This window comes from Streptomyces sp. NPDC043876 (genome assembly GCF_056435825.1).
The window spans coordinates 893,733-949,500 of record NZ_JBWKDV010000002.1 but is presented as its reverse complement, the minus strand read 5'-3'; the positions used below and the strand labels follow the sequence as shown (position 1 = coordinate 949,500).

Genomic DNA, 55,768 nt, shown 5'->3' with positions numbered 1-55,768 from the left:
GATCGCCTGCGCCGAAGCCTGGCGGGACAACGGCGAGGTCCTCGCGAGCCCCATGGGCCTGATCCCCTCCCTCGGCGCCCGGCTCGCCCGCCGCACCTTCTCCCCCGACCTCCTGCTGACCAACGGCGAGGCGTTCCTCATCGGCCCGGACGGCGCCACCGAGGGCTGGCTGCCCTACCGCCAGCACCTGGCGATGGTCACCGGCGGCAAGCGGCACGTCATGATGGGCGCGAGCCAGATCGACCGGTTCGGCAACCAGAACATCTCCTGCATCGGCGACTGGGAGCAGCCCGCCCGCCAGCTGCTGGGCGTGCGCGGCGCCCCCGTCAATACCCTCAACAACCCAGTGAGTTACTGGATCCCCAAGCACTCCTCGCGGGTCTTCGTGGAGCGCGTGGACATGGTCTCGGGCGTGGGCTACGACCGCGCCGCCGCGGCGGGCCCCTCCGCGAGCCGCTACCACCGCCTCCCCCGCGTGGTGACCAACCTCGGGGTGTTCGACTTCGAGACCCCGGACCGGTCGATGCGCATCGCCTCCCTGCACCCCGGGGTCACGCTGGAGGAGGTCCGCGCCGCCACCGGTTTCGACCTCGCGGGCACGGACTCCTTCCCGTACACCCGCGAGCCGACCGCCGCCGAACTGCGCCTGATCCGCGAGGAACTGGACCCGCGCGCCACCCGCCTGCGCGAGGTGCCGGCGTGATGGAGACCGCGCTCACCCGGCTCGTCGGCATCGAACACCCCGTCGTCCAGACCGGCATGGGCTGGGTCGCGGGCCCGCGCCTGGTCTCCGCCGCGGCCAACGCGGGGGCGCTGGGCATCCTGGCCTCCGCGACCATGACCCTCGACCAGCTGCGCGCCGCGGTGCGCGAGGTCGCGTCCCGCACGGCGGCGCCCTTCGGGGTCAACCTGCGCGCCGACGCGGGCGACGCGGCCGAGCGGGCCCGGCTGATCATCGACGAGGGGGTCCGGGTCGCGTCCTTCGCGCTGGCGCCCTCCCGGGAACTGATCGCCCTCCTCAAGGACGCGGGTGTCGTGGTGATCCCGTCCGTGGGCGCGCGCCGCCACGCCGAGAAGGTCGCGGCGTGGGGCGCGGACGCGGTGATCGTGCAGGGCGGGGAGGGCGGCGGGCACACCGGGGAGGTGGCCACGACCGTCCTGCTGCCGCAGGTGGTGGACGCGGTGGACATCCCGGTGATCGCCGCGGGCGGCTTCCACGACGGGCGCGGTCTGGTGGCGGCGCTCGCCTTCGGGGCGGCGGGCATCGCGATGGGCACCCGCTTCCTGCTGACCTCCGATTCGACCGTCCCCGACGCGGTCAAGGCGCGCTACCTCGCGGCGGGCGTCAAGGACGTCACGGTGACGACGGCCGTGGACGGGCTGCCGCACCGGATGCTGCGCAGCGAGCTGGTGGTGGCCCTGGAGCGGGCGGGCCGGGCGCGGGCACTGGCCGAGGCGGTCCGGCACGCGGCGGCCTTCCGCCGGATCTCGGGTCTGAGCTGGCCGCAGATGGTCCGTGACGGCCTCGCGATGAAACACGGCAAGGACCTGTCCTGGAGCCAGGTCCTGCTCGCCGCCAACACCCCCATGCTCCTGAAGGCGTCCATGGTCGAGGGCCGTACGGACCTCGGCGTCATGGCATCGGGCCAGGTCGCGGGCGTGATCGAGGACCTTCCGTCCTGCGCGGAACTCGTCAGCCGCGTCATGGCCGAGGCACACGCAGTGCTCCGCGCCCTGCCTCCGGCAGGGTGATCCCCCTTCTCCCCTCAGGAGTCGCACCGATGAGCCGTGCCCGCGTCCGCCTGGCGGCGACCGGAGTGCTTCTCTCCGCGCTCGCCGCCACCCTCCCCGCCTCCGCGCACGCCGCGCCGACGGGCGTCCCCGCCCCCGCGGCCGCCCGGCACCACCGGCAGCAGACGGCGGAAACGATTCGCCGGATCCCGCTCCAGGGCGCCGTCAACGTCCGTGACGTGGGCGGCCACCGCACCCTCCTCGGCGGCCAGGTCCGCCAGGGCCTCGTCTACCGTTCCGACGCGCTGAGCAAGCTGACCGACGCCGACCTCACCACGGTCTCCGGTCTCGGCCTCACGAAGGCCGTCGATTTCCGCATCCCGATGGAGCTGCAGTACGACGGGGCCGACCGGCTGCCCGCGGGACTGACCGCCACCTCGCGCCCGGTCAGCGACCTCGGCCTGTACGGGACCCTGGTGGGCGCGATCGCCACCGGCGACCCGGTCAAGCAGGAGCAGATGCTGGGCGGTGGCCGCGCCGAGGCCTACATGCGCGACATCTACCGGACCTTCGTCACCAGCCAGGAGAGCCGGGCGCAGTTCGCCGCCACCCTGCGGGAGATCGCGGACGGCGCGCAGGGCCCGCTCCTCTACCACTGCACCTCCGGCAAGGACCGGACGGGCTGGATGAGCTACGTACTGCTGCGGGCGCTGGCCGTGCCGCAGTCCGCGGCCGAGCAGGACTACCTGGCCTCGAACACCTTCCGGGCGGCGTACGACGCGCAGGTCCGGGCGGCGCTCAAACAGTCGGGCCGGATGCAGAACCCGGACCTGCTGATACCGCTCCAGGAGGTCCGCCAGGACTACCTGGACGCGGCGACGGCGCAGCTGGCGGCGGACTACGGCGGCTTCTACGGCTACCTGACGGACGGCCTCGGGCTGGACCTGCGGACCCTGGCGAAGCTCCAGGGCAAGCTGGTCCGCTCGTAGCCCCCGACCGGCCCTCACACCTCCCGGACCGCCCCGGCCCGCCACCGGAAACGACGAGAACGCCGGGCGGCGCGTGTGCGCCGCCCGGCGTTCTCGTCGTACGGGTACCGGTGGGGTGCCGGAGGATCAGGCGCTCGGGCGGCCCGACCCGGCGCCGCCGCCGGTCGCGCGGCGCCGGCCGCCGAAGCCCTGGCTGGCGCCCTGGGCGCCACCGCTGCGGGTACGGCCGCCAGCCGCCCCTGCCGCGCCGGAGCCGCCGCGGCGGCCCTGGCCGCCGGCGGAACCACCGGAGCCCGCGGCGACCGGAGCCGCGCTGCGGGCGCGGCGCGAACGCTCGCCCGCACCGGATCCCGCGCCCGAACCGGAGGCGGAACCGGAGCCGCCGCCCTGCGGGGCGCCGGAGCGACGGCGCGCACCCTGGCCGCCGCCCTTGGCGGCGGGACGCGCCTTGGCCGGGGTGGGCTGCGGCACCTCCATCACGACGGGGATGCCGGAGGGCACGCGGGCGCCGGTCAGGCGGACCAGTTCCTCGTCCGAGGAGCGGATCTGCGCGGTGCGGGGGTTGATGCCCGCGTCCGACATGAGCCGGGTCATCTCGCGCTTCTGCTCGGGCAGGACCAGGGTGATCACGCTGCCGGACTCACCGGCGCGCGCGGTGCGGCCACCGCGGTGCAGGTAGTCCTTGTGGTCGGTGGGCGGGTCCACGTTGACGACCAGGTCGAGGTCGTCGATGTGGATGCCGCGGGCCGCGACGTTGGTGGCGACCAGCGCGGTGACCTCGCCCGTCTTGAACCAGTCGAGGGTGCGGTTGCGCTGCGGCTGCGAGCGGCCGCCGTGCAGGCCGGAGGCGCGGACGCCGTCCGCGAGGAGCTTCTTGACCATGCGGTCGACCCCGCGCTTGGTGTCGACGAACATGATCACCCGGCCTTCGCGAGCGGCTATGCGCGTGGCCACGGCCTTCTTGTCGGTCTCGTCCATGACGTACAGGACGTGGTGCTCCATCGTGGTGACGGCGCCGGCCGACGGGTCGACGGAGTGCGAGACCGGGTCGTCCAGGAACATCTTGACGAGCTTGTCGACGTTCTTGTCCAGGGTCGCGGAGAAGAGCATCCGCTGGCCGCCGGGCTCGACCTGCTTGAGCAGCGCGGTGACCTGCGGCATGAAGCCCATGTCGGTCATCTGGTCGGCTTCGTCGAGGACCGTGATCGAGACCTGTCCGAGGGTCGCGTCGCCGCGCTCGATGAGGTCCTTCAGGCGGCCGGGGGTGGCGACGAGGACCTCGGCGCCGCGGCGCAGGGCGCCGGACTGCCGGTTGATCGACATGCCGCCGACGACGGTGGTGATGCGCAGGTTCACGGCGGTGGCGTACGGCGTCAGCGCGTCCGTCACCTGCTGGGCCAGCTCGCGGGTCGGTACGAGGACCAGCGCGAGCGGCGCCTTCGGCTCCGCGCGGCGGCCGGCCGTACGGGCCAGCAGCGCCAGGCCGAAGGCGAGCGTCTTGCCGGAGCCGGTGCGGCCGCGGCCGAGGAGGTCACGGCCGGCGAGCGAGTTCGGGAGGGTGGAGGCCTGGATCGGGAACGGCTCGGTGACGCCCTGCGCGGCGAGGGTCTTCAGCAGCGCGGCGGGCATGTCGAGGTCCGCGAAGGCGGCCACCGGGGGGAGGGCCGGGGTGATCGGGTCCGGCATGGTGAATTCCTGCGGCCGGGCAGGCTGGGCGGAACCGCCCTTGGGCCGGCCGCCGCCAGCCTTCGGACGTCCCTGGGCAGCACCCCGACCCCTGACGGGACGGCGGCTGGGACGTGCGGAGCTGGAGCTGGTCATGCGGGGAGGCCCTCCTGGAACCGGCGGAAATGCATCGACGGAACAACACACAGGCCGGGGCCCGCACCTCGCGGTGCGGACCCCGGCCGTGCGAAGAGCGTCAGTTAGCAGGCAGGATGTTCTCGGCCTGCGGGCCCTTCTGACCCTGGGTGACCTCGAAGGACACGCGCTGGCCCTCCTGGAGCTCACGGAAGCCCTGGGTGGCGATGTTCGAGTAGTGCGCGAAGACGTCCGGGCCGCCGCCGTCCTGCTCGATGAAGCCGAAGCCCTTTTCCGAGTTGAACCACTTCACGGTGCCAAGTGCCATTTTTAAATCTCCTGAATAGGTGGCAAGGGCCCCATCCGGAGAATGCCGGAAACAATAAAAGCGCCTGAGGAGCAATCCCGTCAGGCGCACATAAAGTTCATGGGTACCACAACTGCAACGTCTCCAACGTACCACAGGAAGACAGCGGATCTTGTCCACGGGTGTGTGACGCACGTCGCCCCGGCGCGTCCCGGCGAGCCGCCGGGACGCCGCCCGGGCGCCCCGCCGGTCAGAGCCGCTCGATGATGGTCACGTTGGCCTGACCTCCGCCTTCGCACATCGTCTGGAGTCCGTAGCGGCCCCCGGTGCGCTCCAGCTCGTGCAGGAGCGTCGTCATCAGCTTGACGCCCGTGGCACCCAGCGGGTGGCCCAGCGCGATGGCCCCGCCGTTGACGTTCACCCGATCGGGGTCGGCGCCGGTCTCCTTCAGCCAGGCGAGGACCACCGGGGCGAAGGCCTCGTTGATCTCGACCAGGTCGATGTCGTCCAGGGACAGCCCGGTCTTCTTCAGCGCGTACGCCGTCGCGGGGATCGGCGCGGACAGCATCCGGATGGGGTCCTCGCCGCGGACGGAGAGGTGGTGGATGCGGGCGCGCGGCGTCAGGCCGTGTTCCGCCACGGCCCGCTCCGAGGCGATCAGCAGTGCGGCGGCGCCGTCGGAGACCTGGGAGGAGACGGCCGCGGTGATGGTGCCGCCGTCCACGACGGGTTTCAGGGCCGCCATCTTCTCCAGGGTGGTGTCCCGGCGCGGCCCCTCGTCCGTGCGGACGTCGCCGTGGGCGACGGTCTCGCGCGCGAAGCGGCCCTCGTCGATCGCGCGCAGCGCCCGCTGGTGGGAGCGCAGGGCGAACTCCTCCATGGCGCGGCGGGAGATCCCCCACTTCTCGGCGATCAGCTGGGCGCCGTGGAACTGGTTGACGGGGGCGTCGCCGTAGCGGGCGCGCCAGCCCGCCGAGCCGGCGTAGGGGCCTTCGGTGAGGCCGAGGGGTTCGGCGGCCTGCCGCGAGGCGAAGGCGATCGGGATCATGGACATGTTCTGGGTACCGCCCGCGACCACCAGGTCCTGGGTGCCGGACAGGACGCCCTGCGCGGCGAAGTGGACGGCCTGCTGCGAGGAGCCGCACTGGCGGTCGACGGTGACGCCGGGGACCTCCTCGGGGAGTCCGGCGGCGAGCCAGGCGGTCCGGGCGATGTCCCCGGCCTGCGGGCCCACCGTGTCGAGGCAGCCGAAGACGACGTCCTCGACGGCGGCCGGATCCACCCCGGACCGCTCCACGAGCGCTTTCAGGACGTGGGCGCCGAGGTCGGCCGGGTGGACCGCGCAGAGCCCTCCCCCGCGCCGGCCCACGGGGGTGCGTACCGCGTCGATGATGTAGGCCTCGGGCATCGGGACTCCTCGGTGGGGGTTCAGGGACGGAGCGCGATCCCGTCCAGGACCATCGAGAGGTACTGGCGGGCGATCTCCTCGGGACTGTGCTGTCCCCCCGGCCGGTACCAGGACGCCGCCACCCACACCGTGTCGCGCACGAAGCGGTAGGTGAGGCGGACGTCCAGGTCGGCCCGGAAGACGCGCGCGGCGACCCCCCGCTCCAGCGTCCCCAGCCATGCCTTCTCGAACTTGACCTGCGAGTCCGAGAGGTAGTGGAAGCGGGGCTGCGCGGACAGGTGCCGGGCTTCCTTCTGGTAGATCGCGACGGCGGCGCGGTGCCGGTCGATCTCCCGGAACGATTCGGTGACGAGGGCCTCGATGGTCTCCCTGGGGCCGAGTCCGGCGGCGAGGACGCTGTCGTAGCCCTGCCACAGCTCGTTCAGGAAGGTCGAGAGGATCTCGTCGAGCATCGATTCCTTGGAATCGAAGTGGTAGTAGAGGCTGCCCGCGAGCATCCCCGCGGCGTCGGCGATCTTGCGGACGGTGGTGGCGTTGTAGCCCTGGGCTGCGAAGACCTCGGCCGCGGTGGCGAGGAGTTCCCCCCGGCGCTCCGGCGAGGCCGTCACCTGCTGCTTCTTCTGGTTCGTTGGCACGCGCCCATTGTGGTCCCAGACGCCCCTCAGGCGTGCTGGCTGCTGACCGGGACGCTCTCGCCGGTCATGTAGGACGCGTAGCCGCTGGCCAGGAACACGATGACGTTGGCGACCTCCCAGGGCTCGGCGTAGCGCCCGTAGGCCTCCCGCGCCGTGAGCTGCTCCAGGAGTTCCGCGCTGGTGACCTTCACCAGGTGGGGGTGCATGGCGAGGCTGGGGGCGACCGCGTTGACCCGGACGCCGAACTCCGCGGCCTCCAGGGCCGCGCACCGGGTCAGCGCCATCACGCCCGCCTTGGCGGCGGCGTAGTGGGCCTGGCCGCTCTGGGCGCGCCAGCCGACGACGGAGGCGTTGTTGACGATCACCCCGCCCGTGCCGGCCGCCTTCAGGGAGCGCAGGGCGGCGCGGGTGCAGCGGAAGGTGCCGTTCAGGGTGACGTCGAGGACCTTGGTCCACTGGTCGTCCGTCATGTCGACGAGGGAGGCCGTGCCGCCGAGGCCCGCGTTGTTGACGACGACGTCCAGGCCGCCGTGGATGCGTTCGGCGAGCGCGAAGAGGGCCCCGACCTGCTCCTCGTCGGTGACGTCGCAGGGCAGGGAGGCGACCCGGTCCGCGCCGAACTCGGCGGCGAGTGCGTGCTCGGTCTCCTTGAGGCGGCGGGTGTGCGCGTCGCCGATGACGATGCGGGCCCCCTCTTCCAGGAAGCGGCGGGCGGTGGCGCCGCCGATCCCGGCGCCGGCCGCCGCGGTGATCACGGCCGTCCGGTCCTTCAGCAGGCCGTGCCCGGCTACGTACCGGGGAAGGGTGGCGTCCATGCCGGACCTCCTGGTGGGGAGCGAGGATCCGCGCGGACTCCTCGACGCTGCTGACGGGCGTACGTTAACCTACCAAACACTTGTTAGGGAAGCGTGCCCGGATGCCCGCCCGACGGCACGGGGGGCACGGGCGGCGCGGCGACGACGGAGGCGACCGGCTGATGGACCTGACCCATACGCCCGAGGTGACCGGCTTCCGGGCCGAGGCCCGGGCCTGGCTGCGCGCGCACGTGCCCGCGCGGCCGCTCCCCTCCCTCGAAACCGCGGCGGGCTTCGCCGCGCACCGGGAGTGGGAGGCATTGCTGGCGGCGGACCGCTGGTCGGTGGTGTCCTGGCCCGAGGAGTACGGCGGCCGCAGCGCGGACCTCGTGCAGTGGCTCGTCTTCGAGGAGGAGTACTACGCCGCGGGCGCCCCCGGCCGGGTCTCGCAGAACGGCATCAACCTGCTCGCCCCCACCCTCTTCGACCACGCGAGCCCCGCGCAGCGGGCCCGCGTGCTGCCGCCGATGGCGCGTGGCGAGGTGATCTGGGCGCAGGCCTGGTCGGAACCGGAGTCCGGCTCCGACCTGGCCTCGCTGACGTCCCGGGCGGAGCGCACCGAGGGCGGCTGGCTGCTGACGGGGCAGAAGACCTGGTCCTCGCGGGCGGCGTTCGCGGACCGGGCGTTCGGCATCTTCCGCACCGGGGCGGGCACGGCCAAGCCCCACCAGGGCCTGACGTACCTGATGTTCGACCTGCGGGCGCCGGGGGTGACCGTACGGCCCATCGGGCGCCTGGACGGGAAGCCGGCCTTCGCGGAGCTGTTCCTGGACGGGGTGTTCGTGCCCGACGAGGACGTCATCGGCGAGCCGGGCCAGGGGTGGCGCATCGCGATGTCGACCACGGGCAACGAGCGCGGGCTGACCCTGCGCTCCCCCGGCCGCTTCCTGGCGGCGGCCGACCGGCTGACGGCGCTGTGGCGGGAGCGGGCGGACCCGGCCGACACCGCGCTGCGCGACCGGGTCGCGGACGCGGTGATCGGGGCGCGCGCCTACGAGCTGTTCACCTGGACGAACGCCTCGCGGTTCGCGGCGGGCGAGGCGATCGGCGCGGAGTCGAGCCTGAACAAGGTGTTCTGGAGCGAGTACGACATCGCCCTGCACGAGAGCGCGCTCGACCTGCTCGGCGCGGACGCGGAGCTGGCGGACGGGCCGTGGGCGGAGCCCTGGCTCTTCTCGCTGGCCGGGCCGATCTACGCGGGCACCAACGAGATCCAGCGCGACATCATCGCCGAGCGGCTGCTCGGCCTCCCGAAGGGCCGCCGCTGATGCGCTTCCTTCCGACCGACGAGCAGTCGGACTTCGCCCGCACCCTGCGCGCGCTGCTGGCCGCCTCGGACGTGCCGGCCGTCGTACGGTCCTGGTCGGGCGGGGCGTACGGGCCGGGCCGGGCCCTGTGGACCCGGCTCGCCGACACCGGCCTGTTCGCGCTGGCCGCGCCGCAGGACGCGGGGGCGCGGAAGTACGAGGGGCTCGGCGTCCACCCGGTCGAACTGGCCCTCGGCTTCGTGGAGCTGGGGCGGGCGGCGGTACCGGGGCCGCTGGCGGAGACGGTGGCGGCGGTGGCGCTGCTGTCGGGTCCGGGGCTGGGGGACGGAACCCTGGCCGAGCGCTTCCTGCCGGGGCTGCTGTCGGGCGAGGCGGTGGCCACGCTGACCGTGGCCGGGGGCGGCCCGTACGCGCTGGACGCGGCGGCGGCCGACCACGTTTTCACGGTGTCGGCGGCGGGTGCGCTGCGGCTGGCGGGGGCGGGCGCCGGGCCCCCGATGACCTCGCTGGACCCCGCGCGGCGGCTCTCGCGGCCCGGCCCGGACGGTGAACTCCTGGCCGCGGGGCCGGGGGTGGAGGCCGCGGCGGGAGTGGCGCTGCGGTGGGCGCGGCTGCTGACCGCGGCGCAGAGCCTGGGGGTGGGCGAGGCGCTGCTGGGGCGGACGGTGGAGTACGTGAAGCAGCGCACCCAGTTCGGGGTGGCGATCGGGTCCTTCCAGGCGGTCAAGCACCGGCTGGCGGACACCCTGATCGCGCTGGAGTTCGCGCGGCCGCTGGTGTGGGCGGCGGCCCTGACCCTGGCCCCCCGGGACATCGCGGCGGCCAAGGTCGCCGCGGGCGAGGCGGCCTACCGGGCGGCCCTGACCGCGCTCCAGCTCCACGGTGCGGTGGGCTACACGGAGGAACTGGACCTCTCCCTCTGGCTCCGCAAAGCCCGCCCCCTCCGCGATGCCTGGGGCACCCCCTCCACCTGCCGAGCCGAACTCCTGCCCGCGCCCTGACCCCGGGTCCGTGTCCTTCCCGATCCAGCCCAGGACGACCGACCGCACACGGACAACAGGCCGGACCATCGCCTGCGGCCGAGCCTCCCGGGCTCCGCCCGGACCCGGTCCCCAAACGCCGGACGGGCTGAAGGGGGGACCAGCCCAGCCCGGCGGGGTGAAGGGGGTCAGGCCGCCCGGCGGGGCGAAAGCTGCGGCCGACCCGAGCCCAAACCAGCCCCGCCGGCGTTTGAGGCGCGGGTCTGGGCAGAGCCCAGGACGACCGGCCGCAGACGCACAAAAGGCCGAACCATCGCCTGCAGCCGAGCCTCCCGGGCTCCGCCCGGACCCGGTCCTCAAACGCCGGACGGGCTGAGGGGGGCCACCCCAAGGGCTTACGGGACGGCCACGCAGAGGGTGGTGACGTAGTCCTCGCGCAGGACGCCGTCGGGGAAGAGCGCCAGCAACCGCACCCGCTCGGCCGCGAAGAAGTCCCCCGAGGCCCCGTCCCCCAGGACGAGGAAGGCCGAATGACTGGCCAGGTTCGCCAGGTGCGTATCCACCGGCACCCGCCGCGCCCAGCGGACCTGCCGCGTGGCGAAGGCGAGGCCGGCGGGAAGGCCGCGCGGCGCGATCCCCGGCTCGGCGGACAGCAGCTCCGCCACCCGCCGGTCCTGCGCGTCGATCCACGGCACGGACGCGTCCAGGTCGTTCCACCACAGGGCCAGCGCCCCACCACCCCGCAGCACCCGCCGCACCTCGGGAACCGAGCGGACCGGGTCGGTCCAGTGCCAGGCCTGGGCGTAGGTCACCAGGTCGAAGGCCCCGGAGGCCAGCGGCAGCCGGTCCCCGTCCCCCCGGACCAGCGGTATCCCGGGGTGCGCGCGCCGCAGTTCGGCCGCCATGCCGTCACCGGGCTCGACCGCGACCACCCGCGCCCCCCGCCCCGCCAGCAGCGCGCTCGCGATCCCGGTGCCCGCCCCGACGTCCGCCACCCGCGCCCCCTCCAGCGGCCGCCCGGCCAGTTCCTCCAGGGCGTCGAACAACTCCGGTGGATACCCGGGCCGGTTGGCTCCGTACAGCGCCGCGGCCGCGTCGAAGGAACGGGCACGGGCCCGTATGCGGTTCGGTGAGGATGAGGTGCTCATTCCCCCATTATTCGCGGCGCACGGCCGCTCACCGCGCGGTCATTCCGCCGTCGACGGTGAACTCCGCACCGGTGATGTAGGCGGCGGCGTCCGAGCAGAGGAACCGGACCAGTTCGCCGACCTCCTCCGGGCGCCCCATCCGGCCCAGCGGCACGTGCGACCAGTCCCGGCCGGCCACCGCCCCGGCCACCATCGGCGTGTCGATCGCCCCAGGGTGCACGGAGTTGACCCGGATCCCGTCCCCGGCCAGGTCAAGGGCCGCCGACCTGGTCAGCCCGCGCAGGGCGAACTTCGTGGAGCCGTAGGCCGCGTGCCCCGGTATCCCGACCAGCCCGGCGGTGGAGGAGATGTTCACGACGGACCCGCCCCCGGCGGCGCGCAGCAGCGGGGCCACCGCCTGGATCCCGAGGAAGGGGCCCAGCAGGTTGACCCGGAGCAGCGCTTCGAAGCCCTCGGCGCTCTGCTCCTCCACATGGGCCGTGCGCCACAGGGCCGCGTTGTTGACCAGGGCCGAGACGCCTCCGTACGCCGCCACCGCGGCCCGCACGGCCCCGGCCCAGCTCCCGGCGTCGACCACGTCGTGCCGTACGTACAGGCCCTGGTCGCCCAGGGCCGCGGCGACCTTCCGCCCCTCCTCCTCGCGCAGGTCGGTGACGACGACCCGCGCGCCCGCCTCCGCGCACAGCCGGGCCTCCACCGCGCCCTGACCGCGCGCGGCGCCGGTGATCACCACGACCTTCCCGTCCAGCGAGACGTGAGCCCCCACGACGGTCCTCCCCCTGTACTGCACAGGTATTTCGAATAGGAATACTTCTAGCAGCCGCCCCCGGCGGAGGGAAGGGCGCCCGCGGAGCCGGTCGTAGACTGCCGACCGTGGCAGACGAGACGAACGGACGCGCGCTCCCCGCGACCAGTTGGGCGGTGCTCGGGCTGCTCTCCTTCGGACAGGAGCTGTCCGGCTACGACCTGAAGAAGTGGTCGGACCGGTCGCTCACGTTCTTCTACTGGAGCCCCTCCTTCAGCCAGATCTACAGCGAGCTGAAGCGTCTGGAGAGGGCGGGGTACGCCACCTCGCGCCTGGTCTCCCCGGAGAGCGGCACCCGCGACAAGCGGGTGTACCGGATCACCGGCGAGGGCATGGAGGCCGTGCGGACCTGGGCCCGCGGCGCCGCGGTCGACCCGCCCGTCCTCAAGCACGGGCCGATGCTGCGGCTGTGGCTGGGACACCTGCTGGAACCGGAGCAGATGCGCGAAGTCCTGGCCCGCCACCAGGAGTTCGCGCAGGACATGCGGCGCCGCGCGATCGCCGACGCGGAGGCGGCCGAGGGGCAGGCGGCATGGGCGTACCCCACGCTCACCCTCCGGTGGGCCGAGCGGTACTACGCCTCCGAGCGCGACCTCGCGGCCGCCATGCTGGCGGACATCGAGGCCCTGGAGGCGGCGCGGGCGGACGCGGGCTCCCGGGAAGCCGGGGAGCCCGCGGGCTCCGCGGACCTTTCGACGTAGCCCCGCCGGGCCGCGCGCACTGCCGTACCCTCGGGCCCATGACCGGCAGTGCGATCGACCTGCGCAAGGTGGAAGAGAGCGCTCCGGCGCTCGTCAGCCTGTACAAGAGCGCCGGGGTCTCCCTGCGCAAACACGGCCTGAGCGGCCAACGGGCGGCGGTCTACCTGGTGCTGGACCGCTCCGGATCGATGCGCCCGTACTACGCCGACGGCACCGTACAGGCCTTCGCGGACCGGGTGCTCGGACTCTCGGCACACCTGGACGACGACGGCCGGGTCCCGGTGGTCTTCTTCTCCACCGACGTCGACGCCGTCGAGGAGATCTCGCTGGAGCGGCACGCGGGCGAGGTGGACCGGATCGCGGCCGGGCTCGGGCACATGGGCAAGACGTCCTACGACGCCGCGATGGACGCGGTCATCGACCACTACCTCGACAGCGGGTGCCCGGCGCCCGCCCTGGTCGTCTTCCAGACGGACGGCGGCCCGGTGAACAAGGCGGCGGCGGAGCGCTACCTGTGCAAGGCGGCGCGGCTGCCGCTGTTCTGGCAGTTCGTCGGCTTCGGCAACACCCGCAGCACCCAGTTCGACTTCCTGCGGAAGCTGGACGAGCTGCCGGTGCCGCAGGCGCGCCCCGTGGACAACGCGGGCTACTTCCACGCCGGGCAGGATCCGCGGGCGGTGCCGGACGGGCAGCTGTACGACCGGCTGGTGTCCGAGTTCCCGTCCTGGCTGGCGGCGGCCCGTGCGGCGGGCATCGTGCGCGCCTGACCAGTCTCCGCCGGTGGCAGGCGGTTTCATGGCGCCATGACGACGAAGAACAACTGGGCGCACTTCGCGCAGGAGGAACCGGAGCTCGCCGAGGCGGTCCGGGCCCGCTTCGGGCAGTACGCGCACCACGTCCTGGCGACCCTGCGCAAGGACGGTTCGCCGCGGGTCTGCGGGCTGAACGTCACCTTCCGGGGCGGTGAGCTGTGGCTCGGCATGATGCCGGGCTCCCGCAAGGCCCTCGACCTGCGGCGCGACCCGCGGTTCGCGCTGCACACCAACCCGGGTGCGGACGAGGCGATGCCCGACGGGGACGTACGGATCTCCGGGCGGGCCGTGGAGATCCTGGACCCGCCCGAGCTGCACCGCTTCGCCGAGGAGTCGGGGGAGGCGCCGCAGCCTTTCCACCTGTTCCGCGCGGAGCTGGCCGAGGTGGTCCGTACCGGGGTCGAGGGGGACGACCTGGTGGTCCGCACCTGGACCCCGGCCGGAGGGCTGCGCACGATCCGCCGGGGCAACGACGACGAGCCCGCCCGGGAGGAGTGACGCGGGGCCCGGCCCCGGGAGCCGGTCCGGCCCGAAGTACGGGCCGGTCTACGCGTCGGGGACCGGGACCGGGTCCTGCTCGGGGGCGGGCCCGGTCCCGGAGAGGGCGACCGCGGCCGGGTCGACGTCCACCCGGTTGCGGTCGATGTTGATGGTCACGCCGTCGTAGGTCTCGTCGTGGTCGCCCTGGTACTGGTGGGCGCGGCGGCGCCCGCTCCACTGCCCGGTGCCCGCCGGCAGGCCGAGGTCGGAGTCGGTGACCGAGGAGCGGCCGTTCCAGGCCGCGGCCCACACGATGTCGGGGACGGCCTGCCCGGTGCGCGCGTAGGCGGCGCTGAGCGCCTTCATCCCCGAACCGGCCGCGAGGTAGGCGGCGGCGCGGTAGCCGAGGGCGTGCAGCCGCTGGGTCCAGCCGCCGACGTAGGCGACCACGGGGGCGTCCCAGGTGGCGCGGTCGGTGTAGTTCTCCACGTCGTTGTAGAGGACGGTGCCCGGGCCGAGCCCCAGCGAGCGGGCGGCCGAGGCGGCGCCGTCGGCGGCCGCCCGGCCCTGCGCGGCCGCGGTGCCGGGGTCGGTGGACAGCCCGGTGGCGCCGCTGTACCAGGGCTGGCGGCCCACCCAGATCGGCATCAGGTGCCACCCGGCGGCGCTCTGCCGCCTGACCCAGTCGGCGGTCAGCTGCGGCTGGGCGCAGGCGCGGGACCCGCCGCCGATGTAGATGCCGACGGCGCCGAAGGGGGAATCGTCCCACCAGCCGTCCATGGTCCCCTGGCCGGGGGCGGTGCAGGCGTCGAAGCCCTCGCCGCGGTACGCGCCCGGGGTGACCAGGGACCCCGGTGCGGCGCCGGGTGCCGGGGCGGGCAGGGGCCGCGGCGCGGGCCGGGGCACCGGCCTCGGCACGGGGCGGACGGACGGCGGACCGGGGTGGCCGGGATGGCCGGGCAGCTCCGCATCACCGTCCCCGCTCCCGACCGGCCGGGCGCCCTCGATCACCGCGCGGACCGCGGCGGGCGCGTCGCCGTAGGAGGCGGTGGCCATGATGCCGGACTGGGCGAGGACGTACCGGAGTTCGTTGCTGGGCACCGCCCGGGGCGCGGCGGCGGGCAGCGCGGTGCCGACCGGTACGTCGACGGTCGGGATGTCGGCCCGCCGCGGGGCGTCCTGTACGGGCTCCAGGTGCAGCGTGTCGGCGCGCTCGACGGCGGCCCGGCCCGCGCAGTCGCCCTGGGGGCCGGCGTGGCCGACGTACAGGGTGGGCAGGTCGAGGCGCACGCAGGCCTCGGGGTGGCGGTCGAGGTCGACGACCCGCCAGGTCGCGGGGAAGGTGAAGCGCAGCCCCCGGTAGTCGTAGGTGCGGCCGGCGTCGGCGGCAGCGGCGGCCGGACCGAGGGCGGCCAGCGGCCCGCTGAGCGCCAGCGCGACCCCGCAGCCGGAGGCCAGCAGCCGGTACAGCCCCCGCCCGCCCCGCGGCAACCCCGCCCCGGCCCGGGACACGGCACTGCCCCCGGCACGGGACGACCCGACACCCGACATGGCATTCGACACGACTCGCGGCATGACGCTGTATATACAGCCCCCACACCCTCACAAACCCCCACCAAGGCCGCGCCCCGGCGACCGACTACCCACCTGGCCCTGCAACCGGGCACCCGCCACGGCACCGGCGGCGCTCCGCCGGGACACCGCCTCCCGGAACCGCAGCGCCCCGGCCACACTCCCCCAGCAGCCGCGCCCGGAACTCCTCGTTCACGATGCCGGCGGTGCCACCGGGAAGGTTTGTCCGCGGGAAACGTCCGGCCCGGCCGGAATGTCGAAGGCCACGCGAACCGTCTTGCCGACCGATTCGTCTTCCACGGCGAACTCGTCGGCGAGTGCGGACGCGAGCCACAAACCCCGGCCTGACAAATCGTCTGGGGCGGCGCGCCGGAGTGCCGGGATCCCCGGGCCGCTGTCGCGCACCTCGATGCACACCCGGCCATGCCCCCATGCGACGCGTACGGCAAACCGGCGACCCTCGGGCACTCCGTGCACCACGGCATTGGCCGCGAGTTCCGATACGCAGAGACGCGTGTCGTCGCGGCGATCGGTCACCCCCCACCCCCCGAGGGCGTCGCCCACGAAATGGCGGGCCGCGCGCACCGATTCGCGGGTGCCGGGGAACGTCTGCTGCCGAGAGAAGGACATGCCCACCCCATCGTCTTGACGTTGAGTTTTCACGATGACACAGACCGTAGCGCTATTCGCGAATTGCAGCAAGGTTTGCCTCTGGGTCCACGCCCGGTCGTCGCATACCGTGAGAGCCGCAGAGCCGGACCGGACCCGGAAGCGGAGGGCAGCATGAGCGAAGGCCAGTGGACCAGTGCGTCGGCCCCGTACCTGACACCCCGGGCGGACGGGGAGCCGGACGCGTGGACCGCCGAGGCCGCGGCGCGTGGGCGCTCGGGCGGGCAACGCATCCTGCACGCCGGGGAAGAGCCCGCGTCGGACGCGGTCGCGCGGATGCTGGGCGTCCCCGCCGGGGAGAGCGTCGTACGGCGTCGGAGGGTCATCGAACTGGACGGTGAGCCCTGCGAGTTGACCGACAGCCACTACCCGGCCGCGATCGCCGCGGGGACCCCGCTCGCATCCACGGCGAAGATCCGCGGCGGAGCCGTCACCCTGCTCGCCGCGCTGGGGCACGTCGGCGCGCGCGTGGTGGAGGAGGTCACGGCGCGCATGCCGACGGACGAGGAATGCGGTCACCTGCGGATCGCAGCGGGCGACCCGGTGCTCCTCGTCTCCCGGGTCACCCTGGACACGACCGACCGCCCCGTTCAGGCCGACGTGATGGTCATGCCCGCGGACCGTGCACAGTTGCGCTACGAGACCAGGATCGGATGACGTTGCCCAGCCCCGACGAACCACCGCTCGACCAGCGCCCGCTCCACGTCCGCATCGCCGCGGACCTCCGGGACGAGATCCTGAACGGCGACCTCGCTCCCGGCGCGAAGCTGCCCTCCACCGTCCACCTGAAGGCCCGGTTCGGCGCGTCGAGCGCGACCGTGCAGAAGGCGTTGGGACTCCTCAAGGACGAGCGGCTCGTCCTCGGCCGCGCGGGATCGGCGGTGACCGTACGGGAGCACCGGCAGCGGACGATCCGCCCCGCGGCCTCCCTCGCGCTCGCGTCCGGCGACGATCCCTACCCTTGGCTCACCGACGCCGCCGGGCCCGGCGCCCACGCCGTCAGCACGCTCGTAGAGGTGCGCGAGGTGACCCCGCCCGCCGATGTCGCCGCCGCGCTCGGACTCCGGGACGGCGATCGCACGGTACTGCGACGCCAGGTGATGGGGATCGACGGCGAACCGGCCGAGCTGGTCTGCTCCTACTACCCGTTGGACGTCGCCCGCGGCAACGCGCTCGCCGAGGCGCGCAAGATCAGGGGCGGTACGCCCGCCCTGCTCAGCGGGCTCGGCTTTCCGCCCCGGCTGAGCGTCGACCGGGTCTGCGCCCGCGTCCCCACCCAGGACGAACACCGCGCGTTGGGCCTGACCGGCGACCTGCCGGTGCTCCGCACGCTGCGTACGGTCTTCAGCGACGACCGGCGGCCGGTCGAGGTGACCGTCATGGTCAAGTCGGGCCACCTGTACGAGCTGCGGTACGAGTTCTCGCCCCAGTGATCCGCCCCCGCACGCCACGGCGCCCGCCTCCCTGGTCGGGGACTGGCGGGCGCCGTGTCGGGGTTCCGTACGCCGTTGTACGGGCCGTATGAGGGCCTCCCGCGGAGGGGAGGGGTGCTGCCGGGGTGGTTACACCGTCAGCGAGCGGTCCGTCGGCTTGACCGGGTACGGGAGGGTGCTGGCGCCCGTCAGGTAGCGGTCCACGCCGCGGGCCGCGGAGCGGCCCTCGGCGATGGCCCACACGATCAGGGACTGGCCGCGGCCCGCGTCGCCGGCGACGAAGACGCCGTCCACGTTGGTCGCGTACGACGCGTCCCGCGCGACGTTGCCGCGCGCGTCCAGCTCCAGGCCGAACTGGTCCACCAGGCCGTTGGCCTGGTCGGTGCCGGTGAAGCCCATCGCGAGGGTGACCAGCTGCGCCGGGAGGACGCGCTCGGTGCCCTCCTTCTGGACGAGCTTGCCGTCCTCGAAGGCGACCTCGACCAGGTGGAGGGACTGCACGTTGCCGTCCTCGTCGCCCTCGAAGTGGGTGGTGGAGACGGAGTAGATCCGCTCGCCGCCCTCCTCGTGCGCCGAGGTCACCTTGTACAGCATGGGGAACGTCGGCCACGGCTGGCCGGCGGTGCGGTCCTCCGAGGGGCGCGGCATGATCTCCAGCTGCGTGACCGAGGCCGCGCCCTGGCGGTGGGCGGTGCCCACGCAGTCGGCGCCGGTGTCGCCGCCGCCGATGACGACGACGTGCTTGCCCTCGGCGGTGATGGGGGGCGCCATGAAGTCGCCCTCCTGCACCTTGTTCGACAGCGGCAGGTACTCCATCGCGAAGTGGATGCCGTTCAGGTCGCGGCCCGGGACCGGCAGGTCGCGGGAGACCGTGGCTCCGGCGGCGATGACGACCGCGTCGTAGCGGCGGCGCAGCCGGTCGGCCGGGATGTCGCGGCCGACCTCGACGCCCGTGCGGAACTTGGTGCCCTCCGCGCGCATCTGCTCGATGCGGCGGTTGATGTGCACCTTCTCCATCTTGAACTCGGGGATGCCGTACCGCAGCAGGCCGCCGATGCGGTCCGCGCGCTCGTACACCGCGACCGTGTGACCGGCCCGCGTCAGCTGCTGGGCGGCGGCGAGTCCCGCCGGGCCCGAGCCGATGACGGCGACGGTCTTGCCGGACAGCCGGTCCGGGGGCTGCGGGGTGACGTCGCCGTTGTCCCACGCCTTGTCGATGATCGAGACTTCGACGTTCTTGATGGTGACGGCGGGCTGGTTGATGCCGAGCACGCACGCCGACTCGCACGGGGCCGGGCACAGGCGGCCGGTGAACTCCGGGAAGTTGTTCGTGGCGTGCAGGCGCTCGGACGCGGCGGCCCAGTCCTCGCGGTACGCGAAGTCGTTCCACTCCGGGATGAGGTTCCCGAGCGGGCAGCCGTTGTGGCAGAACGGGATGCCGCAGTCCATGCAGCGGCCGGCCTGCTTGCTGATGATCGGCAGCAGCGAACCCGGGACGTAGACCTCGTTCCAGTCCTTCAGCCGCTCGGCGACGGGTCGGGAACAGGCGGTCTCGCGGGGGGTGGTGAGGAAGCCCTTCGGGTCAGCCATGGGTCGCCGCCTCCATCATCTTCTCGGTGGTCTCCGACTCGGAGAGTCCGGCCCGCTCAGCGGCGTCCTTGGCGGCGAGCACTGCCTTGTACGTGGTGGGGATGATCTTGCTGAAGCGGTCCACCGAGACGGACCAGTCGGCGAGGAGCTTGGCGGCCACGGTCGAGCCGGTCTCCTCCTCGTGGCGGCGCACCACATCGTGCAGCCACTGCTTGTCGGCGTCGGACAGGTCGTTCTCGACCGCGCCCGCGTTGCCGACGTTGACGTTGCAGGGGTCGAGATCGATGACGTACGCGACGCCGCCCGACATGCCCGCCGCGAAGTTGCGGCCCGTCTCGCCCAGGACGACGGCCTGGCCGCCGGTCATGTACTCGCAGCCGTGGTCGCCCACGCCCTCCGAGACGACCAGGGCGCCGGAGTTGCGGACGCAGAAGCGCTCGCCGGTGCGGCCGCGCAGGAACATCTCGCCGCCGGTCGCGCCGTAGCCGATGGTGTTGCCCGCGATGGTGGAGTACTCGGCCAGGTGGTCGGCGCCGCGGTCCGGGCGGACCACGATCCGGCCGCCGGAGAGACCCTTGCCGACGTAGTCGTTGGCGTCGCCCTCCAGGCGCAGCGTGATGCCGCGCGGCAGGAAGGCGCCGAAGGACTGGCCGGCCGACCCGGTGAAGGTGAGGTCGATGGTGTCGTCGGGCAGGCCCGCGCCACCGAACCGCTTGGTGACCTCGTGGCCGAGCATGGTGCCGACGGTCCGGTTGATGTTGCGGATCGCGACCTGCGCGCGGACCGGGAGGGCGGCTTCGGCGCTCGGGGCGTTCAGCGCGTCGGCGGCCAGCCGGATCAGCTCGTTGTCGAGGGCCTTGGCGAGGCCGTGGTCCTGCTCGATGACGGCGTGGCGGACGGCGCCCTCGGCCAGTGCGGGCACGTGGAAGAGCGGGTCCAGGTCGAGGCCCTGGGCCTTCCAGTGCGCGACGGCCTTGGAGGTGTCGAGGAGTTCGGCGTGGCCGACGGCCTCCTCGATCGTGCGGAAGCCCAGCTCGGCGAGCAGCTCGCGCACCTCCTCCGCGATGAACTCGAAGAAGTTGACGACGAATTCGGGCTTGCCGGAGAACCGCTCGCGCAGCACCGGGTTCTGCGTGGCGATGCCGACGGGGCAGGTGTCGAGGTGGCAGACGCGCATCATGACGCAGCCGGAGACGACGAGCGGCGCGGTCGCGAAACCGAACTCCTCGGCGCCGAGCAGCGCGGCGATGACGACGTCGCGGCCGGTCTTCAGCTGGCCGTCGGTCTGGACGACGATGCGGTCGCGCAGGCCGTTGAGCAGCAGCGTCTGCTGGGTCTCGGCGAGGCCGAGCTCCCAGGGGCCGCCCGCGTGCTTGAGCGAGGTCAGCGGGGAGGCGCCGGTACCGCCGTCGTGGCCGGAGATGAGGACGACGTCCGCGTGCGCCTTGGAGACGCCCGCGGCGACGGTGCCGACACCGACCTCGGAGACCAGCTTCACGTGGATGCGGGCCGCCGGGTTGGCGTTCTTGAGGTCGTGGATCAGCTGAGCCAGATCCTCGATGGAGTAGATGTCGTGGTGCGGCGGCGGGGAGATCAGGCCCACGCCCGGGGTGGAGTGCCGGGTCTTGGCGACCCACGGGTAGACCTTGTGGCCGGGCAGCTGGCCGCCCTCGCCGGGCTTGGCGCCCTGCGCCATCTTGATCTGGATGTCGTCCGCGTTGACCAGGTACTCGCTGGTGACGCCGAAGCGGCCGGAGGCGACCTGCTTGATCGCCGAACGGCGGGCCGGGTCGTACAGGCGGTCCGGGTCCTCGCCGCCCTCACCGGTGTTGGACTTGGCGCCCAGCTGGTTCATGGCGATGGCGAGGGTCTCGTGGGCCTCGCTCGAAATGGATCCGTACGACATCGCGCCGGTGGAGAAGCGCTTGACGATGTCGGCGACCGGCTCGACCTCGTCGATGGAGATCGAGGGGCGGGACTCCGTGTCGAAGCCGAACAGGCCGCGGAGCGTCATGAGGCGCTCGGACTGCTCGTTCACCCGGTCGGTGTACTGCTTGAAGATGTCGTAGCGGCGGTTGCGCGTGGCGTGCTGGAGGCGGAAGACCGTGTCCGGGTCGAACAGGTGCGGCTCGCCCTCGCGGCGCCACTGGTACTCGCCGCCGATGTCCAGCGCGCGGTGCGCCGGGGCGATGCCGGAGGCCGGGTACGCCTTGGCGTGGCGGGCGGCCACCTCCTTGGCGATGACGTCCAGGCCGGCGCCACCGATCTTGGTGGCGGTGCCGCTGAAGTACGTGCCGACGAACTCCTCGTCGAGGCCGATGGCCTCGAAGACCTGGGCGCCGCGGTAGGAGGCGACCGTGGAGATGCCCATCTTGGACATGACCTTCAGGACGCCCTTGCCGAGCGCGTAGATCAGGTTCTTGATGGCCTGCTCGGGCTCCAGGCCCGACAGGAAGGTGCCCGCGCGCAGCAGGTCCTCGACGGACTCCATCGCCAGGTACGGGTTGACCGCGGCCGCGCCGTAGCCGATGAGCAGGGCGACGTGGTGGACCTCGCGGACGTCACCGGCCTCGATGAGCAGGCCCACCTGGGTGCGCTGCTTGGTGGCGATGAGGTGGTGGTGGACCGCGGAGGTGAGCAGCAGCGAGGGGATCGGCGCGTGCTCGGCGTCGGAGTGCCGGTCCGACAGGACGATCAGGCGGGCGCCGTTCTCTATGGCGGCGTCGGCCTCGGCGCGGATCTCCTGGATCCGCGCGGCGAGCGCCTCGCCGCCGCCCGAGACCCGGTAGAGGCCCGAGAGGGTGGCGGCCTTCATGCCGGACATGTCGCCGTCGGCGTTGATGTGGACGAGCTTGGCCAGCTCGTCGTTGTCGATCACCGGGAAGGGGAGGGTGACGCTGCGGCACGACGCGGAGGTCGGCTCCAGCAGGTTGCCCTCGGGGCCCAGGGAGGACAGCAGCGAGGTGACGAGCTCCTCGCGGATGGCGTCCAGCGGCGGGTTGGTGACCTGCGCGAAGAGCTGGGTGAAGTAGTCGAAGAGCAGCCGGGGGCGCTCGGACAGGGCCGCGATCGGGGAGTCCGTACCCATGGAACCGAGCGGCTCGCCGCCGGTCCGGGCCATCGGCGCCAGGATGATCTTCAGCTCTTCCTCGGTGTACCCGAAGGTCTGCTGGCGGCGGGTGACCGAGGCGTGGGTGTGGACGATGTGCTCGCGCTCGGGGAGGTCCTCCAGCTCGATCTCACCGGCTTCGAGCCACTCGGCGTACGGAGCGGCGCCCGCGAGGTCGGCCTTGATCTCGTCGTCCTCGATGATCCGCTTCTGCGCGGTGTCGACGAGGAACATCTTGCCGGGCTGGAGGCGGCCCTTGCGGACGACCTTGGCCGGGTCGATGTCGAGGACGCCGACCTCGGAGCCGAGGACGACGAGGCCGTCGTCGGTGACCCAGTAGCGGCCGGGGCGCAGGCCGTTGCGGTCGAGGACCGCGCCGACCTGGGTGCCGTCGGTGAAGGTGACGCAGGCCGGGCCGTCCCAGGGCTCCATCAGGGTGGAGTGGTACTGGTAGAACGCGCGCCGGTCGGGGTCCATCGAGGTGTGGTTCTCCCACGCCTCGGGGATCATCATCAGCACGCTGTGCGGGAGCGAGCGGCCGCCGAGGTGGAGCAGCTCCAGGACCTCGTCGAAGGACGCGGAGTCGGAGGCGTCGGGGGTGCAGATCGGGAAGATCCGCTCCAGCGCGCCCTCGCCGAAGGCCTCGGAGGCCAGCTGGGACTCGCGGGCCTTCATCCAGTTGCGGTTGCCCTTGACCGTGTTGATCTCGCCGTTGTGCGCGACGAAGCGGTACGGGTGGGCGAGCGGCCAGGACGGGAAGGTGTTCGTCGAGAACCGCGAGTGGACCAGCGCCAGCGTCGAGGCGAAGCGGCGGTCGGAGAGGTCCGGGAAGAAGGGCTCCAGCTGGCCGGTGGTCAGCATGCCCTTGTAGACGATGGTGCGGGCGGACAGCGACGGGAAGTAGACGCCCGCCTCGCGCTCGGCGCGCTTGCGCAGCACGAACGCCTTGCGGTCCAGCTCGATGCCGGTGCTTCCGTTGCTCACGAACAGCTGCGAGAAGGCCGGCATGGTGACGCGGGCGCCGTTGCCGAGCAGGTCGGGGGTGACGGGCACCTCGCGCCAGCCGAGCACGGTGAGGTGCTCCTCGGCGGCGATGGCCTCGATCTGCGCGACGGCCTGTGCGGAGCCGTCGGCGGGCAGGAAGGCGATGCCGACGGCGTAGGCGCCGGCCTCGGGGAGGTCGAATCCGGCCACCTCGCGCAGGAACGCGTCGGGGACCTGACAGAGGATGCCCGCACCGTCGCCCGAGTCGGGCTCGGAGCCGGTGGCGCCGCGGTGTTCGAGGTTCCGCAGTACGGTCAGCGCCTGCTCGACCAGCGTGTGGCCGGCCTCGCCGGTGAGGTTGGCCACGAAACCGACGCCGCAGGCGTCGTGCTCGTTGCGCGGGTCGTACATGCCCTGCTGGGCGGGGCGACCGTCCATGGGCGACCAGGCGGTGGTGCTGGGGCCGGTCGCGGAGTGCGTGGATGCGGAACGCATCGGGACTCCCGTCGTCGTCGTGGCATATGCATAGCCGAGGGACGACGTTGGCCCTCTGCGAAATTTCGTGCAGGTTACATGATGACGGCAATCCCGGGAACCGGATATCGCGTTCCAGCATGCGGACACTGTGCGAAAGAAAAGTGAGGACCTGCGCGGGCGTCAGCGCGAGGCGGATGCGCGAGGCAGAGGTCCTGATGCAGGCCGGGCATCATTGCCCGGCCGCCTTCACGTCATGCCCGCCGGACATGCGATCGAAACCGACCGAAACCGGCGAGTAATGACTATTTATGCTGAACTCTGCATAGTGTCTCACCCTTCGAGGGGTCAGCCTACGGCTCCACCGATCCACGTGCCCAGGATGTACGTCACACCCGCCGCCGCGCCACCCAGGAGCAGCTGCCGCAGCCCGCTGTACCACCACGACCGGGCGGTGACCCGGGACACGACCGCCCCGCACAGGAACAGCCCCACCAGGGCCAGCAGCACCGCCGGCCACAGCGCGGTCGCGCCGAGCAGGTACGGCAGTACGGGCAGCAGCGCGCCCAGCGCGAAGGCGCCGAACGAGGACACCGCGGCGACCAGCGGCGACGGCAGGTCGTCCGGGTCGATGCCCAGCTCCTCGCGGGCGTGGATCTCCAGCGCCTGCTCGGGGTCGCGGGACAGCTGCATCGCGACCTCGCGGGCGAGGGACGGGTCGACGCCGCGCGAGACGTACAGCTCGGCCAGCTCCTCCATCTCGTCGATGGGGTGCTTGCTCAGCTGCTGGCGCTCGATGTCCAGCTCGGCGAGGACCAGCTCGCGCTGGGAGGCGACGGAGGTGTACTCGCCGGCCGCCATGGAGAAGGCGCCGGCGGCCAGACCCGCGAGCCCGGTGATGACGATGGTCTGCGTCGCGACCGCGCCGCCCGCCACACCGGTCATCAGGGCGAGGTTGGAGACCAGTCCGTCCATGGCACCGAAGACGGCCGGGCGCAGCCAGCCGCCGTTGACGTCACGGTGGGTGTGGTTGTCGCGGTGGGCCTCGTGCAGCGGTGCTTCGGTGTCGATGATGGACATGTGGCGTGACTCCCCTTCGCGTGCGGAACGGGCGCGCGGGCACGGCACGGGAGGGCCCGGACCGTGTGCAGGCACCCACTCCCCCTGAACACCTCGAAACTACGCACGATTTCGGGGCGCCGCCAGCAAGGTAGGCCGTACTTACCAGGGCTTTCGTCCGTCGGCGACCGGGTGACGGGAGGGGCCGGGTGGTGTTTCGCGGCAACCGACAAACGCGATGCCGTGGCACAAATCCCCCATGGGCTCATGATGAGTTCCACCAAGTGGAGAGGCGCGCCCATGGGGCTGATCGCATCCGGTCCGCAGTCGCATCCCGAGCGGTACCCGGGGTACCCGGGGTCGCATCCCGACGTGCGGGCGGACGTGTGGGCCGGGCCTCGGGCGGACGTGCAGCCGCAGGTGCTGCTGGACCGGGCGCGCGGTGCGCTGCTGGGACTCGCGGTGGGTGACGCGCTGGGCGCTCCGGCGGAGAACATGAAGCCGTCGCAGATCCGCGCCAGGTGGGGCCGCATCGAGGGGTTCGTGTCGGAGGACCCGGCCGGTACGGACGACACCGAGTACGCGATCTTCTCCGGCCTGCTGCTGGCCCGGCACGGGTCCGCCCTCACCGTCGCGCACGTCGAACGGGCCTGGCACCACTGGATCGCCGACCTGGACGAGGGCCCCTTCCGCGGGGCGGGCTTCTCCGAGCGCGGGACCCTGGAGAACCTGCGGCGGGGCCTCGCCGCGCCGATCTCGGCGCAGCACCGGCACGCCTGGTCGGACGGGCTCGCGATGCGGGCCGCCCCCTTCGGGGTCTTCGCGGCCGGGCGCCCGGCCGAGGCGGCCCGGCTCGTCGCCATCGACGGCACCGTCAGCCACGACGGCGAGGGCATCTACGGCGGCCAGGCCGTCGCGGCGGGCGTGGCTGCGGCCATGGCGGGCGGATCGCCGGCCTCGGTGGTCTCCGCGGCCCTGTCCGTCATCCCGTCCGACTCCTGGACCGCGCGCTCCCTGCGCCGGGCCGTGACCGCCGCCCCGCGCGGCGAACGGGCGGTGCGCTCCGCGGTGGTCATCGGCGGCTACCCCTGGACGGACCTGGCGCCGGAGGCGGTGGGCCTCGCGTTCGGTGCCTTCGCCTCCTGCGGCGGGGACTTCCGGGGCTCCGTCCTGACCGCGGTCAACATGGGCCGCGACGCCGACACCACGGCCGCCGTCGCGGGCGCCCTGTCCGGCGCCCTCTCCGGCGCCGCCGCCATCCCGGCGGCGTGGTCCTCGGTGATCGGCCCGGTCCGCGGCAGCTGCCTGCCCTCGATGCGGGGCTACCACGTCCTGGACATCGCGGACCTCCTGACCCCGGATTCCGAGCCGCCCCGATGACCCCACCACGCAGCGCCCCGGAAAGCCCGGGGGTACCGGGGGCGGTGGCGGTGGCGGTGGCGGGCGGGAACGTGGTCGTGCCGGTAGCGGGTGGAGACGCGGCCGTGCCCGTACAGGCCGAGTCCCTCGCCGCCACCGCAAGCCGCCGCACCGGCGCCCCCGCCGGGGACGCGTCCCGCGGGGAGCGGCGGATCGAGGGGCTGTTGCTCGGGCTGGCCGCCGGGGACGCGGCCGGGTGGCCCGCCGCCCGGCACCGGGCCAGCCGGATGCCCGAGTGGACCCGCCGCCTCACCCGCGAGCTGGACACCTTCGCCGAGCAGAACGCCACCACCACCCTCCCCGTCCCCATCGCCCTCAACCAGCCCCCCGAACCCCTGTGCCTCGGTCCGAGCGACGACGCCGAGTGGGCAGCCTTCGCCGCCGAGTCCGTCCTCACCGCCGCCGGCGCCCTGCTCAGCGACCTGAGCCGGTCGCGCCGGATGCGGGCCGCGATCGACCTCGCGTGGAACGCCCTGGCCAGCGAGGTCGCGGCGGCCGCCGACCGGGCCCCCGAGGTCGAGTCGGCGGTGCTGCCGCTGCGGGCGCGGATCTCCGTACGCGCGGGCCTCGGCAACCTCGCCGCCGGTCTGCGCCCGCCCGCCACGGGCCACGACAACCCGCACTACTTCGACGACGCCGCCTGCATCCGCGCCTGCGTCCTCGCGGTCGTCCACCCCGGGGACCCGGCGGCGGCGGCCGACCTGGCGGAGTTCGACGCCCGCTACACCCAGGACGGCGACGGCGTGCACGGCGCCCGCGCGATGGCCGCCGCCCTCGCGACCGCCCTGGCGGGGTCCGGCACCGACGCCGCCGTGGACGCCGCGCTCGGCCAGCTGCCCGCCACGACCGAGATCGGCCGCAACGCCCGGCACGCCGTCGCGCTCGCCCGCGCGCACCCCGACGGCGGCGCCTTCGCCATCGTGCCGCTGCTGGAGCACCAGATCGTGGACCACGTCTACAGCTACGGCATCGCCGCCGCCGAGACCGTCCCCGTCGCCCTCGCCCTGGCCACCGCCGCCCGCGGCCGGGTCGCCGAGGCGGTGCCGGCGGCGGCCTGCCTGTCCCGGGTCGCGGATTCGGCCCCCGCCCTCGCCGGGGCGCTGACCGGCGCCCTCGGCGGCGGCGACTCGATCGCGCCGGCCTGGCGCGACGCCTGCCGCACCCTGTCCGGCTGCGCGCTGCCCCGCCTCGCCGGTACGGACCTGGTGGAGCTCGCGGCCCTGCTCACGCGGACGGAACTCACCGCGCCGCTCCCCCGCACGACCCGGAGGACGATCCGCCCATGACGCAGACGGGTACGGAGAGCCAGGTGCGGACCGCCGCGCGGGCGCTCACGATCGAGGACCGGGCCGCCGGCTGCCTGGTCGGGGCCGCCGTCGGGGACGCGCTCGGCGGCCCGGTCGAGGGCTGGTCCCCGGACCAGATCGTGGCACGGCACGGCGGCCGGGTGCACGGCATCGTCGGCCCCTGGTACGAGGACTGGCGCACCGCGCGCCCCATCGCGCCGTACCACAAGGGCGACGGCCACGTCACCGATGACACCTTGATGACGCATGCGCTGGTACGCGTCTACGAGGCGGTGCGCGACCACCTGGACGCCTACGCGGTCGCCGACCACCTCGTCCCCGACCTGATGTGCCGGCCCCGCTGGATCCCGGAGCTGGAGGCGGAGGCGCTGCCCCTGCACCGGATCTTCCTCGCCGAGAAGTGGATCGTGGCCCGGCTCCACTACGGGCACGTGGACCCCCGCGAGGCGGGCACCGGCAACATCGTCAACTGCGGGGCCGCGATGTACATGGCGCCGGTCGGCATCGTCAACGCCGGCAACCCGGCGGGCGCGTACGCGGAGGCGCTGGACATCGCGGGCGCGCACCAGTCGTCGTACGGGCGGGAGGCCGCCGGGGTGTTCGCGGCCGCGGTGGCCGCGGCCTGCGTGCCGGGGGCGACGGCCGCGTCGGTGGTCGAAACGGCGCTCTCCCTCGCCAAGGACGGCACCCGGGCCGCGATCGCGGCGGTGGTCGAAACCGCCTCCGCGCACCGGGACGTCGAGCCGGCGCTGGTGCCGCTGCGGGAGGCGGTCGCCCCGTACGACTCGGTCGGCCCGGACTACCGCTCGCCCTCGCTCGGCGCCCGGCGGCCGTCCCGGCTGCACGCGATCGAGGAACTTCCGGTGGCGCTGGGCATGTTGCTGGTCGCGGAGGGGGCGTACGAGGCCTCCGTGCTCGGGGCCGTCAACTACGGGCGGGACTGCGACTCCATCGCCACCATGGCGGGGGCGCTGGCCGGCGCGCTGGGCGGCGCGGCGGCGGTGCCGGGGGCCTGGGCGCGGGAGGTCGCGGCGGCGAGCCGGCTCGACCTGCACGCCCCGGCGGCGGCCCTGGCCCGGGTGGCCCGCGAGGTCTTCGCCCTCGATCTCGCCCGCCGCCGCGCCCACGAGTCCGCCTTCACCACGATCGCCGCCCCCCGATGACACTCCCCGCGAACCGACTGCCCCCGACCGCGGCCCCACCCGCCTCGGCAGACCACGCCCCGCACCCCGCCCGCCCGGCCCCGGCACGCCCCGCGACCCCGAATCCCCCGCCCGGCGGCTCCGCCGGCCCGATCCGCCTGACCTGGGCGCAGCCCGAGGACCTGATCGGGCACGAGCTGCGCCAGGCCGAGGAGGACGGGCGCGGCCGCGCCGCGGAGCCGGTGCGGCAGGCCTGGCTGGCCGCGGGCGGCCACCCGGCCCCCGACCGGGCCGGAGCCTCGCCCTCCCCCGCCCGCCCGGAGCTGCGTGCCCTCGCCGACCGCCTGCTGACCGAACTGGCCGCCCTCCCCCGCCCTCTGGCCGCGGCCGAGCCGCACGGCTGGGACGCGATCACCGCCACCTGGCCCCCGGCCACCGGACCCGCCCCGCGCCCCTCGCCGGAGGCGGCCCGGCTGGAGGCCGCCTGGCTGGGGCGGGCCGCGGGGTGCGTGCTCGGGAAGCCCGTGGAGAAGCTGCCGCTCGCGGGGATCCGGGCGCTGGCGCGGGCCGCCGGGAACTGGCCGCTGGACGACTGGTTCACCGCCGAGGGGGTGCCCGCCGAGCTGCTGGCGGCGTACCCCTGGAACCGCCGCTCCGCGCCCACCTCGCTCGCCGAGAACATCGCCGGCGCCCCCGAGGACGACGACCTCAACTACCCCCTGCTGAACCTGCGGCTGCTCCAGCGCCACGGCAAGGGCTTCACCACCGCCGACGTGGCCCGGCTCTGGCTCGACGAGCTGCCCGCCGGGCGGACCTTCACCGCCGAGCGCGTCGCGTACCGCAACCTCCTCCTCGGCCTGGAGCCCCCCGCCACCGCCACCCACCGCAATCCGTTCCGCGAGTGGATCGGCGCCCTCATCCGCGCCGACGTCCACGGCTGGACCCACCCCGGCGATCCGGCGGCCGCCGCGGCCCAGGCCCACCGGGACGCGACCTTGACCCACACCGGCAACGGCGTCTACGCCGCCCTCTTCATCGCCGCGGCCACCGCCGCCGCGGCCGTCCCGGGAGCCGACGTGCACGGCGCCCTCGCCGCCGGGCTGGCCGTCGTACCGCCGCGTTCGCGGCTCGCCGAAGCGGTCCGGTTCGCGGTGCGCGAGGCCCGGGCGCACGCCGCCGCGCACCGCCCCTTCGACGAGGTCGTCGACCGGCTGCACCGGCGCTACGGGCACTATCACTGGGTGCACGCCGTCCCGAACACCGCCCTGATCGCGGCCGCCCTCACGCACGCGGAGGGCGACTTCACCCACTCCATCTGCCGCGCGGTGTCCGGCGGTTGGGACACCGACTCCAACGGCGCGACGGCGGGCGCGCTGGCGGGACTCCTGGCCGGCTCCCCCGACCGGCTCCCGCGTCGCTGGACCGCCCCGCTCGCGAACCGGCTCGCCACCAGCGTGCCCGGCTTCGACGGCATCGGCTTCGACGCCCTCGCCCGCCTCACCGCACAGCTCGCCCACCTCACCACACCGGAGGCAGCACCCTCATGACGGCCATCGCCGTGCTCGGCAGTACCAACATGGACCTCGTCGCCTACGTCCCCAAGGCCCCCCGCCTCGGGGAGACCGTCACCGGCCGGGCGTTCCACACCGTCCCCGGCGGCAAGGGCGCCAACCAGGCGGTCGCCGCGGCCCGCAGCGGCGGGGAGGTGACGATGATCGGGGCGGTCGGCGCGGACGCCTTCGGCGTACGGCTGCGCGCCGCGCTCTGCGACGCCGGCGTCGAGACGGCGGCGCTGCGCACCGTCGAGGGCGCCAGCGGCACCGCGCACATCACCGTGGACGACGAGGGCGGCAACTCGATCATCGTGATCCCCGGCGCCAACGCCCTCGTCACCGGCCTGGAGGAGGGCGACGCGGCCCGGATCGGCGCCTGCGGGACGCTCCTGCTCCAGCTCGAACTGCCGCTGTCCGCCGTCCTTGCGGGCGCCCGCGCGGCCCGCGCGCACGGCGTGCGTACGGTCCTCACGCCCGCCCCCGCCCAGCCGCTGCCCCCCGAACTGCTCGCCACCATCGACCTGCTGGTGCCCAACGAACACGAGGCGGCCGCCCTCACCGGCCTGACCGATCCCGCGCGGGCGGCCGACGCCCTGCTGCACGACGTACCGGAGGTGGTGATCACGCTCGGCGCGGCCGGATCGCTGCACGCGGCGCGCGGGCAGGCCCCGTACACCGTGCCCGCGCCCCGGGTGCGGCCCGTGGACACCACCGCGGCCGGGGACACCTTCGTCGGCGCGCTCGCCGTGGCACTCGGCGAGGGACGCACCATGCGTGCGGCCCTGGCCTGGTCCTCGGCGGCGGCCGCGCTGTCGGTGCAGCGGCCCGGCGCCCAGGACTCGATGCCGACGCGCGCCGAGACGGACGCCTTCGCGGACACCGGGCCCCGGCCGTGAACCCGCCCGCACCCCGGCCCGGAACCGCGCGGGACACCCCGCCCGCACCGCCGCCCGCACCTCCGTCCGCGCAGGTGCCCCCGCCCGCCGCCCCCGCCGCGAGCGGCCCGCTCGCCGGACTGCGCGTGCTCGACCTGGCCACTCTCTTCGCGGGCCCGCTCGCCGCCGCCCTGCTCGGCGACTTCGGGGCCGACGTGCTCAAGGTGGAGCACCCGCGGCGCCCCGATCCGTCCCGTGGCCACGGCCCGGCCAAGGACGGCTTCGGCCTGTGGTGGAAGGTCCTGGGCCGCAACAAGCGGACCCTCACCCTCGACCTGTCCACCCCCGGTGGCCGGGACGTGCTGCTGCGGCTCGCCGCCACGGCCGACGTGGTCATCGAGAACTTCCGTCCCGGCACCCTGGAGAAGTGGGGCCTCGGCTGGCCCGAGCTGTCCGCGGCCAACCCCCGGCTGGTCCTGGCCCGGGTGACGGGCTTCGGCCAGTTCGGCCCCTACGCCCGCCGCCCCGGCTTCGGCACCCTCGCCGAGGCCATGAGCGGGTTCGCCGCGATGACCGGGGAACCGGAGGGACCGCCGACACTGCCGCCCTTCGGGCTCGCGGACTCCATCGCCGCACTGGCCACCGCCTACGCCGTGATGGCCGCGCTCGCGGGGCGCGGCCGCACCGGCGCCGGGCAGGTCGTGGACCTGGCCATCATCGAGCCGATGCTGGCGGTCCTCGGCCCGCACCCCCTCTGGTACGACCAGCTCGGCTACGTCCAGCCGCGCACCGGCAACCGGTCCACGAACAACGCGCCCCGCAACACCTACCGCAGCGCGGACGGGCGGTGGCTGGCCGTGTCCACCTCGGCGCAGTCGGTCGCGGAGCGGGTGGTGCGCCTGGTCGGGCGGCCGGAGCTGGCCGGGGAACCCTGGTTCGCGACGGGTTCGGGGCGGGCCGCCCACACGGCCGTCCTGGACGAGGCGGTCGGTTCGTGGATCGCGCGACACAAGGCGGAGGAGGTCGTCACCGCGTTCGAGGAGGCGCAGGCCGCGGTCGCGCCGGTCTACGACGTGCGCGACGTGCTGGCCGACCCGCAGTTCGCGGCCCTGGACACGGTCACCGAGGTGGACGACCCGGACCTCGGGCCGCTGCGGATGCAAAACGTCCTCTTCCGGCTCTCCGAGACGCCGGGGTCGATCCGCTGGGCGGGCCGCGCGCACGGCGCGGACACCGACGCGGTGCTGACCGAACTGGGCTTGTCCCAAGCGGAGATCGACATCCTGCGGACCGAGGGAGCACTGTGATCCTGACCTGGCTGTACGTGCCCGGGGACCGGCCGCAGGTGGTCGCGAAGGCGCTCGCCTGCGGCGCGGACGCGGTGATCGTGGACCTGGAGGACGCGGTACCGGTCTCCCGCAAGGAGTACGCGCGCACGGCCACCGCGGAGCTCCTCCAGCACCGGCCCCCGGTCCCCGTGTACGTCCGGGTCAACGCCCTGGACACACCGTGGGCGCGGGCCGACCTGAACGCGCTGGCGGGGCTGTCCGGGCTCGCCGGCCTGCGGCTGCCCAAGATCACCGCGCCCGAGCAGATCACCGCGGTCGCCGACCGGACCGGCGGGGTCGCGCTGTACGCGCTGCTGGAGTCGGCGCTGGGGGTGGAACGGGCGTACGAGATCGCCCGTGCCCACCCGGCCCTGCGGGGCCTGTCCCTCGGCGAGTCGGACCTGCGGGCGGACCTGGGCGTGAGCGCCGACGCGGGGCTCGACTGGCCGCGCTCGCGGGTGGTGGTGGCGTCCCGGGCGGCCGGGCTCGCGCCCCCGCCGCAGTCCGTCTTCCCGGACATCCGCGACCTGGAGGCGCTGGCCGGATCGTGCGTCCGGGGCCGGGCGCTGGGCTTCCTGGGCCGGGCCGCGATCCACCCGCGCCAGCTCCCGGTGATCGAACGGGCCTACGTACCGGGGCCCGCCGAGATCGCGGCGGCGGAGCAGATCGTCGCGGCGGCCCGCCGCACCCCGGGCGCCCAGGCCCTCCCGGACGGCCGTTTCGTGGACGCGGCGGTCCTGGCGGGCGCGGAGCAGGTCATGGCGCTGTCCCGGCGGGAGTCCCGCGTGCCGTCCTGACGGCCGCCCCCACACGCACGTGCTCCGCCGGACCAGGTCCGGCGGAGCACGGTGCCGCGGGTGAGCCTGCGGCTCGCGCGGGGGTCAGAGCTTCTTCGCCCCCGGCGCGGTGTCCTCGGCCTGCGCGGGCAGCCCGGGCTCGGCCGCCGCGGGCTTCGCGAGATCGGCCTTGGTGACGTCGGGCTTGGTCGTGTCGGGCTTCGCGAGATCGGCCTTCGTGACCTCGGGCTTGGTCGCGTCGGGCTTCGCGGGATCGGCCTTCGCGAGGTCGGGCTTCGTGAGGTCGGCCGTCGGCGCCGCGGCCCGTACGGCCTCCGGGTCGGCCGCGGCCTCGCCGGCAGCGTCGGCCGGGGCTTCGCCCTCGGGGCCCACCGGCTCCACGACCGCCTCGCGGCCCGGCCGCAGCCGCGCCGACAGGATCAGGTAGGTCACGGCGGCGACGAAGACCACGATGGCCGTCCACACGTTCAACCGCAGGCCCAGCACGTGGTGCGCCTCGTCGACCCGCATGTACTCGATCCAGCCGCGCCCGGCGCAGTACGCGGCGACGTACAGGGCGAACGCCCGGCCGTGGCCCAGCGTGAAGCGGCGGTCCGCCCAGATCACCAGGGCGGCCACGCCCAGGCACCACAGCGACTCGTACAGGAAGGTCGGGTGGTAGGTGCCCGCGACCCGGTTCGGGCCGTCGCTGATCTCCAGCGCCCACGGCAGGTCGGTGGCGCGGCCGTACAGCTCCTGGTTGAACCAGTTGCCCCAGCGGCCGAAGGCCTGGGCCACCGCGATGCCGGGAGCCAGCGCGTCCGCCCAGGCGGGCAGCGGGATGCCGCGCAGGCGGCAGCCGATCCAGGCGCCGACCGCGCCCAGCGCGATCGCACCCCAGATGCCGAGGCCGCCCTCCCAGATCTTGAAGGCGTCGACCCAGTTGCGGCCCTCGCCGAAGTAGAGCTGGTAGTCGGTGATCACGTGGTAGAGGCGTCCGCCGACCAGGCCGAACGGAACCGCCCACACGGCGATGTCCGCCACCGTGCCCGGCCGGCCCCCGCGCGCTACCCAGCGCTTGTTGCCGAGCCAGACGGCGACGAAGACGCCGATGATGATGCAGAACGCGTAGCCGCGCAGCGGGATCGGTCCGAGATGGACCACACCGGTCGACGGGCTGGGAATGTAGGCAAGTTCCATGGCACCGCAGACGCTACCTTGCCGGGCGGTGGGGACCGCAACCCGCCCGGCAAGACGGCGTCAAATCGACACCTGCCGATCATCCGGCGGGCACGGATCCGAGGGCCGCCCTGTCACCCCCTGCCGCCCCCGGAACACCGGCCGAGGTCCCCGCCGAGGAGCCCGTGGAAGAGCCCGTTGACGTACCGGCCGACGACCCCGCCGAACCGCGCGCCGACGGTCGGCCCGAGGCCGACGCCGAGGCCTTCGCCGAGGGTCGCGCCGAAGCCTCCTCCGACGCGTCGGGCGACGCCTGCGCCGGCGCCCCGGAGCCCGCCCCGGCCGCTGCCGTGACCTTCGCCTTCAGCTTCTCCGGGGTGAGCGGATTGGCCTGGTCCGCGAAGATGTCCTTGCCGTCGAGCAGGATCGTGGGCGTGCCGCGGAACTTCCCCGCCTTGAACGCGTCGTACGACTTCCCGACCCAGCTGTTGTGGGTCCCGCCCTCGACGCACTGGCGGAAGGCGGGGGTGTCGAGGCCGTCGACCTTGCCCGCCAGCTCCAGCAGCCGGGCGTTCTTGCCATAGGCGTCGTCGACCTCCTTCGGCTGGTTCTCGAAGAGGACGTCGTGGTACGCCGGGAACTTCCCCGCGTCCTGGGCGCAGGCGGCGGCGTTGGCCGCCTTCAGGGAGCCGCTGCCGCTCATGTTGCCGTCGATCAGCGTCACCAGGTGGTACTCCACCTTCAGCTGCCCCTTCGCCACGAGGTCCTGGACCGTGGCGCGGTAGGAGTCCTCGAAGGCCTTGCACGCGGGGCAGCGGAAGTCCTCCCAGATGGTCAGGGTCGACTTCGCCGCGTCCTTGCCGTTCTGGATGGCGAGGGCGTCCTTCCCGGTGGCTCCCGAGGGGGCCACGACCGGGCCGGCCCCGTCCTTGGCCGAGCCGCTCTTGCCGGCGTTGGCCGCGAGCAGACCGACGACGGCCGCCAGGCCGAGGACGCCGACGACCGCGGCGGCCACCACCAGGGTCCGCCGGCGCTTGTCCTTGCTCTTCTGCCGCTCGCGCTCCACCAGAAGTCGCTCGCGGGCCGTTCTCTTCGCATCGCGGTTCACACCGTCGTTCTTGTCGCTCACGTCCCGCCAAACGAAGCGGGGAGGCACTCTCGTGCCTCCCCGCTCCCACATCCACTCGAACGGGCTACAGAACCCCGCCGTGGATCAGCTGTTCGTCAGCTCCTGCGTACGCCTTCCGCAAGTTCGGCCGCCAGGGCGCGGACCGCGTCGAGGCCGGCCGGGAGGTCGGGGGCGTCCAGGAGGAGCTTGACGAAGGCCGAGCCGACGATCACGCCGTCCGCGAAGACGGCGACCTCCTTGGCCTGCGCCGCGTTGGAGACGCCCAGGCCGACGCAGACCGGCAGATCGGTGGTCTTGCGGGTCCGGGCCACCAGGTCCTGCGCCTGCTCACCGACGGAGACCCGGGTCCCTGTGACTCCCATCAGCGAGGCCGCGTAGACGAAGCCGGAACCCGCCGCGGTGATCGTCGCCAGCCGCGCGTCCTTGCTCGACGGCGCGACCACGAACACCGTCGCCAGCCCGTGCTTGTCCGCGTGCTCGCGCCACAGCGCGGACTCCTGCACCGGCAGGTCCGGCAGGATGCACCCCGCCCCGCCCGCCGCCGCCAGCTCCGCCGCGAACCGCTCCACCCCGTACCGGTCGACCGGATTCCAGTACGTCATCACCAGCACCGGAGCACCCGTCGCCTCGTGCGCCTCACGCACCGTCCGCAGGACGTCCGCGATCTTCACCCCACCGCGCAGCGCGATGTCATCAGCCGTCTGGATCACCGGACCGTCCAGCACCGGGTCACTGTGCGGCAGACCGACCTCCACCACGTCCGCGCCGCCCGCGATGACCGCCTTGACGGCCTCGATCCCGCCGTCCACCGTCGGGAAACCCGCCGGAAGATAGGCGACCAGCGCCGCGCGGTCCTCCGCCTTCGCCTTCGCCAGGGTCTCGCTCAGCAGCCGGATGTTGCCCTGCCCCGCCGTCGCGGGCGCCGTCGTGCTCGTCACTTGCTCTGCCCCTCGGTGCCGTCGTAGAGGCCGAAGTAGCGGGCCGCCGTGTCCATGTCCTTGTCGCCGCGCCCCGACAGATTGACGATGATCAACCCGTCCCGGCCCAGCTCCCTGCCCAGCTCCAACGCACCCGCCAGCGCATGCGCCGACTCGATCGCCGGAATGATGCCCTCCGTACGCGACAGCAGCCGCAACGCCTGCATCGCCCCGTCATCGGTCACCGCCCGGTACTCACCCCGCCCCGAATCCTTCAGGAACGCGTGCTCCGGACCGATCCCCGGATAGTCCAGACCCGCCGAAATCGAATACGGCTCCGTGATCTGACCCTCCTCGTCCTGCAGCACGTACGAACGCGACCCGTGCAAGATCCCCGGCTCACCCGCCGACAACGTCGCCGCGTGCTCACCCGTCCCGATCCCGTGCCCCGCCGGCTCGAAGCCCACCAGCCGCACCCCCGCATCCGGAATGAACGCATGGAAGAGCCCGATCGCGTTCGACCCGCCCCCCACACACGCCGCCACCGCATCCGGCAGCCGCCCCTCACGCTCCAGGATCTGCCGCCGCGCCTCCACCCCGATCACCCGGTGGAAATCACGCACCATCGCCGGGAACGGATGCGGACCCGCGACCGTACCGAAGAGGTAGTGGGTCCGGTCCACGTTCGCCACCCAGTCACGGAACGCCTCGTTGATCGCGTCCTTCAACGTCCGCGAACCCGACCGCACCGCGATCACCTCGGCACCCAGCATCCGCATCCGCGCCACGTTCAGCGCCTGCCGCTCGGTGTCCACCTCACCCATGTAGATCGTGCACTCCAGGCCGAACAGCGCACACGCCGTGGCCGTCGCCACCCCGTGCTGACCCGCCCCGGTCTCCGCGATCACCCGGGTCTTGCCCATCCGCTTCGTCAGCAACGCCTGACCCAGCACATTGTTGATCTTGTGCGAACCGGTGTGGTTCAAATCCTCGCGCTTGAGGTAGACCGTCGCCCCGCCCGCGTGCTCCGCGAACCGCGGCACCGCGGTCAACGCACTCGGCCGGCCCGTGTAGTTCACGAGCAGATCGTTCAGCTCGGCCGCGAACGCCGGATCGACCTTCGCCTTCTCGTACTCGGCAGCGACCTCGTCCACCGCGGCGACCAACGCCTCCGGAATGAACTTGCCACCGAAATCACCGAAATAGCCCTCGGCGTTGGGGACGGAACCCTCGGGGTCCGGAATGAAACACTCACTGGACGGCATGCCAGTACTCCTACGGAAGCAATCGGGATGGATTAACCGTATTGCGCCGAGGGTCCCGAAGGCGTCCGCCTCCACCACCGCCATAGCGGCTGCGGAGCGCGGATCCGGGCACGGGACGGCTACGACGCGGCTCCGCCGCGCCATCGCATGCCGTTGACCTGGCCGGGCTCCGACCCGATCACGTACCGGACCCGCCGCCCCCGCACGCGCCGGGCCGGGGCGCGGCAGCCGCGCGGGCGGCAGCCGCGCGCCAGGGGCGCGTGGGCCGACGGCACGCCGCCCCGGCCGGGAAGGCCGGGTCGGGTGCGGACGGCGCGGGCGGACGGCATCACGGTGCGGGTCAGCTCCGCCCGTGGCGCAGGGCGGGGTGGGCCCCGGCGGCGACCAGGTCGGCCACGGCGGCCTTCGGGTCACGGCCGGTCACCAGGGATTCGCCCACGAGGACGGCGTCGGCGCCCTCGTTCGCGTAGGCGATGAGGTCGTGCGGTCCGCGGATGCCGGACTCGGCGACCTTCACGATGTGGGCCGGGATCTCGGGGACGACCCGCTCGAAGGTCGAGCGGTCCACCTTGAGGTCCTTGAGGTTGCGCGCGTTCACGCCGATGATCTTGGCGCCCGCGGCGACCGCGCGTTCGGCTTCCTCCTCGTCGTGGACCTCGACGAGCGGGGTGAGACCGATGGACTCGGCCCGCTCGATGAGGGAGACGAGGGCCTCCTGCTCCAGGGCCGCGACGATCAGCAGGACGAGGTCGGCGCCGTAGGCGCGGGCCTCCCACAGCTGGTACGCCGTGACGATGAAGTCCTTGCGCAGGATGGGTACGTCCACCCGTGCGCGGACGGCCTCCAGGTCCGCGAGCGAACCGCCGAAGCGGCGCTCCTCGGTCAGGACGGAGATGACGGCCGCGCCGCCCGCCTCGTAATCGGCGGCCAGGCCGGCCGGGTCCGCGATCGCGGCGAGCGCGCCCTTGGAGGGGCTGGAGCGCTTCACCTCGCAGATCACCTTGACGCCTTCGCCGCGAAGGGCGGCGACGCCGTCCTTGGCCCGGGGCGCCTTGGCGGCACGCTCCTTGAGCTCGTCGAGGCTGACGCGCGCCTGCCGTTCGGCAAGGTCTGCGCGGACCCCTTCGATGATCTCGTCGAGCACACTCACGCGAGCGGCCCCCTTCCGGGTCGGTCGACTGGTTCAAGGTCAGCAGTCAAATGGTATCCGCAGGAGGCCCTGGCCTCTGCACGCGGTTGACGGCGTCCCATGGACTGGACATTCGGAATCTGATCTTCGATCGAGGGTGCGTACGGGCCTCAGGGGGCCAGTGCCGACCCGAACGGGAGGTTCCGGACGACGGCGAAAACCAGCGCCACCGCCCCGATTCCCCACCAGTACAGCGGTGTGAGGGCCAGCCGCGGGGTCGGCCCGCCGCGATACGCCCGGATCAGCCACACGGCCATGAATCCCGCGAAGACGAAATAGCCGGCCACCGCCATGGCATTCGCACCCAGAGCGGTGATCAGATCGCCGTGGGCGAACGCGTGGGCGCTGCGCAGGCCGCCGCAGCCGGGACACAGGATCCCGGTCAGCCGGAACAGCGGGCAGACCGGGTAGTGGCCGGGTTCGTACGGGTCCACGGCGGCGACGTAGCCGAGGGCCGAGGCGGCCGCGGCCAGGGTGAACGCCGGAGCGGCCAGCCGCCGGGCCCGGGTGGGGGCCGGGGCGGGAACGGGGGCGGCGGGCGTCACCAGGGGGGTGCGAGAGGCGTCCACCCGCTGATTGTCGCCGCTCATGACAAAAGGCGCAGCCCGACGGGACCGCGCCTTTCGGCTCCGCTGCGGGGCATCAGGCCTTCGCGGCCTTGGCGGCGGCGACGATCGGCCCGAGGTCCTTGTGGGCGGACTTCGGCGCGCCGAGGCCCGCCGCCTTCATCGCCAGGCCGACGACCCCGCCGAGCGCCACGATGACCAGGCCGGCGATGAAGCCGATCAGGTTCGCCATGACCGTGAACGCGCCGGAGACGCAGAACCCGACGAAAGCGATGATGACACCGGTCCAGGCGGCCGGGGTGTGTCCGTGGTCTGTGCCCGCCATGAGTTGCTCCTCGTTGCTCTGTCGAACGCGTCCGTATCGACCGCCCGCACGTCATTGCCCCCATTGTCCCGCACCCGGGACGGCCCTCGCGCCCGGGGGGTGGGAGGGCCCTCAGCGGCCGCCGGTGGGGTCCTCACCCCGGTCCAGCGCCTTCCACAGGTCCTCGGGCCGGTCCGGGTCCACCACCGGCGCCTTGCGGGGCCGGGGGGTCCCGTCGCGCTCGTAGCGGCCTCCCATGGCGGGCCAGCTCCGGCCGAAGCGCAGGGCCAGCAGCCCCGCGAGCAGGATGAGCAGCGCGCCCGCGGCCGTCACGTAGGGCCACGCGGTGTGGGTGAGCGCGGCCGCGCGGGCGGCGGTGTCCGCCGTCGTACGGGCCGCCGCGTCGTCCAGCGCCGCCCGGTCCCCGGCCCCGGCCAGCGCGGCCAGGACCGCGCCGAGCCCGCTCAGGGCGAGCAGGGCGGAGACCAGCAGGCGGCCGCGGCCGCGGACGGCGAACACCGCGACCAGGGCCGCGAGCGCCACGATGGCCAGGGCCGCGGGGACCCCGGTGACCGCGCGCCCGTCGGCCGACAGCGGCAGCGCGCCGCCCCCGGCCGCGGCGGCGGTGCCGCGCGCCCAGGTCCGGCCGGAGGCCAGCAGGACGACGGTGGCGCCGAGCGCGCCGAGCAGCAGGGCCGCGGCGACGCTGCGGCGGCCGCCGCGCGCGGCGGGACCGGCCGCGGCAGCGGCGGCGTCATCGGCCGGGTCGGGATCGGCATCGGTTCGGGGCTGGGGTACGGCGCTCACGCACCCCACTATCCCCTACCGCTTCAGGCGGAGTGGAGCCGGTTCGCCGCTCCGACCGCGCGCAGCACCGCGGCGGCCTTGTTGCGGCACTCGGCGTCCTCCAGCTCGGGCACCGAATCGGCGACGACACCGGCTCCGGCCTGCACGTACGCCGTTCCGTCGCGCAGCAGCGCGGTGCGGATGGCGATGGCCGTGTCGGCGTCCCCCGCGAAGTCGAGGTAGCCGACGCAGCCGCCGTACAGCCCGCGGCGGGAGGGCTCCAGCTCCTCGATGATCTGCATGGCGCGCGGCTTGGGCGCACCGGACAGGGTCCCGGCGGGGAAGCAGGCGGTCAGCACGTCGAAGGCGGTGCGGTCCCCGGCGACGCGGCCGGTGACGGTGGAGACGATGTGCATGACGTGCGAGTACTTCTCGATGCTCATGAAGTCGACGACCTCGACGCTGCCCGGCTCGCAGACCCGGCCCAGGTCGTTGCGGCCCAGGTCGACGAGCATGAGGTGCTCGGCGCGCTCCTTGGGGTCGGCCAGCAGCTCCTCGGCGAGGTCGTGGTCCTCCTGCGGGGTGGCGCCGCGGTGCCGGGTCCCGGCGATGGGGTGGACCATGGCCCGCCCGTCCTCGACCTTGACCAGCGCCTCGGGGCTGGAGCCGACGACGTCGAAGCCGTTCTCGAAGCGGAAGAGGTACATGTACGGGGACGGGTTGGTGGCCCGCAGCACCCGGTAGACGTCCAGGGCGGAGGCGGTGCAGGGGGTCTCGAACCGCTGCGAGGGCACGACCTGGAAGGCCTCGCCCGCGCGGATGCGCTCCTTGATGTCCTCGACGGCCGCCTGGTACTTCTCGCCGCCCCACAGGGCGGAGTACGCCGGCAGCTCCGAGGCGGGCAGCGGCGCGGGCGTGTACGGCGCCGGGCGGGCGAGGTCGGCCTCCATCGCGTCGAGCCGGGCGACGGCGTCGGCGTAGGCCTCGTCGACGCCCGAGGCGAGGTCGTTGTGGTTGATCGCGTTGGCGATCAGCAGGACCGTGCCGTCCCAGTGGTCGAGGACGGCGATGTCCGAGGTGAGCAGCATCGTCAGCTCGGGCAGTTCGAGGTCGTCGCGGGTGTGCTCGCCGATCCGCTCCAGGCGGCGCACGATGTCGTAGCCGAGGTAACCGACCATGCCGCCGGTGAAGGGCGGCAGGCCGCCCGACAGGTCGCGCGGGGTGTGCAGGGCCTCGACGGTGGCGCGCAGCGCGTCGAGGGGGTCGCCGGAGGTGGGCACGCCGACGGGCGGGGTGCCGATCCAGTGGGCCTGGCCGCCGCGGACCGTCAGGGTCGCGTCGCTGCGGACGCCGACGAAGGAGTACCGGGACCAGGAACGTCCGTTCTCCGCCGACTCCAGCAGGAAGGTGCCCGGGCGCTCGCCGGCCAGCTTGCGGTAGAGGCCGACCGGGGTGTCCCCGTCGGCGAGCAGTCGTCGGCTGACGGGAATGACCCGGCGGTCGTCCGCGAGCTTGCGGAACGTCTCGAGATCCATGGCGTGGGACCTTACCTATTCGGCTTCGGCGGTGTAGGCGGTGCGCAGGAGGACGTCGGCGTCGAAGCAGGTGCGGGCGCCGGTGTGGCAGGCGGCGCCCACCTGGTCGACGCGGACGAGCAAGGTGTCGGCGTCGCAGTCGAGGGCGACGGACTTCACGTGCTGGACGTGGCCGGAAGTATCGCCCTTGACCCAGTATTCGCCGCGGCTGCGGGACCAGTAGGTGCAGCGGCCGGTGGTCAGGGTGCGATGCAGGGCCTCGTCGTCCATCCAGCCGAGCATGAGCACCTCACCGGTGTCGTACTGCTGGGCGATGGCGGGCACCAGGCCGTCCGCGGAGCGCTTGAGGCGGGCGGCGATGGCGGGATCGAGGGAGGACGTACTCATGCGGGCCATTGTGCCGCGCGGGGCGGGTGGGCACGGCAGGCTGTCCGCCTGATGAGCGCGCACGGTGCGGGATCCGGCCGTAGGCTGGCCCGCATGTCTACCCATGCGAAGCGTGAACGACTGCTGCTGGCGGACCTGTTGGAGGCGGCCGGACCGGAGGCGCCCACCTTGTGCGACGGCTGGCGGACCCGGGAGCTGGCGGCGCACGTGGTGGTGCGGGAGCGTCGGCCGGACGCGGCGGGCGGGATCCTGCTGAACGTGCTGAAGGCCCGGCTGGACAAGGCGATGGCCGAGTACGCGGCCAAGCCGTACGAGGAGCTCATCCAGCTGATCAGGACCGGGCCGCCGAAGATGTCCGTGTATGCGCTGAAGCAGATCGACGAGGCCGCGAACGCGGTGGAGTTCTACGTCCACGCGGAGGACGTGCGGCGGGCGGGGCCCACCTGGTCGCCGCGCGAGCTGGACCCGGTGTTCTCGGCCTCGCTGTGGTCGCGCCTGGAGAAACTGGCCCGCCTGACGGGCCGCCGCTCCCCGGTCGGCCTGGTCCTTCGCCGCCCCAACGGTCAGACGGCGGTGGCCCACAAGGGCACCCCGGTGGTGACGGTCACCGGCGAACCCGGCGAACTGACCCTGTTCTGCTTCGGCCGCCAGGACGCTGCGCGCGTCGAGCTGGAGGGTGACGCGGACGCGGTGGCGAAGCTGAGGGCTGCCAGGCTGGGCCTCTGACCCCGCCGCACCCTCGGACCGGGCGCCGGCGCCGGTCCCCCGCCCCTCCGGGGGCGCCTCAAACGCCGGCGAGGCTGGATGTGGTGGCCCCGGACCAGGGCAAATTCAGCCCCGCCGGCGATTGAGGCGCCCCCCGGAGGGGAGGGCGGGCGGCCCGCGGGGTCAGGCGAAGGTGAGTTCCGCCTGGCGGACCAGGCGGGAGGACGTGCCGACGACGGCCCCCGCCATGCTCAGCGCACCCCCCGCGAGGAACACCGGCACGATGCCCCACACCTCCACCGCCACCCCGAAGACCGGGTAGACCAGCGGCGCCAGCCCGACCGCCGTGAAGGCCATCACCGAACTGACCCGCCCGAGGTACGCCGGCTCCGTGGCCGTCTGGATCAGCGCGACGGCCAGCCCGCCGCAGATCCCGCACACCAGACCCCCCGCCACCGCCAGCCCCACCGCGACCCCCAGGCTCGGCGCCAGCGCCAGCGCCCCGATGGCCGCCGAGCCGACGACGAGGGTGAGGTTCTGCACCGCCCCCGCCCGCGGCACCCGCGGGACCAGGGTCAGGAAGAGGGCGCTGGAGGCCGCCCCGGCCCCGAAGGCACCGACGATCCAGCCGATCCCGGCCGGCCCCCACCCCCGCTCCCCCGCCAGCAGGAGCAGACCGACGCTGAGCGGGGCCGACGTACCGAGCTGGCTCAGGGTGCCGGAGAGGATCAGCGGCCCTATCAGCCCGTGGTGGCGGATGTAGGCGAGCCCGGAGCGGAGCTGCCGCCAGGGCGATTCCGCGGCGGCCACCCCACCCGCGCCCGGCCCCTTAGGCAGCGGTCCCAGCCGGACCGCGAGCAGCAGGACCAGCGAGATCCCGAAGAGCGCCGCGGCCACCGCGAACGCGGCCGCCGGTCCCCCCAGCCCCATGGCCAGCCCGGCCACCGGCGGCCCCGCGGTGTGGCCCACGCGTTCGACCAGGCTGCGCAGCCCCTGGACGCGGACCAGCTGCCCGGGCCCGGCGATCCGCGGCGGCAGCGCCCCGACGGCCGGCATGAACAGGGCGTCGACCGCGCCGAACAGCAGGGCCACGGCGACCAGCACCCACAGCCCCGGCGAAGTGAGCGCGACCAGCGCCGCCAGCGCGAGGATCACCGCGCAGCGCACCGCGTCGGAGGAGATGACGACCGGGCGGGGACCGAAGCGGTCCGCGATCACGCCCCCGCCCAGCATGAGCAGGGCGCGCGGGACCGCCCCGGCCGCCATGACCAGGCCGACCTGCGCGGGCCCGGCGCTCTGCGCCGCCGTCCAGCCGAGGGCGAGGAAGTAGATCCCGTCCCCGACGAGCGAGGCGGCGTAGGCCGCGAGCCAGCGCCAGACGTTCCGGTTCATCCGGCCCCCCCGGGCTCTGGTCACACCGTGCGGAAGAAACGCTCTAGCGGACCGGGTGCCCGGCTTCCCGCAGCGCGTCCTTGACCTGCCCGATGCGCAGGTCCCCGAAGTGGAAGACGGAGGCCGCGAGCACGGCGTCGGCGCCCGCGGCGACGGCCGGGGCGAAGTCGGCCAGTCTGCCCGCGCCGCCCGAGGCGATCACCGGGACGGTGACGTGCTTGCGGACCGCCGCGATCATCTCGGTGTCGTAGCCGTCCTTGGTGCCGTCGGCGTCCATCGAGTTCAACAGGATTTCCCCGGCGCCCAGTTCGGCGGCCCGGTGGGCCCATTCCACGGCGTCGAGGCCGGTCCCGCGGCGGCCGCCGTGGGTGGTGACCTCGAAGGTGCCGGCCTCGGTGCGCCGGGCGTCGACGGACAGGACGAGGACCTGGCGCCCGAAGCGCTCGGCGATCTCCTGGATCAGTTCGGGCCGGGCGATGGCGGCGGTGTTGACGCCGACCTTGTCCGCGCCCGCGCGCAGCAGCTTGTCCACGTCGTCCGCGGTGCGCACGCCGCCGCCGACGGTGAGCGGGATGAAGACCTGTTCGGCGGTGCGGCGCACCACGTCGTAGGTGGTCTCGCGGTTGCCGGAGGAGGCGGTGATGTCGAGGAAGGTCAGCTCGTCGGCGCCCTCGGCGTCGTACAGCTTGGCCATTTCGACGGGGTCGCCCGCGTCGCGCAGGTTCTGGAAGTTGACGCCCTTGACGACCCGGCCGTTGTCCACGTCCAGGCAGGGGATCACCCGTACGGCGAGGGTCATGCGGTCTCTCCTCGGTAGGCCTCGACCTCGACCTCGACGACCAGGCTGGGGTCGATGAAGCCGGACACGATGATCATCGAGGCGGCGGGGCGGACGGAGTCGAAGAGCTCCTTGTGGGCGCGGCCCACCTCCTCGACGTCCCGGGCGTGCGTGATGTACATCCGGGTGCGGACGACGTCCTCGCGGCCCAGGCCCGCCTGGGCGAGGGCCTCGAAGGCGACCTTGAAGGAGTTCACGGTCTGTTCGTACGGGCCGCCCGCGGCGATCTGGCCGCCCACCACGGAGGTGCAGCCGGAGACGAGGACGAGGCCGTTGGGGAGGGCGACGGCGCGGGAGTAGCCGATGGCTTCCTCCCAGGGCCCGCCCGAGGAAATGCGGCGTACCCCGCTCACAGGGCCACCGCCTTCAGGGCCTCTTCCAGGGTGAAGGCCTTGGCGTACAGGGCCTTGCCGACGATGGCGCCCTCGACGCCCAGCGGGACCAGCCCGGCCAGCGCCCGCAGGTCCTCCAGCGAGGAGACGCCGCCGGAGGCGACGACCGGCCGGTCGGTGGCGGCGCAGACGTTGCGCAGCAGCTCCAGGTTGGGGCCGGTCAGGGTGCCGTCCTTGCCGATGTCGGTGACGACGTAGCGGGCGCAGCCTTCGGAGTCCAGGCGCGCGAGGGCCTCGTAGAGGTCGCCGCCCTCGCTGGTCCAGCCGCGGCCCTTGAGGGTCGTACCGCGTACGTCGAGCCCGACCGCGATCCTGTCGCCGTACTCGGCGATGACCTTGGCCACCCAGTCGGGGGTCTCCAGGGCGGCGGTGCCGAGGTTGACCCGGGTGCAGCCGGTGGCGAGGGCCGCGGCGAGCGTGGCGTCGTCGCGGATGCCGCCGGAGAGCTCGACCTTGATGTCCATCGCGCCGGTGATCTCGGCGACCAGGGCGCGGTTGTCGCCCGTACCGAAGGCGGCGTCGAGGTCGACCAGGTGGAGCCATTCGGCGCCGGAGGCCTGCCAGGCGAGGGCGGCCTGGAGCGGGGAGCCGTAGGAGGTCTCGCTGCCGGATTCGCCGTGCACCAGGCGGACCGCCTGGCCGTCGCGGACGTCGACCGCGGGGAGCAGTTCGAGCGCGTTCGCCATCAGAGGGTCTCGATCCAGTTGGTGAGGAGCTGGGCACCGGCGTCGCCGGACTTCTCGGGGTGGAACTGGGTGGCCCACAGGGCGCCGTTCTCCACCGCCGCGACGAAGCGCTCGCCGTGCGCGGCCCAGGTGACGCGGGGGGCGCGGATCAGCGGGTTGGTGACTTCGAGGGTCCAGTGGCGCACCGCGTAGGAGTGGACGAAGTAGAAGCGCGCGTCGTCGTCCAGGTGGGCGAAGGCCTGGCTGTCGGCGGGGGCGTCGACGGTATTCCAGCCCATGTGGGGGACGACCGGGGCCCGGAGGGGCTCGACGGTGCCGGGCCATTCGTCGAGGCCGTCCGTCTCGACGCCGTGTTCGATGCCGCGCTCGAAGAGGATCTGCATGCCGACGCAGATGCCCATGACCGGGCGTCCGCCGGAGAGCCTGCGGCCGATGATCCAGTCGCCGCGGACCTGCTTGAGGCCGCGCATGCACGCCTCGAAGGCACCGACGCCGGGGACGAGCAGCCCGTCGGCGTCCATGGCCTTGTCGTAGTCGCGGGTGATCTCGACCTCGGCGCCGACGCGCGCGAGGGCCCGCTCGGCGGAGCGGACGTTGCCGAAGCCGTAGTCGAAGACGACGACCTTCTTGGTGGGGGTCATTCCCAGATTCCTTGGATGCGCAGGATTCCGGCTACCAGACACATGACGGAGCCGATGGCCAGCAGGACGACGACCGACACGGGCATCTTCTGCTTCTGGAAGGAGTAGACGCCGCCGGCGAGGAAGAGGCCGAGGACGATGAGGATGGTGTTGAGGCCGTTCACGGTCAGAGGGCGCCCTTCGTGGAGGGAAGGATGCCCGCGGCCCGCGGGTCGAACTCGGCGGCGTAGCGCAGGGCCCGGGCCAGTGCCTTGAACTGGCACTCCACGATGTGGTGGGCGTTGCGCCCGTACGGGACGTGGATGTGCAGGGCGATCTGGGCCTGGGCGACGAACGACTCGAAGATGTGCCGGGTCATGGTCGTGTCGTACGAGCCGATCATCGGCGCCATGTTCTCGGGCTCGGTGTGCACCAGGTACGGGCGGCCCGACAGGTCGACGGTCACCTGGGCGAGGGACTCGTCCAGCGGGACCGTGCAGTTGCCGAACCGGTAGATGCCGACCTTGTCGCCGAGGGCCTGCCGGAAGGCGGCGCCGAGCGCGAGGGCGCTGTCCTCGATGGTGTGGTGGCTGTCGATGTGCAGGTCGCCCTCGGTCTTGACGGTGAGGTCGAAGAGTCCGTGGCGGCCCAGCTGGTCGAGCATGTGGTCGTAGAAGCCCACACCGGTGGACACGTCGACCTTGCCGGTGCCGTCGAGGTCTATCTCGACGAGGACCGAGGTCTCCTTGGTGGTCCGTTCGACCCGTCCGATGCGGCTCATGCCTGCTGCTCCTTCTTCAGTGCGCGAACCGCTTCCAGGAACGCGTCGTTCTCGGCCGGGGTGCCGGCGGTGACCCGCAGCCACCCGGGTACTCCGTTGTCCCTGACCAGGACACCCCGGTCCAGGATCTGCTGCCATGCGGTGTGGGAGTCCGCGAACCTCCCGAACTGCACGAAGTTCGCGTCGGACGCGGTGACCTCGTAGCCCGTGGCGAGCAGTTCGGTGACCAGCCGGTCGCGTTCGGCCTTGAGCTGCTCGACGTAGCCGAGCAGGGTGTCGGTGTGCTCCAGGGCGGCCAGCGCGGTCGCCTGGGTGACGGCGGACAGGTGGTACGGCAGGCGCACCAGCTGTACGGCGTCCACGACGGCGGGGTGCGCGGCGAGGTAGCCCAGGCGCAGTCCGGCGGCGCCGAAGGCCTTGGACATGGTCCGGGAGACCACGAGGTGCGGGCGGCCTTCGAGCAGCGGCAGGAGCGACTCCCGGTGGCTGAACTCGACGTACGCCTCGTCCACGACCACCAGGGACGGGCGGGCGGCCTGGGCGGCCTCGTAGAGCGCGAGGACCGTCCCGGTTTCGACCGCGGTGCCGGTGGGGTTGTTGGGCGAGGTGATGAAGACGACGTGCGGGGCGTGCTCCGCGATCGCCCGGACGGCCGCGTCCACGTCGATGGTGAAGTCGTCCCGGCGCGGGCCGGAGATCCAGCCGGTGCCGGTGCCGCGGGCGATCAGGGCGTGCATCGAGTAGGAGGGCTCGAAGCCGATCGCGGTGCGGCCGGGTCCGCCGAAGGTCTGGAGCAGCTGCTGGAGGACCTCGTTGGAGCCGTTGGCGGCCCATACGTTCTCCCGCGCGACCGGGTGCCCGCCCGTGCGGGTGAGGTAGGCGGCCAGCTCGGTGCGCAGCTCGACGGCGTCCCGGTCGGGGTAGCGGTTGAGGGTGCGGGCGGCGTCGGCGACGCGCTCCGCGATGCGCGCCACGAGTTCCTCGGGCAGGCCGTAGGGGTTTTCGTTGGTGTTGAGCTGGACGGGTACGTCGAGCTGCGGGGCGCCGTAGGGGCTCTTGCCGCGCAGTTCGTCGCGGATGGGGAGGTCGTCGATGCCGATGTCGGCGCTCACTGGGTGGGCACCTTCCACCCGAAGCGCGCCTTGAGGGCGGCGCCGTGCGCGGGCAGGTCCTCGGCCTCGGCGAGGGCGACCACGTGGTGGGTGACCTCGGCGAGGGCGTCGCGCGTGTAGTCGACGATGTGGATGCCGCGCAGGAAGGACTGCACGGACAGGCCCGAGGAGTGGCAGGCGCAGCCGGCGGTGGGCAGCACGTGGTTGGAGCCCGCGCAGTAGTCGCCGAGCGAGACCGGGGACCAGGGGCCGACGAAGATCGCGCCCGCGTTGCGGACCCGGGCGGCCCAGGCGGCCGCGTCGGCGGTCTGGATCTCCAGGTGCTCCGCGCCGTAGGCGTCGACGACGGTGAGGCCGTCCTCCAGGCTGTCGACCAGGACGATCGCGGACTGGCGGCCGGCGAGGGCGGGCCGGATCCGGTCCTCGACGTGCTTGGAGGCCGCGACCTGCGGATCCAGCTCGCGTTCCACGGCGGCGGCCAGCTCTTCGGAGTCCGTGACGAGGACGGCGGCGGCGAGCGGGTCGTGCTCGGCCTGGCTGATCAGGTCGGCGGCGACGTGCACGGGGTCGGCCGTGGCGTCCGCGAGCACCGCGATCTCGGTGGGGCCGGCTTCGGTGTCGATGCCGATCTTCCCGGTGAAGTAGCGCTTGGCGGCGGCGACCCAGATGTTGCCGGGGCCGGTCACCATGTTCGCCGGGGCGCACTCGTCCGTGCCGTACGCGAACATCGCGACGGCCTGGGCCCCGCCGGCCGCGTACACCTCGTCGATGCCGAGCAGCGCGCAGGCGGCCAGGATCGTCGGGTGCGGCAGGCCGCCGAAGTCGGCCTGCGGCGGGGACGCGAGCGCGATGGAGGGAACGCCCGCCTCCTGGGCCGGGACCACGTTCATGATCACGGAGGATGGGTAGACGGACCGGCCGCCGGGCGCGTAGAGGCCCACGCGATCGACGGGGACCCACTTCTCGGTGACGGTGCCGCCGGGGACGACCTGGGTGGTGTGCTCGGAGCGGCGCTGCTGCGCGTGCACGATCCGGGCGCGCCGGATCGACTCCTCCAGGGCCGCGCGGACGGCCGGATCCAGCTCCTCCAGGGCGGCCTTGAGGGCCTCGCCGGGGACCCGGATCCGCTCCAGCGCGACCCCGTCGAACCGCTGCGCGTACTCGATCAGCGCCGCCGTGCCGCGATGATGGACGTCCTCGCAGATGGGCCGCACCTTGTCCAGGGCGGCCGCTACGTCGAACTCGGCACGGGGCAGCAGATCGCGCAGGGCGCCACCCTCGGGGAGGGAGTCGCCGCGCAGGTCGATACGTGAGATCACCCCGCAATTCTCTCAGACCGCATCTCGCCACCGTTCGTCCGTATCACTGGCTGATACGCGTCCCGGCTGTCACCGGCGTCACCTAGCGTTCGACTGCACGCAGTGACCGGGGGAGACAGCGGAAGGGGGGCCGCCGTGGCCGAGCCACGTCCCGGCGAGGAGCCGGAGGGTTTGACGGGGGCCGAACGACGGATGTGGAACGCCTTCCGCACCGGGAACGTCTGCGACCTGAGTTCATGGGTCGCCGGCGAGGACGATCCGCACGGGGAGGGGGTCTGGGGGCCGGAGCGCAGCGTCCGGGCGCGGGTGGTGGCGCTGCTGCTGCTCCACGGGCCGCCGCCGGTGCCGGGCCGGGTGTCCTCGCTGAAGCTGCGGGGGGCGCGGATCACGGGGCGGCTCGATCTGTCGGGCGGCACGGTGGACCCGTACGTCGAACTCCAGTCCTGCCGCTTCGACAGCGAGGTCCAGCTGTCCGAGACCCGGCTGGGCACCCTGCGCGTGGTCGACTGCGCGGTGCCCCGGCTCGACGCGGCCCGTCTGCACACCGCCGGGGACCTGCACCTGCTGCGCTGCCGGGTGGCCCGCGGGATCCGGCTGACGGACGCGCAGATCGGCACCGACCTGCTGATCAGCCAGCTGGTCGTGCGGCGGGACGACCGGGGGCGGGCGATCGCCGCCGACGGGATGTCGGTGGCGCAGGACTTCCAGGCCGACCTGCTGGAGACGTACGGGGAGGTCAGCCTGCGCGGCGCCAAGGTCGGGGTGTCGATGAGCCTGCGCGGTGCCCGGCTGAGCAACCCGTACGGGCGGCTCGCCCTGAACGCGCCCACCCTGACCGTCGAGCGGACCCTCTACCTGACCTCGATCGCCCTGGTCGGCGGGTCCGGGGACCCCGGCGCGACCCCGCCCTACGGCTGGGGGCAGACCCCCACGCGCGGCGGCCGGGCGCGGCGCTTCGAGTGCCGGGGCGGGCTGCGGCTGGACGACGGGCGGTTCGGGGACGCGGTGGACTTCTTCGGCGCCCGGTTCCTGCTCACCGAGGAGCAGGAGGTCTCGCTGCGCCGGATCCAGACCCCCGAGCTGCGGTTCGTGGGCGAGCAGCCGGAGCGCGGGCGGGTGGTGGTGTCGGGGGCGAAGGTGGTCAAGCTGGTCGACCAGTCCACCAGCTGGCCCGCGGCGCCGGGCGCGGTGTCGATGGAGGGCTTCGTCTACGAGAACCTCGCGCCGCGCGGCCACTTCCCGCTGGCGCGCCGCCTGGCGTGGGCGGAGGCGGCCTGCGCGGAGTACACCCCGGAGCCGTACGAGCGCCTCGCGGCCGTCCTGCGGGCCAGCGGCGAGGATGCGGACGCGCGGGAGGTGCTGCTGGCCAAGATGCGCAGGCGGCGGGCGACGCTGCCGCCCGCGGCGCGGGCGTGGGGGCACCTCCAGGACTGGACGATGGCCTACGGGTACCGGCCCGGGCGGGCCGCGCTGTGGATGGCGGTGCTGTGGGCGGCGGGCACCGTGCTGTTCTCCACGCACGACCCGCAGCCGATCAAGGCGGACGAGCACCCGCAGTGGAGCGCCGCGCTGTACGCCCTGGACCTGCTGCTTCCGGTCATCGACCTCGGGCAGCAGGGACAGTGGCTGCTGACGGGCGGCTGGCAGTGGGGGGCGTCCGCGCTGGTGCTGCTGGGGTGGGTGCTGGCGACGACGGTGGCGACGGGGGCGTCCCGGCTGCTGCGGCGGGGCTGAGGCGGCGGGATTGCGGCGCTACGCGGTGGGCGGACAGAGTGACGGGCGTGGCCGCACGGCCACTACCCTGAGGCGGTGACCACCGTTCGCCTGCCCCTCTTCCCGCTCAACACGGTGCTGTTCCCGGGACTCGTCATCCCGCTGAACATCTTCGAGGAGCGTTATCGCGCCATGATGCGCGACCTGCTGAAGACGGGCGAGGAGGAACCGCGCCGCTTCGCCGTCGTGGCGATCCGCGACGGCCGTGAGGTGGCGCCGACCGCGCCGGGCCTGCCCGACCAGACGGCCCTGCCGGAACGCGGCCCGGCCGCGGGCTTCGGCGCCGACCCGATCCAGGCCTTCCACCGGGTGGGCTGCGTCGCGGACGCGGCGACGATCCGGGAGCGCGAGGACGGCAGCTTCGAGGTGCTGGCCACCGGGACCACCCGGGTGCGGCTGCTGTCCGTGGACGCGACCGGGCCCTTCCTGGTGGCCGAGCTGGAGGAGCTGCCGGAGGACGCGGGTGACAGTGCGGGGGCGCTGGCCGAGGGGGTGCTGCGGGCGTTCCGCTCGTACCAGAAGCGGCTCGCGGGGGCCCGGGAGCGGTCCCTGACGGGGGCCGAGCTGCCGGACGACCCCTCCGTGGTGTCGTACCTGGTGGCGGCCGCGGCCGTGCTGGACATCCCGTCCAAGCAGCGGCTGCTCCAGGCTCCTGACACGGCGACGCGGCTCGCGGAGGAACTGACGCTGCTGCGGGCGGAGACGGCGGTCATCCGTCATCTGCCGTCGCTGCCGATGATCGACCTGACCCGCACGCCCACGAACCTGAACTGAGGGCGGGACCGGCATGCCGAAGAAGACGAAGGGGGCCGGGGCCGCCTCCGGCACCCCGGCCGTGGTGGCGCTGACCGCCGCGGGCGTGGAGTTCCGTACGCACGCCTACGTGCACGATCCGGCGCACCCGTCGTACGGCGAGGAGGCGGCGGCCGCGCTGGGCATGTCCCCGGAGCGGGTCTTCAAGACGCTGGTGGCGGAGGTCGACGGGCAGCTGACCGTGGCCGTGGTCCCGGTGGCCGGGAGCCTGGACCTGAAGGCGCTGGCGGCGGCGGTCGGCGGCAAGCGGGCCGCGATGGCGGATCCCGCGCTGGCGGAGCGCACCACCGGGTACGTGCGGGGCGGGATCTCTCCGCTGGGGCAGCGCAAGGCGCTCCCGACGGTGCTGGACGCGTCGGCCGCGGGGCACGCCACGATCTGCGTCTCGGCGGGGCGCCGGGGCCTGGAGGTCGAGCTCCCCCCGACGGCCCTGGCCACCCTGACGGCCGCCACCCTGGCCCCGATCGCCCGCCCCTGACCGCGGCTGCCCCCGCGCCCACCCTCCAGGGGCGCCTCAATCGCCGGCGGGGCTGGGTGTGCCGCCAGGTTGCGGGCCTCGGGTGCGCCGGGTGGTTCGCGCGGCGTGTGCACCTGCGGCGTGTGGGCCCTCCGGGGGCGCCTCAAACGCCGGCGAGGCTGGGACGGCCGAGCAACGCCCGGGCCCTGCCTGCGGCGCATTCCGCCCTACCGGGGACGCCTCAAACGCCGGCGAGGCTGAGATGGCCAGACCTGCCTGCGGCGCATTCCGCCCTCCAGGGGCGCCTCAAACGCCGGCGGGGCTGGGGGTGGGGCGCGACCCGTCGCCGTGTCTCAACGATGCGCGAAGCCGCAGTGTCCTCAGGCGGCTGGCCCGTAGGGCGAGCAGTAGTCCCAGCCGTCGGGCGGCAGGTCCAAGACCGCCGCAGCAAACTCAGCCTCGCCGGCGTTTGAGGCGCCTCCGGAGGACATACACGCCGCAGGCGCACACGAGGCCAGGCAGCCACCACCCACCGACACACGGGCATGACCCCACTGTGCGCACCCATTCCAGCCCCGCCGGCGTTTGAGGCGCCTCCGGAGGACCGATACGCCGCAGGCGCACACGACGCGAGCCACCCAGCGGCAACCGACGACACCCGGCGCACACGGGGCCCGCCACCCGGCGGCAAACCCAGCCCGCCGGCGTTTGAGGCGCCCCCGGAGGGCACGCGCGCGCCGCCGGGGCGGACGGGGCAGCGGGAGCTGTCAGGGGTGCGGGGCCGCCGCGGGGGGCTCGGGGGCCGGGTCTTGGGGGGTGAAGAGGGCCGTCAGGGCCAGGTGGACCGCCACCGCGGCCATCGGCCAGGCCAGCAGCACCCCGTACGCCAGCAACTCCAGCGGCGCGTCGAAGGGAACCCCCTTGCCCGCCTCCTTCGCCCGCGCGACCACGTCCCCCGACGGCCCGAGCCACAGCCCCAGCCGCCACCCCACCAGCGCGGCGAAGACGGACCCGAGCCCCAGCCCGACGGCCAGCGGCACGCCCCCGGCCCGCCGCCACAGGAAGGTGGCGACCGCGCTCAGCGCGCCCAGCCCCGCCGACAGCAGCAGGAACGTCCCGTCGGACCCGATCCGCGCCTCGTTCTCGGTGTCCTTGAGGAACACCGCCTCCCCGTTGGAGACGTACTGGAGCCGCGGCGAGAGCCACACCCACAGCAGTCCCAGCAGTACTCCGGCCAACCCCACCAGGAGGGCGACGGCCGCCCCGTCGCGGATCTCGGCGGCGCTCACCGCCGGGCCGCCGGTGGCTGCGGGCCGGTCGGACTGGTCGGGCACGCGCTCGTCGAGCACGGGCGGCCCGAAGGGGTCGCGGGACGGCGGCGGGGTCACGGCTTCGGTCACCCCCACATCGTGCCAGGTGGAACGCGGCCCGGCGTCAGCGGACCGCCGCCCGCCGGTACGCCTTGGTCGCGACGGCGAGCGAGAGCGCGCCGACCGCCGCGCACACCGCGAGGTCGGCGCCGACGGAGGCCCAGTCCGGGTGCGGGGCGAAGGTACGGGCGAAGGCCTCCACGCCGTACGTCGAGGGCAGCAGGTCCCGCGCCCACACGATGACGTCCGGCATCCGCTCGGGCGGCAGCACCCCGAGCAGCAGCGCGGCCGACATGCCCAGCTGCCCGGCCAGCGTGGCCAGCTCCTGCCGGGGCGCCAGCAGGCCGAGCGCGGCGCCGAGCCCGGCCAGCGCGGCCCCGGCCAGCGGCACCACGGCAACCAGGATCCACAGCCCGCCCATCGGCAGCCCGAACAGCACGCACCCGAAGACGGCGGTGACCAGGGTCCCCGGCAGGGTGAAGGACGCGTACGCGGCGGCCGCGCCCAGCACCACGGCGGCGGGCGGCACGGGCAGGGTGGCGTAGTGGTCGAGCCCGCCGCTCGCGCGCAGCTGGCCGAAGTACTGGGCCAGCAGGTTCAGCGCGACGAAGGCGACGACGAGGACCGACGATCCGGCCACCACGGCCCGCGCCTCGGAGCCGCCGCCGCCGTCCACCACGCCCCGCATGAGGATCATGATGCCGACGGACTGGAAGGTCGCGACGAACAACAGCGGGATCCGCGAGACCCGGGCCCGCGAGAGCTGCGCCTTGTAGACGGCGGCCAGCGACGGGAAGAAGCGGGCCCGGGGGGCCAGCGGCGCGGGCCCGGCGGGCTCCGCGGTGGTGCGTGCGGGGATGTCCGCGATGGTCGTCACGATTTGACCAGGCCCTTCGTACGCCCGCCCAGGGCGAGGTAGACGTCTTCCAGGCTGGGCGTGGCGAGGGTGAAGTCGTCGAGCGCGGCGAAGGCGGGGCCGCCGGTGACGGCGGCCACCGCCGCCCGCGCCGCGTCGGCGCCCAGGCGCAGGGTCCAGCGGCGCCCC

The 55,768-nt window shown here is 73.8% G+C and carries 55 protein-coding genes and 1 pseudogene (2 of these 56 only partly in view); 21 read left to right on the top strand and 35 right to left on the bottom strand.

Features of this window, described 5'->3' with window-relative positions:
* The 3 genes in view from AC0693_RS09365 to AC0693_RS09355 are tightly spaced (at most 29 nt apart) and all read left to right on the top strand, a layout consistent with a single transcriptional unit that may run on beyond the window.
* Nucleotides 1-703 carry the 3' portion of a CoA-transferase subunit beta gene (locus AC0693_RS09365; RefSeq protein ID WP_469318952.1) on the top strand. It extends 2 nt beyond the left edge of the window, so the window shows 703 of its 705 coding nt (coding positions 3-705); its start codon straddles the left edge of the window (only 1 of its three bases is visible, at nt 1); it ends in the stop codon at nt 701-703.
* Nucleotides 703-1,752: an NAD(P)H-dependent flavin oxidoreductase gene (locus AC0693_RS09360; RefSeq protein WP_356415073.1), complete on the top strand. Its 1,050-nt coding sequence runs from the start codon at nt 703-705 to the stop codon at nt 1,750-1,752. Before AC0693_RS09365 ends, AC0693_RS09360 begins: the two co-directional genes overlap by 1 nt.
* A 29-nt stretch (nt 1,753-1,781) precedes the next feature.
* Complete coding sequence (locus AC0693_RS09355; RefSeq protein WP_478801342.1) at nt 1,782-2,720, top strand: tyrosine-protein phosphatase; 939 nt, start codon at nt 1,782-1,784, stop codon at nt 2,718-2,720.
* Nucleotides 2,721-2,846: 126 nt separating this feature from the next.
* Here AC0693_RS09355 and AC0693_RS09350 read toward each other — a convergent pair whose 3' ends face one another.
* The 5 genes from AC0693_RS09350 to AC0693_RS09330 all read right to left on the bottom strand — a co-directional run bounded on the left by AC0693_RS09350 (nt 2,847) and on the right by AC0693_RS09330 (nt 7,685).
* Nucleotides 2,847-4,541 (bottom strand): DEAD/DEAH box helicase, encoded by a 1,695-nt coding sequence (locus AC0693_RS09350; RefSeq protein ID WP_478801341.1) that lies wholly within the window; start codon nt 4,539-4,541, stop codon nt 2,847-2,849.
* 100 nt (nt 4,542-4,641) lie between these two features.
* Nucleotides 4,642-4,848: a cold-shock protein gene (locus tag AC0693_RS09345; protein ID WP_283457653.1), complete on the bottom strand. Its 207-nt coding sequence runs from the start codon at nt 4,846-4,848 to the stop codon at nt 4,642-4,644.
* A gap of 229 nt (nt 4,849-5,077) precedes the next feature.
* Nucleotides 5,078-6,235 carry an acetyl-CoA C-acetyltransferase gene (locus AC0693_RS09340; protein ID WP_469318927.1) on the bottom strand — a complete coding sequence of 386 codons (1,158 nt, stop codon included), beginning with the start codon at nt 6,233-6,235 and terminating at the stop codon, nt 5,078-5,080.
* A gap of 20 nt (nt 6,236-6,255) precedes the next feature.
* Nucleotides 6,256-6,870, bottom strand: coding sequence for a TetR/AcrR family transcriptional regulator (locus AC0693_RS09335; protein WP_356415085.1), 615 nt, complete (start codon nt 6,868-6,870; stop codon nt 6,256-6,258).
* Between the two features lie 26 nt (nt 6,871-6,896).
* Nucleotides 6,897-7,685 (bottom strand): SDR family oxidoreductase, encoded by a 789-nt coding sequence (locus AC0693_RS09330; protein ID WP_478801340.1) that lies wholly within the window; start codon nt 7,683-7,685, stop codon nt 6,897-6,899.
* Between the two features lie 161 nt (nt 7,686-7,846).
* On the opposite strand from AC0693_RS09330, the gene AC0693_RS09325 reads away from it, so the two are divergent.
* The gene (locus AC0693_RS09325; protein ID WP_478801339.1) at nt 7,847-8,992 is read left to right on the top strand and encodes an acyl-CoA dehydrogenase family protein; all 1,146 of its coding nucleotides are present in this window, start codon (nt 7,847-7,849) and stop codon (nt 8,990-8,992) included.
* A complete protein-coding gene (locus tag AC0693_RS09320; protein ID WP_478801338.1) occupies nt 8,992-9,993 on the top strand; it encodes an acyl-CoA dehydrogenase family protein in 1,002 nt (333 codons plus the stop codon). The genes AC0693_RS09325 and AC0693_RS09320 overlap by 1 nt, the downstream gene beginning before the upstream one ends.
* Nucleotides 9,994-10,367: 374 nt before the next feature.
* Here the strand turns inward: AC0693_RS09320 and AC0693_RS09315 are convergent, their stop codons facing one another.
* Nucleotides 10,368-11,120, bottom strand: a complete 753-nt coding sequence (locus AC0693_RS09315) for a class I SAM-dependent methyltransferase (RefSeq protein WP_478801337.1) — start codon at nt 11,118-11,120, stop codon at nt 10,368-10,370.
* 28 nt (nt 11,121-11,148) lie between these two features.
* Nucleotides 11,149-11,886, bottom strand: coding sequence for an SDR family NAD(P)-dependent oxidoreductase (locus AC0693_RS09310; RefSeq protein WP_478801336.1), 738 nt, complete (start codon nt 11,884-11,886; stop codon nt 11,149-11,151).
* A gap of 107 nt (nt 11,887-11,993) precedes the next feature.
* Between AC0693_RS09310 and AC0693_RS09305 the strand changes: the two genes are divergently transcribed.
* Genes AC0693_RS09305 through AC0693_RS09295 form a run of 3 tightly spaced genes read left to right on the top strand, consistent with a single transcriptional unit; the run spans nt 11,994 to nt 13,936 of the window.
* Nucleotides 11,994-12,626, top strand: coding sequence for a PadR family transcriptional regulator (locus AC0693_RS09305; RefSeq protein WP_356415102.1), 633 nt, complete (start codon nt 11,994-11,996; stop codon nt 12,624-12,626).
* Between the two features lie 38 nt (nt 12,627-12,664).
* Nucleotides 12,665-13,393 (top strand): VWA domain-containing protein, encoded by a 729-nt coding sequence (locus tag AC0693_RS09300; protein ID WP_469318933.1) that lies wholly within the window; start codon nt 12,665-12,667, stop codon nt 13,391-13,393.
* A gap of 36 nt (nt 13,394-13,429) precedes the next feature.
* Entirely contained in the window at nt 13,430-13,936 is a 507-nt protein-coding gene (locus AC0693_RS09295; protein ID WP_478801335.1) for a pyridoxamine 5'-phosphate oxidase family protein, read from the top strand.
* Between the two features lie 48 nt (nt 13,937-13,984).
* Here AC0693_RS09295 and AC0693_RS09290 read toward each other — a convergent pair whose 3' ends face one another.
* The gene (locus tag AC0693_RS09290; RefSeq protein WP_478801334.1) at nt 13,985-15,430 is read right to left on the bottom strand and encodes a DUF1906 domain-containing protein; all 1,446 of its coding nucleotides are present in this window, start codon (nt 15,428-15,430) and stop codon (nt 13,985-13,987) included.
* Between the two features lie 252 nt (nt 15,431-15,682).
* Nucleotides 15,683-16,153, bottom strand: coding sequence for an ATP-binding protein (locus AC0693_RS09285; RefSeq protein WP_478801333.1), 471 nt, complete (start codon nt 16,151-16,153; stop codon nt 15,683-15,685).
* A gap of 120 nt (nt 16,154-16,273) precedes the next feature.
* Here AC0693_RS09285 and AC0693_RS09280 point away from each other — a divergent pair, with 120 nt between their 5' ends.
* Nucleotides 16,274-16,816 carry a GntR family transcriptional regulator gene (locus tag AC0693_RS09280; protein ID WP_469336697.1) on the top strand — a complete coding sequence of 181 codons (543 nt, stop codon included), beginning with the start codon at nt 16,274-16,276 and terminating at the stop codon, nt 16,814-16,816.
* Nucleotides 16,813-17,592 (top strand): GntR family transcriptional regulator, encoded by a 780-nt coding sequence (locus tag AC0693_RS09275; protein WP_478801332.1) that lies wholly within the window; start codon nt 16,813-16,815, stop codon nt 17,590-17,592. The genes AC0693_RS09280 and AC0693_RS09275 overlap by 4 nt, the downstream gene beginning before the upstream one ends.
* Nucleotides 17,593-17,721: 129 nt before the next feature.
* Here AC0693_RS09275 and AC0693_RS09270 read toward each other — a convergent pair whose 3' ends face one another.
* From AC0693_RS09270 to AC0693_RS09260, 3 genes are all read right to left on the bottom strand, one after another.
* Nucleotides 17,722-19,182, bottom strand: a complete 1,461-nt coding sequence (locus tag AC0693_RS09270) for a glutamate synthase subunit beta (RefSeq protein ID WP_356415117.1) — start codon at nt 19,180-19,182, stop codon at nt 17,722-17,724.
* The gene (gene gltB / locus AC0693_RS09265; RefSeq protein ID WP_478801373.1) at nt 19,175-23,713 is read right to left on the bottom strand and encodes a glutamate synthase large subunit; all 4,539 of its coding nucleotides are present in this window, start codon (nt 23,711-23,713) and stop codon (nt 19,175-19,177) included. The genes AC0693_RS09270 and gltB overlap by 8 nt, the downstream gene beginning before the upstream one ends.
* 384 nt (nt 23,714-24,097) lie before the next feature.
* Nucleotides 24,098-24,829: a VIT1/CCC1 transporter family protein gene (locus AC0693_RS09260; RefSeq protein WP_469318939.1), complete on the bottom strand. Its 732-nt coding sequence runs from the start codon at nt 24,827-24,829 to the stop codon at nt 24,098-24,100.
* Between the two features lie 279 nt (nt 24,830-25,108).
* On the opposite strand from AC0693_RS09260, the gene AC0693_RS09255 reads away from it, so the two are divergent.
* The 7 genes from AC0693_RS09255 to AC0693_RS09225 are packed head-to-tail and all read left to right on the top strand — an operon-like array spanning nt 25,109 to nt 33,229.
* A complete protein-coding gene (locus tag AC0693_RS09255; protein ID WP_478801331.1) occupies nt 25,109-26,188 on the top strand; it encodes an ADP-ribosylglycohydrolase family protein in 1,080 nt (359 codons plus the stop codon).
* Complete coding sequence (locus AC0693_RS09250) at nt 26,185-27,513, top strand: ADP-ribosylglycohydrolase family protein (RefSeq protein ID WP_478801330.1); 1,329 nt, start codon at nt 26,185-26,187, stop codon at nt 27,511-27,513. The genes AC0693_RS09255 and AC0693_RS09250 overlap by 4 nt, the downstream gene beginning before the upstream one ends.
* On the top strand, nt 27,510-28,697 hold the full coding sequence (locus tag AC0693_RS09245; protein ID WP_478801329.1) for an ADP-ribosylglycohydrolase family protein: 1,188 nt from the start codon (nt 27,510-27,512) through the stop codon (nt 28,695-28,697). Before AC0693_RS09250 ends, AC0693_RS09245 begins: the two co-directional genes overlap by 4 nt.
* Nucleotides 28,694-30,223 carry an ADP-ribosylglycohydrolase family protein gene (locus AC0693_RS09240; protein WP_478801328.1) on the top strand — a complete coding sequence of 510 codons (1,530 nt, stop codon included), beginning with the start codon at nt 28,694-28,696 and terminating at the stop codon, nt 30,221-30,223. Before AC0693_RS09245 ends, AC0693_RS09240 begins: the two co-directional genes overlap by 4 nt.
* Nucleotides 30,220-31,125 (top strand): ribokinase, encoded by a 906-nt coding sequence (gene rbsK / locus AC0693_RS09235; protein WP_478801327.1) that lies wholly within the window; start codon nt 30,220-30,222, stop codon nt 31,123-31,125. The genes AC0693_RS09240 and rbsK overlap by 4 nt, the downstream gene beginning before the upstream one ends.
* Nucleotides 31,122-32,411: a CaiB/BaiF CoA transferase family protein gene (locus AC0693_RS09230; RefSeq protein WP_478801326.1), complete on the top strand. Its 1,290-nt coding sequence runs from the start codon at nt 31,122-31,124 to the stop codon at nt 32,409-32,411. The genes rbsK and AC0693_RS09230 overlap by 4 nt, the downstream gene beginning before the upstream one ends.
* Nucleotides 32,408-33,229 (top strand): HpcH/HpaI aldolase/citrate lyase family protein, encoded by an 822-nt coding sequence (locus AC0693_RS09225; protein WP_478801325.1) that lies wholly within the window; start codon nt 32,408-32,410, stop codon nt 33,227-33,229. The genes AC0693_RS09230 and AC0693_RS09225 overlap by 4 nt, the downstream gene beginning before the upstream one ends.
* An 84-nt stretch (nt 33,230-33,313) precedes the next feature.
* Here the strand turns inward: AC0693_RS09225 and lgt are convergent, their stop codons facing one another.
* The 11 genes and pseudogenes from lgt to hisI form a co-directional block, all read right to left on the bottom strand.
* Nucleotides 33,314-34,408 (bottom strand): prolipoprotein diacylglyceryl transferase, encoded by a 1,095-nt coding sequence (gene lgt / locus AC0693_RS09220; protein ID WP_478801324.1) that lies wholly within the window; start codon nt 34,406-34,408, stop codon nt 33,314-33,316.
* A 322-nt stretch (nt 34,409-34,730) separates the two neighbouring features.
* Nucleotides 34,731-35,567 (bottom strand): annotated as a pseudogene (locus tag AC0693_RS09215) (DsbA family protein); the annotation flags it as partial.
* Nucleotides 35,568-35,611: 44 nt separating this feature from the next.
* A complete protein-coding gene (gene trpA / locus AC0693_RS09210; protein ID WP_478801323.1) occupies nt 35,612-36,454 on the bottom strand; it encodes a tryptophan synthase subunit alpha in 843 nt (280 codons plus the stop codon).
* On the bottom strand, nt 36,451-37,698 hold the full coding sequence (trpB, locus tag AC0693_RS09205; protein ID WP_478801322.1) for a tryptophan synthase subunit beta: 1,248 nt from the start codon (nt 37,696-37,698) through the stop codon (nt 36,451-36,453). The genes trpA and trpB overlap by 4 nt, the downstream gene beginning before the upstream one ends.
* A gap of 119 nt (nt 37,699-37,817) precedes the next feature.
* Nucleotides 37,818-38,027: a tryptophan biosynthesis modulator TrpM gene (gene trpM, locus AC0693_RS09200; RefSeq protein ID WP_356412287.1), complete on the bottom strand. Its 210-nt coding sequence runs from the start codon at nt 38,025-38,027 to the stop codon at nt 37,818-37,820.
* A gap of 11 nt (nt 38,028-38,038) precedes the next feature.
* A complete protein-coding gene (trpC, locus tag AC0693_RS09195; protein ID WP_356412285.1) occupies nt 38,039-38,848 on the bottom strand; it encodes an indole-3-glycerol phosphate synthase TrpC in 810 nt (269 codons plus the stop codon).
* A 149-nt stretch (nt 38,849-38,997) separates the two neighbouring features.
* Entirely contained in the window at nt 38,998-39,477 is a 480-nt protein-coding gene (locus tag AC0693_RS09190) for a DUF2752 domain-containing protein (RefSeq protein ID WP_469336673.1), read from the bottom strand.
* Between the two features lie 52 nt (nt 39,478-39,529).
* Complete coding sequence (locus AC0693_RS09185) at nt 39,530-39,778, bottom strand: HGxxPAAW family protein (RefSeq protein WP_356412282.1); 249 nt, start codon at nt 39,776-39,778, stop codon at nt 39,530-39,532.
* Between the two features lie 111 nt (nt 39,779-39,889).
* The gene (locus AC0693_RS09180; RefSeq protein WP_469319532.1) at nt 39,890-40,573 is read right to left on the bottom strand and encodes a TIGR02234 family membrane protein; all 684 of its coding nucleotides are present in this window, start codon (nt 40,571-40,573) and stop codon (nt 39,890-39,892) included.
* Nucleotides 40,574-40,587: 14 nt separating this feature from the next.
* Nucleotides 40,588-42,078: an anthranilate synthase component I gene (locus AC0693_RS09175; protein ID WP_356412278.1), complete on the bottom strand. Its 1,491-nt coding sequence runs from the start codon at nt 42,076-42,078 to the stop codon at nt 40,588-40,590.
* Nucleotides 42,079-42,093: 15 nt separating this feature from the next.
* Complete coding sequence (gene hisI, locus AC0693_RS09170; RefSeq protein WP_478801321.1) at nt 42,094-42,474, bottom strand: phosphoribosyl-AMP cyclohydrolase; 381 nt, start codon at nt 42,472-42,474, stop codon at nt 42,094-42,096.
* Nucleotides 42,475-42,558: 84 nt separating this feature from the next.
* Between hisI and AC0693_RS09165 the strand changes: the two genes are divergently transcribed.
* Nucleotides 42,559-43,191, top strand: coding sequence for a TIGR03085 family metal-binding protein (locus AC0693_RS09165; protein ID WP_469336669.1), 633 nt, complete (start codon nt 42,559-42,561; stop codon nt 43,189-43,191).
* 162 nt (nt 43,192-43,353) lie between these two features.
* Here AC0693_RS09165 and AC0693_RS09160 read toward each other — a convergent pair whose 3' ends face one another.
* From AC0693_RS09160 to hisD, 9 genes are read right to left on the bottom strand one after another with little or no spacing between them, the layout of a single operon-like run.
* Complete coding sequence (locus AC0693_RS09160) at nt 43,354-44,562, bottom strand: MFS transporter (RefSeq protein ID WP_478801320.1); 1,209 nt, start codon at nt 44,560-44,562, stop codon at nt 43,354-43,356.
* A 43-nt stretch (nt 44,563-44,605) separates the two neighbouring features.
* On the bottom strand, nt 44,606-45,361 hold the full coding sequence (hisF, locus tag AC0693_RS09155) for an imidazole glycerol phosphate synthase subunit HisF (RefSeq protein WP_356412270.1): 756 nt from the start codon (nt 45,359-45,361) through the stop codon (nt 44,606-44,608).
* The gene (locus AC0693_RS09150) at nt 45,358-45,753 is read right to left on the bottom strand and encodes a RidA family protein (protein WP_469319535.1); all 396 of its coding nucleotides are present in this window, start codon (nt 45,751-45,753) and stop codon (nt 45,358-45,360) included. Before AC0693_RS09150 ends, hisF begins: the two co-directional genes overlap by 4 nt.
* A complete protein-coding gene (gene priA, locus AC0693_RS09145) occupies nt 45,750-46,478 on the bottom strand; it encodes a bifunctional 1-(5-phosphoribosyl)-5-((5-phosphoribosylamino)methylideneamino)imidazole-4-carboxamide isomerase/phosphoribosylanthranilate isomerase PriA (RefSeq protein ID WP_469336665.1) in 729 nt (242 codons plus the stop codon). The genes AC0693_RS09150 and priA overlap by 4 nt, the downstream gene beginning before the upstream one ends.
* Entirely contained in the window at nt 46,478-47,119 is a 642-nt protein-coding gene (gene hisH / locus AC0693_RS09140) for an imidazole glycerol phosphate synthase subunit HisH (protein ID WP_356412265.1), read from the bottom strand. The genes priA and hisH overlap by 1 nt, the downstream gene beginning before the upstream one ends.
* Nucleotides 47,116-47,283, bottom strand: coding sequence for a hypothetical protein (locus AC0693_RS09135; protein WP_356412263.1), 168 nt, complete (start codon nt 47,281-47,283; stop codon nt 47,116-47,118). Before AC0693_RS09135 ends, hisH begins: the two co-directional genes overlap by 4 nt.
* Before the next feature lie 2 nt (nt 47,284-47,285).
* Nucleotides 47,286-47,879, bottom strand: coding sequence for an imidazoleglycerol-phosphate dehydratase HisB (gene hisB / locus AC0693_RS09130; protein WP_356412261.1), 594 nt, complete (start codon nt 47,877-47,879; stop codon nt 47,286-47,288).
* Nucleotides 47,876-48,991, bottom strand: coding sequence for a histidinol-phosphate transaminase (locus AC0693_RS09125; protein ID WP_478801319.1), 1,116 nt, complete (start codon nt 48,989-48,991; stop codon nt 47,876-47,878). The genes hisB and AC0693_RS09125 overlap by 4 nt, the downstream gene beginning before the upstream one ends.
* On the bottom strand, nt 48,988-50,310 hold the full coding sequence (gene hisD, locus AC0693_RS09120; RefSeq protein WP_478801318.1) for a histidinol dehydrogenase: 1,323 nt from the start codon (nt 50,308-50,310) through the stop codon (nt 48,988-48,990). The genes AC0693_RS09125 and hisD overlap by 4 nt, the downstream gene beginning before the upstream one ends.
* A gap of 135 nt (nt 50,311-50,445) precedes the next feature.
* On the opposite strand from hisD, the gene AC0693_RS09115 reads away from it, so the two are divergent.
* From AC0693_RS09115 to ybaK, 3 genes are all read left to right on the top strand, one after another.
* Entirely contained in the window at nt 50,446-52,044 is a 1,599-nt protein-coding gene (locus AC0693_RS09115; RefSeq protein WP_469319538.1) for an oxidoreductase, read from the top strand.
* 75 nt (nt 52,045-52,119) lie between these two features.
* The gene (locus AC0693_RS09110; protein WP_356412253.1) at nt 52,120-52,857 is read left to right on the top strand and encodes an LON peptidase substrate-binding domain-containing protein; all 738 of its coding nucleotides are present in this window, start codon (nt 52,120-52,122) and stop codon (nt 52,855-52,857) included.
* 13 nt (nt 52,858-52,870) lie between these two features.
* The gene (gene ybaK / locus AC0693_RS09105; protein WP_478801317.1) at nt 52,871-53,374 is read left to right on the top strand and encodes a Cys-tRNA(Pro) deacylase; all 504 of its coding nucleotides are present in this window, start codon (nt 52,871-52,873) and stop codon (nt 53,372-53,374) included.
* Nucleotides 53,375-54,120: 746 nt separating this feature from the next.
* Here ybaK and AC0693_RS09100 read toward each other — a convergent pair.
* The 3 genes in view from AC0693_RS09100 to AC0693_RS09090 are tightly spaced (at most 34 nt apart) and all read right to left on the bottom strand, a layout consistent with a single transcriptional unit that may run on beyond the window.
* The gene (locus AC0693_RS09100; protein WP_478742330.1) at nt 54,121-54,753 is read right to left on the bottom strand and encodes a hypothetical protein; all 633 of its coding nucleotides are present in this window, start codon (nt 54,751-54,753) and stop codon (nt 54,121-54,123) included.
* A 34-nt stretch (nt 54,754-54,787) separates the two neighbouring features.
* Nucleotides 54,788-55,600 (bottom strand): ABC transporter permease, encoded by an 813-nt coding sequence (locus tag AC0693_RS09095; protein ID WP_468467545.1) that lies wholly within the window; start codon nt 55,598-55,600, stop codon nt 54,788-54,790.
* On the bottom strand, nt 55,597-55,768 hold the 3' end of the coding sequence (locus AC0693_RS09090) for an ABC transporter ATP-binding protein (RefSeq protein WP_478742332.1). 875 nt of this gene lie beyond the right edge of the window; only the last 172 of its 1,047 coding nucleotides appear in the window; its start codon lies off the right edge, out of view; it ends in the stop codon at nt 55,597-55,599. The genes AC0693_RS09095 and AC0693_RS09090 overlap by 4 nt, the downstream gene beginning before the upstream one ends.

Coding starts and splice junctions, on each gene's coding strand:
- AC0693_RS09360 (WP_356415073.1), top strand. CDS start 703: ATGGAGACCGCGCTCACCCGGCTCGTCGGCATCGAACACCCCGTCGTC.
- AC0693_RS09355 (WP_478801342.1), top strand. CDS start 1,782: ATGAGCCGTGCCCGCGTCCGCCTGGCGGCGACCGGAGTGCTTCTCTCC.
- AC0693_RS09350 (WP_478801341.1), bottom strand. CDS start 4,541: ATGACCAGCTCCAGCTCCGCACGTCCCAGCCGCCGTCCCGTCAGGGGT.
- AC0693_RS09345 (WP_283457653.1), bottom strand. CDS start 4,848: ATGGCACTTGGCACCGTGAAGTGGTTCAACTCGGAAAAGGGCTTCGGC.
- AC0693_RS09340 (WP_469318927.1), bottom strand. CDS start 6,235: ATGCCCGAGGCCTACATCATCGACGCGGTACGCACCCCCGTGGGCCGG.
- AC0693_RS09330 (WP_478801340.1), bottom strand. CDS start 7,685: ATGGACGCCACCCTTCCCCGGTACGTAGCCGGGCACGGCCTGCTGAAG.
- AC0693_RS09325 (WP_478801339.1), top strand. CDS start 7,847: ATGGACCTGACCCATACGCCCGAGGTGACCGGCTTCCGGGCCGAGGCC.
- AC0693_RS09320 (WP_478801338.1), top strand. CDS start 8,992: ATGCGCTTCCTTCCGACCGACGAGCAGTCGGACTTCGCCCGCACCCTG.
- AC0693_RS09315 (WP_478801337.1), bottom strand. CDS start 11,120: ATGAGCACCTCATCCTCACCGAACCGCATACGGGCCCGTGCCCGTTCC.
- AC0693_RS09300 (WP_469318933.1), top strand. CDS start 12,665: ATGACCGGCAGTGCGATCGACCTGCGCAAGGTGGAAGAGAGCGCTCCG.
- AC0693_RS09295 (WP_478801335.1), top strand. CDS start 13,430: ATGACGACGAAGAACAACTGGGCGCACTTCGCGCAGGAGGAACCGGAG.
- AC0693_RS09280 (WP_469336697.1), top strand. CDS start 16,274: ATGAGCGAAGGCCAGTGGACCAGTGCGTCGGCCCCGTACCTGACACCC.
- AC0693_RS09275 (WP_478801332.1), top strand. CDS start 16,813: ATGACGTTGCCCAGCCCCGACGAACCACCGCTCGACCAGCGCCCGCTC.
- AC0693_RS09270 (WP_356415117.1), bottom strand. CDS start 19,182: ATGGCTGACCCGAAGGGCTTCCTCACCACCCCCCGCGAGACCGCCTGT.
- gltB (WP_478801373.1), bottom strand. CDS start 23,713: ATGGACGGTCGCCCCGCCCAGCAGGGCATGTACGACCCGCGCAACGAG.
- AC0693_RS09260 (WP_469318939.1), bottom strand. CDS start 24,829: ATGTCCATCATCGACACCGAAGCACCGCTGCACGAGGCCCACCGCGAC.
- AC0693_RS09255 (WP_478801331.1), top strand. CDS start 25,109: ATGGGGCTGATCGCATCCGGTCCGCAGTCGCATCCCGAGCGGTACCCG.
- AC0693_RS09250 (WP_478801330.1), top strand. CDS start 26,185: ATGACCCCACCACGCAGCGCCCCGGAAAGCCCGGGGGTACCGGGGGCG.
- AC0693_RS09245 (WP_478801329.1), top strand. CDS start 27,510: ATGACGCAGACGGGTACGGAGAGCCAGGTGCGGACCGCCGCGCGGGCG.
- AC0693_RS09240 (WP_478801328.1), top strand. CDS start 28,694: ATGACACTCCCCGCGAACCGACTGCCCCCGACCGCGGCCCCACCCGCC.
- rbsK (WP_478801327.1), top strand. CDS start 30,220: ATGACGGCCATCGCCGTGCTCGGCAGTACCAACATGGACCTCGTCGCC.
- lgt (WP_478801324.1), bottom strand. CDS start 34,408: ATGGAACTTGCCTACATTCCCAGCCCGTCGACCGGTGTGGTCCATCTC.
- trpB (WP_478801322.1), bottom strand. CDS start 37,698: ATGCCGTCCAGTGAGTGTTTCATTCCGGACCCCGAGGGTTCCGTCCCC.
- trpM (WP_356412287.1), bottom strand. CDS start 38,027: ATGCCGTCCGCCCGCGCCGTCCGCACCCGACCCGGCCTTCCCGGCCGG.
- AC0693_RS09190 (WP_469336673.1), bottom strand. CDS start 39,477: ATGAGCGGCGACAATCAGCGGGTGGACGCCTCTCGCACCCCCCTGGTG.
- AC0693_RS09185 (WP_356412282.1), bottom strand. CDS start 39,778: ATGGCGGGCACAGACCACGGACACACCCCGGCCGCCTGGACCGGTGTC.
- AC0693_RS09175 (WP_356412278.1), bottom strand. CDS start 42,078: ATGGATCTCGAGACGTTCCGCAAGCTCGCGGACGACCGCCGGGTCATT.
- hisI (WP_478801321.1), bottom strand. CDS start 42,474: ATGGCCCGCATGAGTACGTCCTCCCTCGATCCCGCCATCGCCGCCCGC.
- AC0693_RS09165 (WP_469336669.1), top strand. CDS start 42,559: ATGTCTACCCATGCGAAGCGTGAACGACTGCTGCTGGCGGACCTGTTG.
- AC0693_RS09160 (WP_478801320.1), bottom strand. CDS start 44,562: ATGAACCGGAACGTCTGGCGCTGGCTCGCGGCCTACGCCGCCTCGCTC.
- hisF (WP_356412270.1), bottom strand. CDS start 45,361: ATGACCCTCGCCGTACGGGTGATCCCCTGCCTGGACGTGGACAACGGC.
- priA (WP_469336665.1), bottom strand. CDS start 46,478: ATGGCGAACGCGCTCGAACTGCTCCCCGCGGTCGACGTCCGCGACGGC.
- hisH (WP_356412265.1), bottom strand. CDS start 47,119: ATGACCCCCACCAAGAAGGTCGTCGTCTTCGACTACGGCTTCGGCAAC.
- hisB (WP_356412261.1), bottom strand. CDS start 47,879: ATGAGCCGCATCGGACGGGTCGAACGGACCACCAAGGAGACCTCGGTC.
- ybaK (WP_478801317.1), top strand. CDS start 52,871: ATGCCGAAGAAGACGAAGGGGGCCGGGGCCGCCTCCGGCACCCCGGCC.